The sequence below is a fragment of the Kutzneria sp. CA-103260 genome, from assembly GCF_018263855.1.
GTDB lineage: Bacteria > Actinomycetota > Actinomycetes > Mycobacteriales > Pseudonocardiaceae > Kutzneria.
Genome location: NZ_CP073318.1, coordinates 3,559,980 through 3,617,650, shown reverse-complemented (window position 1 = coordinate 3,617,650; position 57,671 = coordinate 3,559,980). Strand labels below are relative to the sequence as shown.

Here is a 57,671-nt window from a genome sequence, read left to right as displayed (position 1 = left end):
CAGGTTGCGATCTCAAGGGAGAGCTCAATGTCAGGCAAGTTCCGCCGCTGGTCCACGAGGATCGCGGCGTTGACCGTGCTGATCACCGCGCTGGGGGCCGGAAGCGCGACCGCGGGCGCCGTGCCGACATCAGCGGCACGCGAATGCGGCGCCAAAAGCTACGGAGCCATCGGCGATGGCAGGACCAAGGACACCTCCGCCCTCCAGAAGGCGCTGGCCGCCTGCGCGGGCGGCGGCACCGTGAGGCTGACCGCAGGCCGCTACCTCAGCGGCGCGCTCACCATCCCCGGCACCAACGTGGTGCTCCAGCTCGACAGCGGCGCCACCCTGCTTGCCTCGCAGGACCGTGGCGACTACCCGGCGTCCGGTTCGCACCTGGCCCCGTTGCTGTTGGCCAACAAGACCAGCAACGTCGCCGTCACCGGCGGCGGCACGATTGACGGCCAGGGCGCGCCATGGTGGGCGCAGACGAAGAAGGAGAAGGCCGCCGGGCTTCCCCTGTCGCCCCGGCCCGCCTTGATCGACATGGAATCGGTCAACACCGGGAGCATCACGGGCATCACGGTGAAGAACGCGCCGAACGTGCACATCACGATGAAGGCCTCGAACCACGTCACGATCGACCACATCACGATCAACTCGCCGGCGGATTCGCCCAACACCGACGGCATCGACGTGTGGTCGTCCGGGTTCGTCAGCATCACCAACAGCACCATCGACTGCGGCGACGACAACCTGGCGATCGACTCGTCGGCGCAGGGCGGCCCCGCTCACGACATCTCGCTGAGCGACAGCACGATCCGGAACGGGCACGGCCTGTCCATCGGCAGCTACACCGGTGGAGGCGTGCACGACGTCGACATCCACGACAACACCTTGACCGGGACCAGCTCCGGCGCGCGGATCAAAACCGCGCGGGGTCGAGGCGGCGAGGTACACCACGTCACCTACCGCAACCTGACGATGACCAAGGTCCCCACTCCGATCTCTGTCACCGCCTACTACCCGAAGGTGCCCGCCGACGGCGACCCCGCGCAGACGGTCACCGACACCACGCCGAACTACCACGACATCACCATCAGCAACGTGACCGCGACCGGAGCCACGGCGGCCGGGCAGATCATCGGGTTGCCTGAGCGGTCGATCACCGGGTTGACGCTCAACCACGTCGACATCACCGCGAATACCGGGATGGTGGTGCGCAACGCGCAGGTGACGACCTCGTCCACGACAATCAAGCCGTCTTCGGGATCCGCGTGGATCCTGCAGAGCAACGCGACGGTGACCCGCGGCTTCGCAGGCGAGACCAGGGCCACCGTCGCGGCGGACGGCACGGGCAAATACACCACGGTCCAGGCGGCCATCAACGCCGTACCGGCGGGCAACACCAAGCCGGTCACCATCACCATCGCGTCGGGCAACTACCGCGAGGTCGTCACGATCGACAAACCCTTTGTGACACTCAAAGGCACGGGATCATCCCCCCGCGATGTCGTGATCGTGAACAACCACTCGGCAGGCACACACGGAACGGCCGGCAGCGCGACGATGTTCGTGTCCGGGCACGATTTCCTGGCCGCAAACCTGACGATCTCCAACGATTTCGACCCAAGCAAGGCGACGTCCGGGGCGCAGGCCCTGGCGCTCAACCTCTCCGCTGACCGGGCCGTCTTCCGCGATGTGCGCATGCTGGGCAACCAGGACACCCTCTACCTAGCCAACTCGGCGCGCGCGTACCTGGCGAATTGCTACGTCGAGGGCACCGTCGACTTCATCTTCGGCGGCGGGACCGCGGTGTTCGACCACAGCTCGATCCACGAGAAGCGCAACACCGGCAGCCCGATCACCGCCGCCAGCACCCCGGCGACCAGCAAATACGGCCTGCTGTTCTACAAGTCCACCATAACCGGCGCGGCCGCGAACGTGACCTCGCTGGGCAGGCCATGGGGGCAGAACGCGCAGGTGCTCTACCGGGAGTCCTCGCTCAGCAACACGATCACGGGCGCCCAGCCGTGGACGGATATGGGCACCAGCACCTGGCAGCGCGCCCGGTTCCTTGAATACCGCAACACCGGCCCCGGCGCGTCGGTCAACGGCAACCGCCCGCAGCTGACCGACGCGCAGGCCACCGACTACACACCGCAGAAGTACGTGGCGGGATCGGACGGCTGGAACCCCATCTCGTAGGCACAGCCGAGAATCGAGTCGCTGACGCCCTTCCGGCACTGGGTGGGTGACCGGCCCGCGAGCGCTCGTCAAGATCACAACGGACGACGAGTCTGTGTGACCACGGTGCACGAGGTGGCGGTGGATTTCGGCGCGCCCGAGTTCGAGAGCCCCTACCAGTTCCCGACCCGCGACCATGACCGGCTGCTGCTCGCGATGATCGCCGGCGCCGGCACCACGGCCGTGCCGCGACCGTGGCTGGCAGCAGTATCTCCGCGGCACCGCCGCCCGCGTGACGCCGTTGGGTGGGCAATTCGCACTCTTGTGGCGGTTCGCGAAGCGTGGTTAGGGTATCTCATATACCAAGCATGATGTATCACGGGAGCAACGATGCCCAAGCCCAGAGTCAGCGCGCCCTCATCGGCGTCCGACCTGGCCGTGACCGGCCAGCGCCGCAGCCGGGTGCGCTGGTCGATCATCGGGCTCTCCGCGCTCGGCCTGACCATCGCCTACCTGGACCGGGCCGCGATCAGCGTGTCGATTCCGTTCATCTCGAAGGATTTCCACCTCAGCGCCGCGATCAAGGGCGTGGTGCTGTCCGCGTTCTTCTGGTCCTACGCGCTGTTCCAGATCCCCTCGGGTTGGTTGCTCGACCGGTTCGGCCCGCGCCTGATCTACCCGATCGCGGTCGGCTGGTGGTCGGTGTGGACGGCGCTGACCAGCGTGGCCGGCGGAGTGGGCTCACTACTGATGTTCCGGCTCGGCCTCGGCATGGGCGAGGCTCCGGTGCAGCCGGCCAACACCAAGGTGGTGTCCCGCTGGTTTCCCCGGCGGGAGAGGGCTTTCGCGTCCAGTCTGTTCGACTCGGGCCAGCAGATCGGCACGGCGCTGTCGGTCCCGGTGGTCACCGCGCTCATCCTGTTCGTCGGCTGGCGCCTGGCGTTCGTGGTGATCGGCGCGATCGGTCTGCTGTGGATTCTCGGCTGGCTCGCCGTCTACCGCGAACCCGAGCGCCACCGGCGCGTCTCGGCCGCGGAGTTGGCCCACATCCGGTCCGACCAGGGCGAGACGGTGGGCGCTGGCACGGTCGTCGCGGTGCCGTGGCGACGGTTGCTGCGCGAGAACCAGGTATGGGCCCTGCTCACCGGCTACATCTTCCGCGGTTTCGCCGGGGCCTTCTTCCTCACCTGGTACCCCAGCTACCTGATGGATGCCCGGCACTTCTCGCAAGAGGAGTTCGGCCTGGTCGGCGCGATCCCGGCGCTGATCGCCATCGGCGCCGACCTGCTCGGCGGCCTGCTGTCCGACCGGATGCTCGCGGCCGGCATTCCGACGAACATCGCCCGCAAGCTCCCGATCATCACCGGAGCCGTCCTGAGCGCGTGCATCGGGTTCGCGCCGTTCATCTCCAGCAACCTGGTGCTGATGACCGTGCTCACCGTCAGCAGTGCGGCACAGTCCTTCGCGGCCGCCTCGATTCTGAGCCTGCCGGCCGAGGTCGCCTCCACACCGGAGACAGTGGCGTCGATCGCTGGCTTCCAGAACTTCGGTTCGCAGATCGGCAACCTGGCCAGCCCGATCGTGATCGGCCTGCTGCTGACCCTCAGCGGCGGATCGTACGTTGGCCCACTGCTCGCCGGCGCCGCGAGCGCGCTGCTGTCCGCCGCGGTCTACCTGTTCTGGGTACGGGTCAAACCCATCACCCCGGCCAACACCGCGGAGGCCGCGGTATGAGAATCGAATCCCTGGAGACGTTCCGGCAGCGCGTCGGCAACCGTCCACGCCTGCTCGTCAAGATCACCACTGATGACGGTGTGGTCGGCTGGTCCGAGGTTTACAACCATGGCCCGGACCTCGCCTACCCTCCGTTGCTGGAGTATCTGTTCGAGCAGATCAAGGGTATGGACGCGACCCGCCCCACCTATGTGAACCAGTTCCTGCACCAGTCCAGCCGGTTCCCGCAGGGCGCGCTGGGCCTGGCCGCGATCGCCGCGATCGACCACGCGCTGTGGGACATCGCCGCGAAAGCGGTGGGCGTGCCGGTGTACCAGTTGCTCGGCGGTGCCGTCCGCGACCGGGTCCGCGTCTACGCCGGCCTCTACACCGCCCCCGATCTCGCCGAACTGACCGACACCACCGCCGTGCTGCATGAGCGGTTCGGCTTCACCGCGTTCAAGCTGAGTCCGTATCGCGGTGGCCTGCACGGCCGTCGATTCGGCCTGGTGGTGCGGGATCTGGGGGAGTACTTCGACCAAGTGCGCGCAGCGCTGCCCGACGAGTGGGAGTTCGCTTTCGACGCCCACGCTTGTCTGTGGGAGCCGTGGCACGCCGTCGAACTCGGCGCGGCCCTGGCCCCCAATCAGCCGCTGTTCCTGGAGGAGCCGCTGCGTCCCGAACACATCCCCGCGTGGTCGCGCGTCCGCTCGGAGATCCCCGTCCCGCTGGCCACCGGCGAGTCCCTGTACACCCCCAACGAGTTCCTCGCACTACTGACAGCTGACGGCGCCGATATCATCCAACCCGACATCTGCGTCGTCGGCGGCTTGACCCAGATCCGGAAAATCGCCGCCATCGCCGAAGCCCACTATGTGCCCGTCAGCCCACACAATCCCCTCGGCCCCCTGGCCACCGCCGCCAACCTCCACTTCGCGGCGGCCACAACAAACTTTGGCGTACTCGAATACAAAGTAGACGAGGTCTCCTGGTGCCCCGACCCCTACCTCCCCGTCGACGGCCACCTCGAACTACGTCCCGACCGCCCCGGCTGGGGAATCGAGATCGACGAAACCGCCCTGAAGACCGACGACTGGACCACCTGGAACCGCAGAGTCCCCACGCTTCCCGACGGCTCAACCGCCTGGATGTAGCCCAGTCTCGGTGCGCGGCACTGGACCGCATCCGGAACCAGCCGATGAGCCAGGTGTGCAGGCGAACGGCGCCAAACCCGTAGGGCGCGCCGTCACCGGGGCGGGCCAGTCGCGCGTCCGCCAGCGTTCGACGTGGAGTTGTACCAGGGACGCAACGTGGTCGAGCGGTGTTTCAACCGGCTCAAGCAGTTCCGGGACCTGGCCACGCGTCGCACTGGCCGAAGGGCGTTCGGCGAATCCGGCTCGTGATCAACATCTCTCGTGATGACGTTTCACTCGGTCCCGAACGACATGGCGACGGCCCGATACGAAACCGGCGCTGAACAACCGTCGAACCGGACGCGAATCGCTCCCGTCCGAAGCGCTCGGCAGTCCACATAGCGGCCATTTGGGACCTTCTGGTTCACAGTTGGTGTTGACGTTCTGTCAATTTCGCCTGGTTCCGCCGGCTTCGGAACGTGTTTACGGTCCATGGCGATCACGCGCGGATCCAGCGTGATCGCCTTGTCGGAGCGACATCGTCACTACGAGGAGCCCTCGAATGTCCCGACCTTCCCTGCGTGATGGATCGGCCCTCATCGTGTTGGTCAGCATGGGCGCGACGGTCCTTGTCGCCGCGGCGCCCGCCGAAGCCTCGCCGTCGATCGCGCACGCGGCGGCCGTGTCCTGTTCCACGTCGTACCTGCCGCTGCCGGACCCGTCCTGCACCCCTGGGGCCACCAACCCCGATGTCAGCCAGGACACCATTGACCAGACGATCTGCGTGTCCGGCTGGACCAGTACGGTGCGGCCGCCGACGTCCTACACCAACGCCCTGAAGGTGCAGCAGATCGCCGAGTACGGCTACGACGACACCAGCACCGCCGACTACGAGGAAGACCACCTCATTCCGCTGGAGCTCGGGGGCGCGCCGCGTGACCCGAACAACCTCTGGCCCGAGCCGCGCTACGGCGACCAGACCTCGGCCAGCAAGGACTCCGTCGAGAACGCCTTGAAGAAGGCCGTGTGCAACGGCCAGGTCAACCTCGTCGACGCGCAGAACGCGATCGCGACCGACTGGACGACCGCCGAATCCGTGGTGGGCATCGGCTGACCGTCGAACGCCCGTCGTTGACGACACGCCCGTGCTGCCTTCATGGTGGCGCGGGCGTGTCGTTCAATCGTCCACTTCGGACACATCGGTGCTTCGGCGGCCCGATTCCGGCAACGTCGCGTGAAGCCGCGCGCCGAACTCTGGAACATGGCAGGCGGCCCACCATCGCCCCGTGAACCGTTTCGTCGTGGAATGCGTAATCACGCCCGTAGCAGAGCGGAGGGCGGGAGTTGCATGACGGTCGCCAGCCAAGCAAGCCTCGTACTCGACGGGAGGTACCGGCTCGACGCGCCGCTGGGGCAGAGAAGCGATGGTTGGTTGTGTCGGGCGCACGATCTCGTCTTGGGCCGACCGGTCATGGTCAAGATGTTCAAGTCGGTGGTCAACGAGGCAACCGCACGAACGTACGTCAGGCAGGCCAAATCGCTGACCGCCCTGCGGCATGCCCACCTGGTGACGACGTACGACGGGGGCATAGCCGATGGTCACCCCTACCTGGTGCTGGAGCCGGTCGACGAATTCGATCTGCTCGACGGCACGGACGGGCGGCCGTTGTCCGTGTCGGACACCGTCACCCTCGGCGCCGGCCTCGCCGATGCGTTGGCCTGTATGCATGCGGAGGGAATCGTCCATGGTGATCTGACACCGGCGAGCGTGCTGATCGACGCGAACGGGCAGTGGCGGCTGGTGGGTGTCGGCGGCGGACGCGCGCAGGATGGCACGGCTCCGGCAGATGTTCACGCACTCGGGCATGTCCTGCTGCACACTCTGAGTGGTCAGGAAGCGCTCAATGGCACGATCCCCGGGCCGCTGGCTCGCGTGCTGGCCGCGATGATGAGCCGCAATCCCGAGCGACGTCCGAGCGCGGCCGCCTGTGCACGACGGCTCAGCCAGGCAGCAGACGCGCTGGAGAACGGGCGTCGATCGCCGACGGGCGCCTCGGTGTTGTGGGGTCGGGTGACCGGGCTCGCTGCCGCCGGCGGTCTGGTGACTGCCGCCGTGATCGCGTTCGCTCCCACCTCCCTGCCCCAACAAGCAGCGCCGCCGGCTGCGGCACCCGTGCCGACGACGCCGTCGCAACTCCCGGTTCCCGGCCCGACCGCGACACCTGAGCAGCCGGTGCCGCACCCACAGCCGACAACGAGCCGCTCGGGCCCCACGACCAGCGCACATCCCACGACGAGCGCACATCCGACGACGGGTGCGCCGTCGCCCACGGTCAGTGCCGATCCGACCACAGCCGCCCCGACAACAACCGCGGACGCACCGCCGGGGCTGGCCAAGAAGCCGTTCAGGCTGCCGCCGGGGCTGCTCAAGAAGTGGCTCGGGCTGGATCACGACGGATGGGAGTGGCCGTTCGATTGGTGAGCCGGCCAACTAGGCGTCGTCGCGACGACGCGTCGCCCCGTCGACAGGACGGTGACGAGCCGGGCACGGCCACAGTCCGTCCCCGTCGTGATTCCAGGCCACCCACGACGGTGCCGAGTCGAGCGTGGACACCTCGGCCAGCCGGGGGGCTAGCCGAATCAGCCGCGCGAACGCCTCAGCGAAGGCCAGGGCCGCGTGGTCCGCGGTCGGGAGCAGCGCACCGCTGGGGACGTAGGCCTCCGCAGTGGCGACGGCGCCGCTGAACGGCGTGGCGCCGGTGAGCGGTCGGGGGCAGGGATAACCGGCCTGGAACAGGCGGCGCTGGACGTCGACGCAGGCCGCTATCCGCGGCGAGTCCGGACGAACCTTGACCACGACCTCGCAGCTCAGATGTCCGTGGCCAGGCTGGACTTGATCGCACGGACCATCATCTACGGTGGCTCCGGACATACAACCCGGCACCTGGTCGCGCCATTGAAGAAATTCCGACCACGCCAGGACTGTGCCGCCAGGTGTCAACAGATACCACCATGTCGGGTTGTCCGCGTGATTGCCTGTTCCGGCGGCCGGAAGTTGCCACCGGGCACCACCTTGCTGGTCACCGTGATTGCCTTGCTGACATGGTCAGCTATCAGGCGCTTCGCGATGCGCGCCCGGCCGCGTGGACAGGCGCCGCCGACGACTGGGTCCGGCTGGCGCAGCAGTGCGAGCAGGCCGCTGTGGACATCTACCATCAGGGCACCGCAAGGGTGACCGATCACTGGAAGGACGAGGTCGGCGATCTGGCTGTCAACGAACTGGCCGACCTGGCGAATTCCTACCAGGTAGCCGGGGCCACCATTCGCGGAGCGGCGATGATCTTGGAGGGGCTCGGCGAGTCTGCCGGGCTCACCCAGCGGACACTGCAATCCGCGGTCGACTACGCGCATCAACACGGGATGGTGGTCGATGAGGGCACCGGCCGAGTCTCGTTCCAGCAGGCCGGACCGCACACGGCCGACGAGGAACGAGCTCGCAACCTGGCCGACCAGCTCATCGCACAGGCCCTGGCGGCGGCGACCCAGATTGACGAGGAAGCCAAGGCCGAGTTGGACAAGCTCGCCGCCGCTGTGAACAACACCAGTCTCGACCAGGCGAAAAACGACCAGAACACGGCCTGAGGTTCCCCCGAAATCTCGGAGGGATTGGTTACCTGGCTCTTGTCGAGGTCCCAGGGATCATAGATGGCTCGCCGTGTCCGGTTTGGGTGGTGTGCCAGGCGGCTTCGTACTCGTCAGGGCTGAGCCAGCCGAGCTGCTTCTGGATACGGTCGGTGTTGTACCAGCCGTCGACATAGCCGAAGATCGCGTTCTCGGCCTCCTCGCGGGTGCGCCACGAGTGCCGATACACCAACTCGATCTTCAGCGTGGAGAAGAAGTTTTCCATCAACGCGTTGTCGTAGGAGTCACCCACCGAGCCCATCGACGGCAGAATCCCGTTGTCCGCCAAGCGTTGCGCGAACCGGAACGACGTGTAGGTCGAGCCGCGGTCGCTGTGGTGGATCAACTGGCCGTCTCGCACGTCGCGCGACCAGATCGCGTACTCCAACGCTCCCAGCACCAGATTGGTATCGCAACGGTCGCTGGTCTTCCAGCCCACGATTCGATTGGAGAACGCGTCACGGACCGCGGCCAGCCAGAACGCGCCCGCACCGGTTGGGATGCGGGTGGCGTCGGCGACCCACAGCCGGTCCGGCGCCGAGGCGGTGAAGTCCCGGTTGACCAGGTCCGGCGCCGGTGTGGCCCGAGGATCCCGCCGGGTCGAGGGGATGCGCCACTTCTTACGCAGGAACGCGCCCTGCAGTTCGTGGGCGCGCATCAGCCGCTCCACCCGCTTGCGGGACACCCGAACCCCGCGCCGGCGCAGCGTCGCGTGTACTCGCGGGCTGCCGTAGGTGCCGCCGGAGGTGGTGTGGATGCCGACGATCTCGGCGACCAGCGCCTGGTCCTGCCGCTGACGCGGCGACGGGTCGGCCTGGCGGCGTAGCCAGCCGTAGTAGGTGGACGAGGCGACGCCGAGGACCCGGAGGACGGGCTCGACCCCGAAGCGGCCACGAAGCTGACCCACGAGCTTCACGACCGTCGCCGGGTCGGGTCGAGTTCCGAGGCGAAAAAAGCGCTCGCGGCCTTAAGGATCTCGTTGGCACGCTTGAGTTCCGCGTTCTCCCGCCGCAGCCGGCGCAGTTCCTCTGACTCGCTGGTCGTGGGCCGGTCGTCCCGCTCGCCGCGGTCGGCCTCGTCCTGGCGGATCCAGTTGCGCACCGCCTCGGGGTGCACGCCGAGCTGTTCGGCCAACCGGCGGATCACCGGCTTCGGATCCGACTCCCGGTACAGCCGGACCGCGCGGGCCCTGAGCTCGTCGGGGTACTTCTTCGGTGCTGCCACGGATGACTCCCTTCAGGCCCTATCGGACCATGTTTGAAAGTCTCCGAGCTACCGGGGGAACCTCAGCCGCTCACGACGAACTGGACCTGATCAGGAAGTCGCTGCCCCGCGGCAAACGCCCGGAGGAGGTGCGGGCGTGGTGGGACGGGCTCACCGAGCGGCAGCGCGAAGAGTACGAGCGAGCGGTCCCGGTGGACCTGTATGACCTCGACGGGATCCCCAATGACGTCAAGGTCAAGCTGCGCGGCCACAACGGCTACAGCGCGGTCGATGCGGTGCGCTGGGCGCAGGCGAACTGGGACAACACGGGCATTGACAAATTCCCCGAGAACTGCGCGAACTTCGTTTCGCACGCACTGAACGAGGGTGGGCTCCCTCAGACGGGGAACATGGCCACCGGCCCCTGGCGTGACACCCAATGGTACGACGGCAGTGACACCGGGTGGAGCAAGATCGACGGGCCGACGAGCTCCGCGAGCTGGAAGAGCGTGGACGCGCAAAAACAGTTCTTCCTCGACCACGGCGGTCAGCAAATCCCACTGTCCGAAGCCCAACCAGGCGATGTCGTCTACTGGGTACAGCAGGGCAGCGGCGACAAGCCAGCCGGAGAAGCGCACCACGCCGCGCTGATTACCGGAGTCACCCCGGACGGCAACATCCACTACACCCAGCACACCGACTCCCGCCTTGACACGAGCCTGGACGGGCGCATGCCCAGTTACCAGATCGAAGTCGGGCAGCAGCAGGTGGTCGTCGTCCGTCCACGACGGACCTGGTAACGGGAGACGGGACCGATGGCCCCCACGAAGATCCACATGGCTCCAGCCCGAACAGACCAGGCTGGAGCCGACCTGGCCGCGTTGGTCGAGCAGGCGCAGAAGACCACCGCCGCGCTGTTCGGCAGCACCGACATCGCAGCGGCGGGCAACAGCGGCTGGCTTTCCGCGACGGCGTTGACGACCTGCGGTCAGAAGTGGCACGACCATCTCAAGTCTTTGGAAAACACCACGTCGGCATTGGCGTGGAGCGTGCGCAAGGCTGCCCGGCTCTACAACACGGCCGACCAGGAGGCGCAGCGGCGGCTCCAGGAGGTACTGGAGAACATGACCCGACAGTGAGATCCCGTCCGAGCCAGACCTGCCAAGAGCGGTACCTCTTGTCCTTCGACAGCGAATGTGGCTCTGTGCCAGCGAAATCTGCCTGCCGTTGGGTGCCCCTGGCCCACGCAGAACTCAGCCGCGTTGGGCTGCTGTCAGGATGACCAATGGACGTGGTGGCCCAGTGGGTGTGGACGTGGCGGACCAAGCGGTCTCCCAACTGACGTGGCAGAAACCGGCCTTCGGTCAGGCTTTGGTGGCAACGGGACAATCTTCGTTGTCAACGGACAACGGTGACCGCACCGGCGGCGGCCGCCGTCAGACATCCTGGGCGGGAAATACCTCGTCGACGGCCCGGCGCAGTGTTTCGCGCACGACGGCCGCGTTGTCGAGTTCCGCGGCCTGGAACGCGCCGTCGTGCAGCAGGACGAGCACGCGGGCGGCGTGGTCGGGGTCGGGGTGGTCCAGGCTGGCTGACAGGTCGCGCAGCATCTCGAACAGCCACGTGCGCTGGTCGTCGATGACCGCGCGCACCGGGTGGCCGGGGTCGGGGTACTCCGCGGCGGCGTTGAGGAACTGGCAGCCGCGGAAGCCGTCGTCGAGGGTCGCGTCGCCGAGTACGGCCATGACCGCGCGGAGCGCCTCGCGCGGCGACTTGTCGTGCCGGGCCCGCCCGACCGCGTCGCGGATGTCCTCGGCGGTGGCTGTGAGGTAGGCAGAGACCAGGTCGTCCTTGCTGGGGTAGTGCCGGTAGAAGGTGGCGCGGGTGACCGAGGCCTCGCTGATGAGGCGCTCGACGCCGACGGCGTGGATGCCCTCGGCGTAGAACAGGCGGGACGCGGTGCGCAGCAGCCGGTCCTTGGGGTGCAGGTCCGGGGCAGTCGTCATCAGGCCAGCGTAGAGAAAGACCAGTCGTTCTGCACTGTCGTTCACGGCACATCGCGCGATGAGGGAGAACGACTAGTCTCGCTCGTGAGAGAAAGACCGATCGTTCTACCTGTAGAGGGATGAAGACCCATGAGCACCACTCCCACGATCGTCCTGGTCTACGGCGCCTTCGGTGACTCCTCCGCGTGGAGTGGCGTGATCGCCAGGCTTCAGGAACGCGGCTACGACACGGTTGCCGTGGCGAACCCGCTGCGCGGCCTGGAGTCCGACGCGCAGTACGTCGCCACGACCACCCAGGCCATCGACGGCCCGGTCGTCCTGGTGGGCCACTCCTACGCCGGCACGCTGATCACCCGCGCCGCCCGGGATGCCTCCAACGTCGAAGCCCTGGTCTACATCGCCGCGTTCCAGCCCGACGAGGGCGAGAGCTCCTTCGGTCTGGCCGCCCGCTTCCCCGGCGCCAAGCTGGGTCCGGACACCACCACCGTGGTCGAGCACGACGGCGAGCCGGAACTGTCGATCAAGCCCGAGCACTACCGGGACGTCATCGCGGGAGACCTGCCCGAGGCGACCACGAACATCCTCGCGGTCACCCAGCGCCCGGTGCGCCAGGCGGCGCTGACGACCGAACTGTCCAGCGAGCCGGCGTGGCGCACCCTGCCGTCGTGGGCGTTGATCGCGAAACGGGACAACGCCATCCCGGCCCAGGCGCAGGAGTTCATGGCCGAGCGCGCCGGCTCGCACGTGGTGCGCGTGGCAGCGTCCCACGCAGTGGCGATCTCCCAGCCGGACGCGGTGGCCGAGCTGATCGTGCAGGCCGCCAAGGCCACTCGCTGAACTCCCTCGACACCGCGTAGCGAGGTCTGCGCACCGAGCCCGGCGATCGCCCTACCTCGGCCGCAAGACCGGCCGGGGCTTCCGCACCCACGCCTCACGCTGACGGCCGCCATCCCGTCTCGAACGCGGGACGTCACAGCCAGCCGGACCTCACCAGTGCAGGCCGGCCGTCGGTGGCGACGAGTTGTTCGGCGGCCGGGGCATTGCCGAGCTCGCCGGCGCGAACGCGGCCGAGCAGCCGGCCGGTGGCGGCGACGATCTCGGGCGCGGCCAGTCGGAGTTCGGCGGCGTCGTCGGGACCCACGGTGTCGGCGGGGAATCCGGCCTCGGCCAGCACGCCGTCGAGGTCGGCGAGCTTGCCGGCCAGCCAGCCCAGCGGATCAGCGGACAGCTCACGCGTGAACACCCGGGCGCCCGGGTTCCAGCCGGTGAAGGCCGGATGGTGGTGGGTGCGGTCGAAGCTGCCCGGGCGCCCGTCGACCGACTCCAGGAAATCCGCCCGCCACACCGGGTCCTCGACCGCGATGGGATAGGCCGAGTAGATGGTGCCCTTCAGCGGACCGCGTTCGATGAGCCGCAGCTCGAGCCGGACACCGTGCTCGGCGCCCTCCTGGCCCTTGACCGGTTCCGGATCCACGAAGAACAGGTCTCCGAGCACGACACCGATTCGATCGAACCCGAACATGTACAGCATCCGCGTCCCCTCCGTGTTGTCGGCCGACCGTTCGATCATGCCGCGCCGGTCCGGTGATCGGTTCGCCTTTCCGGGTGTGACTCAGAGCCGGACGGCCCGCTCGGTCGCCTCGCGGGCCCGCGCCGGCGCGGCGACGATCCCGCGCTGCGGTCGGGCGCTACTGGCCCGCAGGCACAATCCCCATCTGGCCAAAGGGGTTGTTCGTGGCGAGGCGCTGTTCGAGCGCTACGGCCACGGCAAGGCGATCGTGCTCGCTCGCTTCATCCCGATCATCCGCACGGTGTTGAACCCCTTGGCGGGCATCCTTTCCTTGCCTACCAAGACGTTCACACTGGGGCAGGTGTCGGGCGGCCTGCTGTGGAACGCCGCCGGCCACAGCAGCCGGTCTTCGCCGTCATGGTGGATGGATAGGAATCGTAAGAAAAGCTCGATGTGACGGGCGAGGGGACGAACCGGGCGCGCTTCGCCCACGCGATGGTTGTCACTGGTCCGGCTGTGTGAACCTGCTGGTGCGAACCGAACTGGTCAGTAACATGATCGGCCACCAACCAGGATTGGACGGTCCGATGAGCCGACGACTCCGGTGGGCCGTCGGGCCCGCCGCGCTGGCGCTCGCTGCGGTCTTCGCCCCCGCACTCGCATCCAGCGCGGCGGCGGCCACGGGGAGCGTGACCGATGGGAACGCGCGGTTCACCGTCGAGTCGCCGACCCTGATCCGGGTCGAGTACGCCGGCGACGGCGGCTTCGAGGACCGGCCGACGTTCAACGCGATCAACCGGTCGATGCCGACGCCGCCGTACACGACGTCGGTGGCCAACGGCTACCGGATCATCCAGACCGCCTCCGTGACACTGCGGTACCTGGAGAACTCGGGACCTTTCGGCCCAGGAAACCTCAGCGTCGACCTGACCGCCGGGTCACAGGCCGTCACGGCCCATCCGAGCTTCCCGGGCACCTGCGCCGTCGGCGCCGGATGCGAAGCCGAGGGGCTTGCGCTGTCCGGTAGCGCCGCCATTGCCAGCGACCACGGCGGATACACCGGCAGCGGGTTCGTCGCCGGCTTCGCCGCCGCGGGCGCGAAGATCGGCTGGCAGGAATCCGGAGTGCCGGCGGCCGGTCAGTACGCCGTGCAGCTCCGCTACGCCAACGCGACCGGTGGCGACAACAAGAACGAGACCCGCACCGTCACGGTGACCACCGGCGACAGCACACAGCAGGTGAGCCTCCCCGTGACGGCCAACTGGGACACGTGGTCGGTCGCCAGCGCCACGGTGACTCTGCCCGCCGGTGGCGCGCCGATGTCGATTTCCTGTGGCAGCAACGACTCCTGCAATGTGAACGTCGATTCCGTCGCGGTGACGCCGGTCGGCGCCGCGTACCCGACGCCGGTGTCCACTCCGGACAACAACCTCGGCGGCTATCGTCGTGGCCTGGACGGTCAGGGCGGTCCCGCCGCGATGGCCGACGGCGTGCTCTCCCGTGACGGCTGGTACCTGATGGACGACACGCAGTCGGCGATCCTGGACACCGATGGCACCGTCACCCCGAGGCCGTCCCACAGCGGGCAGCCGTACCAGGACGGCTACTTCTTCGGCTACGGACACAACTACAAGCAGGGCCTCAAGGACCTCCACGACCTGACCGGCCCATCGCCGCTGCTGCCGCGTGAGGCGTTCGGCGTCTGGTACAGCCGGTACTACCCGTACAGCGCGTCCGATTACCAGAACACGCTGATCCCGGCGTTCCGTGCCAATCGGACGCCGATTGACACCCTGGTCGCGGACACCGACTGGAAGGCGCCGAACGCCTGGGACGGCTGGGAGTTCAACTCCAGCCTGGTCCCCGATCCGAAGGCGTTCTTCAGCTGGGCGGCGTCGCAGGACCTGCAGACGTCGCTGAACATCCACCCGAGCATCGCGCCCGGCGACCCCCAGTACGCCGCTACCGTCGCGACCGCCGGCACGCTGGCCGACAGCAGCTGCTACAGCATCGGCGACTGCAAGATATTCAACTTCCTGGATCCGGCGCAGCTCAAGGCGTACTTCAACCTGCACAGCTCGCTCGAGCAGAACGGCCAGCCGGTCTGGTGGCTGGACCAGTCCAACGGCGAGGGCGGCACGCCGGTCAACGCCGGGGTCACCCCGGACAGCTGGATCAACGCGCAGTACAAGGCGCACGCGGACGCGATGGGCGGTCGTGGGTACGTGCTGGGCCGGATCGGCGGCAACGGCAACGACTACTCGGTGTTCACGCCGCCGTCGACCGGTGCGTGGGCCGATCACCGCTCGGCCGTGCACTTCACCGGCGACACGTCGCCGACGTGGGCGATGCTCGCGTTCGAGGCGCAGTTCACCGCCCGTGAGGGCAGCGGGATCGGCGAACCCTATGTGTCCCACGACATCGGTGGCTTCTACCAGAACTCCGCGAACGCCTCGAACGGCCACGACAACGAGGACCTGTACGCCCGCTGGGTGCAGCTTGGCACGTTCCAACCGATCCTGCGGCTGCATTCCGACCACGGCGACCGGCTGCCGTGGAACTACAGCGCGGCGACGGCGGCCGCGACCGAGAAGTTCCTGCGGCTGCGGGAATCCCTCGTGCCGTACACGTACACGCTGGCCCGCCAGGCGGTGGACACCGGCCTGCCGATCGTGCGCGGCCTGTACCTGAACTACCCCGAGTACAACGAGGCGTACAGCTACGCGGGGGAGTACACCTACGGCGACGACGTGCTGGTCGCACCGGTCAGCACGCCCGGCACCGGTTCGGTGAGCTCCACCGTCTGGTTCCCGCCGGGCAGTTGGACGGACTACTTCACCGGCCGCACCTACACCGGTCCGGGCACCGCCCAGGTCACCACGACGTTGGACACTATGCCGGTGTTCCTGCGTTCCGGTGGGATCATGACGACTCGCAGCGACTACGTCGACTCCGCCAACCAGAGCCCGATGAACCAGGTGAGCGTGGACGTGGCGGCCGGCGGCGACGGATCCTTCTCCCTCTACGAGGACTCCGGCCAGGGCAACGGCTACCAGTCCGGGCAGTCGGCCACGACGCCGATCGGCTACTCGGACGGTTCGCACACCCTGACCATCGGCGCGCGGCAGGGCACGTACCCGGGCGCAGTGGCCAACCGGACCTGGACCGTCAAGATCCACAATCTGTACGCGGCTCCGTCGAAGGTCACCGTCAACGGATCCACCGTGTCCGCGAGCTACGACGCCGGCAGCCGAACCGCCACCGTGCAGACCGGTTCGCTGCCGACGTCGGCGCCGGTGACCGTCACGTACGCGCTGGGCACGCCCACCGGACCGATCACCTCCGCGCTGGCCGGCAAGTGCATCGACGTCAACAACGCGGGCACGGCCAACGGCACCGCGGTGCAGCTGTGGGACTGCAATGGCACCAGTGCGCAGCAGTGGACCGTGACGACGAACGGCGCCTTGCAGGCGCTCGGCAAGTGCATGGACGTCAGCGGTGGGGCAACGGCCAACGGCACGTTGGTGCAGTTGTGGGACTGCAACGGAACCACGGCCCAACAGTGGCAGCAGGGCGCCAACCACGCCTTGGTCAACCCGCAGTCGGGGCGGTGCCTGGACGACCCCGACGCGGTCAGCACCAACGGAACGCAGCTACAGATCTACGACTGCAATGCGACCAACGCCCAGCAATGGACCGTGCCCTGACTCGCACCTGGGTGCAGGTGCGCGGCCTGAACGGGCAAACCCGTACGACTGTCCGACCTTCGACGGCTGCCGTCCGCCGGCCATGACTCCTAGCGTGCACATCGTCACCAGACGATGCGCGAAGGAGATGTGGATGCTCCGCTTGGCAGTGGCCGTCGTCCTCGCCGGCACGTTGGTCGCACCATCGGCTCACCCGATGGACGACGATGATGACAGTGGCCCGGCGGCACCGGCTGATTACAGCTACGTGCAGAAAACCGTGCCGGGCCAGTCCCTTCCCCGGCACGCCTACGAACAGGCCGCCGCCGAGGCGCGCAGACTGCCCACCGTCGGCGGCGCCTGGCAACAACTCGGCCCGACGAACATCGGCGGCCGGGTAGTCAGCCTGGCAATGGACCCCACCAAAGCCGATGCCCTGTACGCCGCCTCGGCGAGCGGCGGCCTGTGGAGATCAACCGACGCCGGCCGCAGCTTCACCGCCGCGTGGCCGCAGGATTCAACCCAGGCGATGGGCGCCGTCGCAGTAGCCCCGAACGGCACGGTCTACGTCGGCACCGGCGAGCCCAACCCGGGCGGCGGCAGCGTGACGTACGAAGGCACCGGCCTCTACCGGTCCACCGATCACGGCGCGACCTGGCGCCAGACAGGCCTGCCCGACTCCGGCACGATCGGCGCCATCGCCATCGACCCGTCCAACCCGCAACGGATCCTTGTCGCGGCCAACGGCTCCCTGTACTCCCCGGGCGGCGACCGAGGCGTCTACCTCAGCTCGGACGCCGGCGCGACCTGGCGCCGGGTCCTGACTACGCCGAACGAGTTCACCGGCGCGGTGGACGTCCAGTTCGACCCGGCCGACCCACGCCGCGTCTACGCCGCGCTCTGGGATCACCGCCGACAGCCCGACCAGCGTGTCTACGGCGGCGTCGGTTCCGGTCTGTACCGTTCGACGGACAGCGGCACGACCTGGCAGCAGCTCGGCGGCGGCCTGCCCGCCACCGGCCCCGACGTCGGCCGGTACGGATTCGGCATCTCCGCCTCCCAGCCGCAACGGATGTACGCCGTCGTCGGCAAGACCGGCGGCTCCTACGGCAGCGCCTACACCTCTGCCGACGCCGGCACCACCTGGACCAGGCTGCCCGACACTCCCGAGCTGGTCGACTCCCAGTCCAGCTACAGCTGGTGGTTCGGCAAGATCTGGGTCGACCCGCGCGACGCCCAGCACGTGCAGGTCGCCGGCGTCCCCCTGCTGACCTCGCACAACGGCGGCCAGACCTGGACCGACGACAACGGCGCCGTGCATTCCGACCAACATGCGATGGTGTGGGACCCACGCCATCCCAACCGCGTCTACCTGGGCGACGACGGCGGCGTATACCGGTCCGACAGCAACGGCGACGGCGGCTGGACGCACGCTGTGAGCGAGCCGTTCACGCAGTTCTACAGCGTCGCGATCACGCCGGCGGACACCTCGCGCATTTCCGGTGGCGCGCAGGACAACGGGTCGCTGCGGTCCTGGGGCGGCCCGCGGTTCAACGAGTACTACGGCGGCGACGGCCAGCAGAACCTGATCAGCCCGGCCGACGACAACACGGTCTTCGCCTGCCTCCAGTACGGCAACTGCGCGCGGTCGACCGACGGCGGCGCCACCATGACCGACTTCACCGACGCCACTACCGCCGATCGCCGGAACTGGTTGACCCCGGTGCAGTTCGACCCGACCAATCCGAAGACCATGTACTACGGCGGCAACCGGCTCAACCGATCCACCGATGGCGGCGTCACCTGGACCGCGATCAGCCCCGACCTGACCGGCGGCCCCGGCAAGGACGACTACCCGTTCGGCACCATCACCACCGTCGCCGCGGGTTCGGACCAGCACACGGTCTGGGCCGGCACCGACGACGGCCGGGTCTGGGTCACCCACAACCTCGGCGCCACCTGGACCAACGTGCTCACCGGCCAACCGTGGGTGACGAAGGTCGTCGTGGATCCGCACAACTCGAACGCCGCCTATGTGACGCTGTCCGGCTACCGGTCCGGCTCGGCGCAGCCACATGTGTTGCGTACCAACGACAGTGGCCGGCATTGGACGGACCTGTCCGGCGATCTGCCGCAGGCGCCGGTGAACACGCTGGTGATCGGGGCGGGCGGCGGCATCCTCTACGCCGGCACCGACCAGGGCGTGTTCGCCAGCCCGGCCGGATCGGGCCATTGGGCGCGACTGGGCCAGAACCTGCCGCTGGTGCCCGTTGACGACATCGCCTACGACCAGCAGCACCACCGTCTGGTGATCGCGACCTTCGGACGGGGCTTCTACTCGCTCACCGTCGTCTGACGCCCGTGCCGGAGGCCCACCGGGTCGCCGGCACGGTCATCGCCGCAGGTGGCAACTCGGTACGCAGCCCTTCGTTGGCAGCTGGGATGCTGCCCCCGGCGTGATCGTGTCGCTGCTGTACCGAGCAACTCGCGCGCTGCTGTCCGCGTCGGTGGTGCTGCTGCGCCACTAGTGGAGCAGCGTCTTCCCGATCACGCGAGCGCGTCCAGTGTGGGCGTGTGCTGGCGCGGCTCACCGTCAACCTCAGGGAACACGGTGCGATCCGATGGGCGTCGGCGTTGTCGTGCGGGCCGAACACAGTTGCATGACACCGCGCGGCGTTGAGGCCGCCGGGTTCCTGCACGCTGCTGGGCAGTCTCCGCGAGGACGGCCGCTCGCGGCACGGTCCGTGAGGCTCGCTCACCGATCGCGTGATTTCCAACCCCAGTGCCTGAAACTGGCGCGGACCAGAACAGCGCGGTCCCCGACACGACCGAGCATGCGCGTCAAAGGTCAACCCTGGTCGTCGGCGTGGGGCTGCGGGACAGTGAGTCCCGCCGATCTCCCGGGCCACGGCATCCCGATGGAAGGACCGACGCCGATCCCGGTTCCGGCTCGTTCCGACATCCCACTTCCGCCCCGAAGTCAGACATGGGATGCGCGGACGGTTCCCATCCCATCACGACGTCCGGCCGCCTATGGCCGCATCGGAACGGAGAGCACATGAGCCAGACTCCAGGGGCGGAACATCTGGACCGCTACGTGATGCGTAAGCTGCCCCACGTCACGATATTGTTCTGGGCCCTGAAGATCGTCGCGGTGACGTTGGGCGAAACCGCCGGCGACCTGTTCGGCATCACCCTCCAGATCGGCTACGTCGTCACGGCGTTGGTCTTCCTTGCCTTCTTCGCCGTCGTCCTCACCGTCCAGGTCAGGGCCAAGCGGTTTCACTCGGCCGTCTACTGGGCTGTGGTGCTCGGCACCAGCATGGTCGGCACCGAGGTCTCCGACTTCATCGACCGTGGACCCGGTGACGGCAGTGCCGAGAACGGCATCGGCTACGGCTGGGGCGCGCTTGTCCTGACCAGCCTGCTGGCGATCATCTTCCTCGTCTGGTGGCGCACCGGGCAGACCTACGACGTGGAGGACATCGCCAGCTGCAAGGGCGAGATCCTCTACTGGGTGGCGATCCTGGTGTCCAACACGTTGGGCACGGCCAGCGGCGACTGGCTGTCCGACGAGACTGGCCTGGGCTTCGCCAACGCCTTCCTCATCATCGCCGGCATCATGGTGGTGATCATCGCCTTGCACTACCTGACCAACATCAACGGCATGGTGTTGTTCTGGCTGGCGTTCATCCTCACCCGCCCGCTCGGCGCGGCCGGCGGAGACTCCCTGATCAAGCCGGTCGACGAAGGCGGGCTGGGTTGGGGAACCCTGTGGGGCTCGGCGACCTTGTTCGCCCTGCTCCTCCTCCTGGTCGCCTATCAGACCCTCCGGGTCCGACAGCATCCGCTGGAGCCGCTGCCCTACCCGGTCAGCCGTCGAACCGGCCGCCCGCAACAACCCAACGGCGCGGTCACCACCCAAGTGCCATGTACCCGCACCAGTCTCGGCGTCACTGCCGAGCTGACCTGACGACGTCGCCGGCTCGGGTGACGTCGACCCGAAAACCCGGCAGCTGAACCACCGCCGGCTCGGCGCGCGGACCGTCGCCCGCGTCGCCGTGCCGCGACCCGAGAATCCGCCGGCCAGCCTCGGGAGGACGGATAGCGCTGGTGTGGCCGGCATGGCAGATGGTGGCGCCGATCGTGGTCTGGGTGACCTTGGGGTTGAGCGCGCCGGGTGTGCAGTTCGCGTCGCTTCGCTTGTCTCGCCGTCACCCACGCCTTCGCCGCGTTGCGGCTACTACCGATGACCGACCGAGAGAAGGACGTTGAGATCCTCGCGCTGCGCCCCACCAGTTCACTGTCTTGCAACGGCAACTCCACGGCCAGCGTGCGGGGCTGCCTCTAACTACCGCGACGCGGCGAGCCGCCTGCGCTGGCGCACCGACGAGGATGGCGGGCTGCCGCCCTCATCCCGCGCGATCGTCTCTCCCTACGGCCCCACAGCCCGCTACGCACGCCGCGGGCAGACCACCCGCTGGAAGGGATTCCTCGCCCATCTCACCGAGACCTGCTCGTCCGAGGGCGCGAACGTGATCACGGACGTGGCCACCACTGCGGCCACCACGAACGACACCCAGGCCTTGCCCGGCATCCACACCCGTCTCAAGCGCCGTGGCCTGTTGCCCGCCGAGCACCTCGTCGACGGTGGCTACACCTCCCTGGTCCACCTGGAACAAGCCGCCCGAGAGCACCAGGTCACCGTCACCGGACCGCTGCCGGGCAACCCCACCCGCCAGCACCGCCGCAACGAAGGCTTCGACCGAGACGACTTCCACATCGACTTCGACCGCCACCAGGTCACCTGCCCTCAGGGGCAGGTCAGCAGGGGCTGGCATGGCCCCTACCCGACATCCTCGCCCACCGCAGCCCCGCTGATCGTGGCGCGGTTCACCAGGGCCCAGTGCCAGCCTTGCCCGGTCCGCACCCAGTGCACCACCTCTCGCGACGGTGCCCGGAACGTCGGCTTTCCCCCACGAGAACTCCGCGACCTACAAGTCCGCGTCCGCGCCGAGCAGCACACGCCCGACTGGCAGGCCCGGTATGCGGTCCGCTCCGGAGTGGAAGGCACCGTCAACGAGTTCGCCCACGGACACGGCATGCGTCGGTGCCGCTACCGGGGACAGCCGAAGGCCCACCTCCAACATGTCTTCACGGCTATCGCCGTGAACATCGAGCGCCTCAGCGATCTACCACCATCCGGCGAGGCAACCTCGTCTCGGTCACCGACCGTCTTCCAGGACTTCCTGGACCAGCACGGGATCCCTCGGCTGAAGTCCTGGCGGGCCGTCAGCAGCTGAGCTCGACGATTACAAGATCACCGACAGAGTCAAGCTAAGGGCTGTCTCGTAACCCGGTGACAGGTGTGTCCAGGTGATCGTTGATCATGGTGGGATGCAGGTGATCACGGCATCGCGGTCGGAGTGAATCGCACCGTTCACCGGCCTGCAGCCTGGCCGGTTCCGCAAGCTCGTGCGCGTCGTGGCCCAGCGCGGCGGGGACGAGATCGCCGACGGCCGCCCTGGCCGGCAATGGCGACTGGACCTAGCCGACCGCGTGCTACTGGTCGCCGCCTACTGGCGCACCAACCTCACGATGCGCCAGATCGGACCGTTGTTCGGCGTCTCGCACTCCGCCGCCCATCGCGTGATCGACACCTTCGGCCCGCTACTGGCCCCAGTCCGGCGCACCAATTCCGATATCGGTGCTGCGCTCACCGTTCGGTCGTCGGTCGCCGGCGCGACCGAGCCGTTCACCGCGTGCACCAGAGCCTGGTAGAGCAGATGCGGGCCGGCGCCGTTGTGAGGGCCGCCGAACACCGTGCCTGAGCAGAAGTGTCGCCGTTATCGTTGACCGGTGATCGGCAACCTTGAGACGTTCCAGGACGAGCTGGCCGCCAGCGGGTTTCCGCCGCTGGTCAACAAGCTGGCCGGGGCCAGCTTCCGGGGCCGGATCGCCACCTGCGACCTCGGGCCGCTGCGGCTGGTCTCCCTCGACACGCCAGAGAGCGCCTGCATCGGGCGGGAGCGCGACGCCTCCGACGGCGAGAACCTGGCGGTCAAGGTGATGACCTGGGGCCGGACGCGGATCGAGCAAGGGCACGGCGACGCCGAACTCGGGCCGACCGATCTGGTGCTGCTCGATCCCACGCGTACGCTCCGGTTCGAGAGCACCGCCGCGGCGCACGTCACCATCCTGGTTCCGCGCCGGGAGCTTCGGATCCGGCCCGCGCAGATCGACCGGCTCATCGGCGTACGCATCGACGGCAGCCACGGCCCGGGCGCTCTCGTCTCCGTACTGGCCCGGGAGTCGGCGCGGTCGGCGACCGAGTTCCGGGAGGCGGAGGCGCTGCGGTCGGCGGCGGCCGTCGTCGAGCTGATCGCGGTTGCACTGGAGGCGCGGCTCGGCGACGAACAACCGGCCCCGGACGAGTGGCTGCGGGACCGGATCACCGGCTACATCGAGGCCCGGCTGGCCGATCCCGATCTATCCCCGCCCGGCATCGCCGCCGCCCACCACATCTCAGTACGCCGGCTGCACAAGCTGTTCGAGGACCAGCCGCTCACCGTTGCGGCCCTGATCCGCCGTCGCCGCCTGGAGCGCTGCCGAGCCGAGCTGACCGGAAGCGGACGTACTGTCACCGCCGTGGCCGCCCGGTGGGGATTTTCCGATCCCACCCATTTCAGCAAGCTCTTCAAGGCGACGTACGGCTACAACGCCCGCGCACTGGTAACCAGCAACCGTGCACCGACGACCAAGACGCGCACAGTCGGCCCAGGAAAGGATGGTGGTGACCAAGGCAGGCAATAGCAATAGGAGAAGTCGTGGCGAAGGTAAACATCGTCCGCCCCGGTGAGGGCGAGATCCTCGGCAGCGGGGCACAGCAGATCCGCATCCTGGAGAACGGCGAGCACACTGACCACCGACTGGGGTTCGCCGAGGTCACCATTCCGCCAGGCACCCCGAGCCCGTTGCAGCATCGCCACGCCCAGCATGACGAGGGCTTCTACGTGCTGGCGGGAACTTTCCGGTTCACCGTCGGCGAGGACCACTACGACGCCGGGCCGGGCACCTGGGTCATCGTGCCGACCGGGGCACCGCACACGTTCGCCAACGTCGGCGACGAGAACGCGGTCATGCTGAACACCTTCACGCCGGACCTGTATGTGCAGTACTTCCGTGACTTCAAGGCCATGATCGATTCCGGGCAGCCGGTCAACGCCGAGACCATGGAACCGCTCTGGAAGAACTACGCCACCGAGATCTCGAACGAATACGCCTCGTGAAGCGCCTTCAATACGACCGCTACGGCGGCCCGGAGGTGATGCGGCTCGCTGAGTTCGAGCCACCACGCCCGGGTCCGGGTGAGGTTCTCGTCCGCGTCCGAGCGGCGGCTTCCAACCCGTTGGACTGGAAGATGCGCAACGGCGAGATGAAGCTGATGACCGGCCGCTCCTTTCCCCGGGCGATGGGGCACGACTTCGCGGGAGTCGTCGAGGCGGTCGGCGCCGGCGTCACCCGCCTGAAGGCCGGCGAGGCGGTACTCGGAGCGGCTCGGTTCCGGCAGGCGGGGGCGTTCGCCGAGATGGTGACGGCCCCGGAGAAGGCGGTCGTGCTCAAACCGGTGGACCTTTCGTATGAGCAGGCCGCCGCCCTGCCGACCGTGGGCGTGACCGCCTACCAGGCCACGGCGGAAATCCGGCCCGGGCAGGCGGTCTTCGTCAACGGATGCCTGGGCGGTGTAGGCCGGGCCGCCGTCCAGTTCGCCCGGGCGCGGGGAGCCTCGGTCGCCGGCAGCTGCCGCAACCCTGCGACGGACGAGGCCCGCGAGCTCGGCGTCGAACCGGTCGTGGGTTTCGGCTTCGACCCGGCCGCCCTCGCGGAACGGTTCGATCTCGTCCTCGACACGCCCGGCATGCTTCCCTTCACCGCGGCCCGAACGCTGCTGAAGCCCGGCGGAACCATCGTCGACATCGTCCCAACCCCGGCCAAAATGATCAGAAGCGCACTGCCCGGCCCGTTCCGAGCGATGATGGGCCGGCCGGTGACCGCCGACCTGGAGGAGGTGGCCCGGACCCTGCGCCTGCCCATCGCCCGTACGGTCGCGTTGGCCGAGGCGATTCCCGCTCTGACGGAGCTGGAGCGCGAGCAGCGCCCGAAGGGCGGCAAACTGGTCATCGCCATGGCCGGAAGCTAAGCCGGGCCGAGCTAAGGGTGTCTCGTGACTGCTCTTGCCCGCAGGATTTTCCAGCACTTCATGCGCGCCAGCGCGTGTTCGATGCGGGCGCGGACCTTGCGGTGGATGGCGTTGAGATCTTCCTGCCAGTCGGTCAGTGTCCCGTCGGCGGGTTTACGGTAGGGCATGATCACGTCGGGGTTGCCCTGGTAGCCGCCGTCAGCCATCACCGGACGTCCGGCCAGTTTCTGGTCGATGCCGGAGGTGCGGTAGGCGGTGCAGTCGTTGCGGTTGCCCGGTTGTGGGTCGCTGGTGGCGATGACCAGGCGGGTGTCGGCGTCGATGGCCACCTGCACATTGGCGGAGTAGCGGTAATTCTTGCTGGGTGCGGCCAGTCGGTGGTCACGAGTGGGGACCAAGGTTCCGTCGACGATGGCGACCTGGTCGATCCGGCGGCGCCGGACCGGGGCCGGGGCCAGTAGCGGGCCGAGGGTGTCGATCACGCGATGGGCGGCGGAGTGCGAGACGCCGAACAACGGTCCGATCTGGCGCATCGTGAGGTTGGTGCGCCAGTAGGCGGCGACCAGTAGCACGCGGTCGGCTAGGTCCAGTCGCCATTGCCGGCCAGGGCGGCCGTCGGCGATCTCGTCCCCGCCGCGCTGGGCCACGACGCGCACGAGCTTGCGGAACCGGCCAGGCTGCAGGCCGGTGAACGGTGCGATTCACTCCGACCGCGATGCCGTGATCACCTGCATCCCACCATGATCAACGATCACCTGGACACACCTGTCACCGGGTTACGAGACAGCCCTTAGAGGACAGGGTGTTTCTCGCCGAGTGTGACTCAGTACCGGGCGGCCCGCTCGATCGCGTCGCGGGCCCGCGCCAGCGCGGCGATGATCCCGCGCTCGGCCTCGGGTGTCAGCCGGGCGATCGGAACTGAGCAGCTGATCGCGTCGACCACGGGGGAGTCGTAGCGCAGCGCGACGCCGAAGCAGCGCAGGCCGATCGTGCCCTCCTCGTCGTCAATGGCGTAGCCGCGCTCGCGCACCACGGCGAGATCCGCCAGCAGAGCCGGCCGGTCCAGGGTGTGCTCGGTCAGCCGCGGGGCGTCGGCCGGCACCAGCTTCTCGACGTCGGCGTCCGACCGCTCGGCCAGGATCGCCTTGCCCAGCGACGTCGCGTGGGCCGGCAGCCGGCGGCCGACCCGGCTGAACGGGCGCAGGTAGTGCCGCGACTCTCGGGTCGCGAGGTACACGACGTCGACGCCGTCGAGCCGGGCGAAGTGCACGGTTTCGCCCAGTTCCTCGGCCAGTGCGTCGATGTGTGGCCTGGTGACGGCCAGCTGCGGGTCGCCGTCTAGGTAGGAGGTGCCGGCGAGCAGCGCCCGCACGCCGATCGAGTAGCGGGAGCCGGTGGCGTCGGTGCGCACCCAGCCGCGGTTGACCAGAGTCTGCAGCAGGGCGTACAGGCTGCTGCGCGGCACATCGGTCCGCTCCGCGAGCTCGCGCAGGCTGAGCGGCCGCCCGTCGAGCCCGCCGAGGACCTCCAGGATGTCGACGGTGCGCGCCGCCGACTTCACATCCCGGACGCCCTTCTGCTCGGCCATGCCGCCATTCTCCCTCACCGCACCGAAGGCGCGGTGATCGGTGGATCGGCGGCGGCGCGCCGGCCTCGCACGAGCGCGACGGTGACTGCGCCGACCAGGGAGGCCGCCGACAGGCCGTAGAGCCCGCCGGCCGTGCTGCCGGTGGCGTCCTGGAAGTAGCCGAGCACCGTCGGGCCGACGAAGCCGCCGAGGTTGCCCAGCGAGTTGACCAGCGCGATGCCCGCCGCGGCGATCTTGAGGTCCAGCGATTGCTGCGCCATCGGCCAGAACGCCGAGGCCGCGCATTTGAACCCGGTCGCGCCGATGCACATGGCGACCAGTCCGAACCAGGGCGAGCCGACGGTGGCCAGCAGTGTGCCGACCGCCCCGACGACCAGGCCGACCGCGACCCACGGCCGGCGCACCTGCGTGCGGTCGGTGTGCCAGGCCAGCACGTACATCGCCACGATCGCGCAGATCCACGGGATCGCCGAGAGCAGGCCGATCTGGAAGTCGGACAGACCCGGGATCTTGCCGACCGTGCTGGGCAGCCAGAACGTGATGGCGTAGCCGGTCATCGACATCGCGAAGAACAGCCAGCACAGCAGCAGGACCTGTGGGTTGGCCAGCAGCTTCCACCGTGGGACCCGCTGCTTCGCGGCTTCTTTGCGGATGAGCTCGTCCCGTTCGACGGCCGCGCTCAGCGCCATCTTCTCGTCGTCGGTCAACCACTTCGCGTCCTTGACCCGCGAGACCAGGAAAACGCCGGCGAGCACGCCGATGAGCACGGAGGCCCCGCCCTCCAGCAGGAACATCCACTTCCAGCCGGCCAGCCCGCCGAGGCCGTGCAGCTCCAGCAGGGCGCCGCTGATCGGGCCGGTCACGATGTAGGCGGACGCCGATCCGCCGAGGAAGATCGCCGTCGCCCGGCCGCGCTCGGCGTTCGGCAGCCACTTCGTGAAGTAGTAGAGGACGCCGGGGAAGAAGCCGGCCTCGGCCACGCCGAGCAGGAAGCGGAAGAGGTAGAACGTGGTGGCGTCGGTGGTGAACGCCGTCGCGGCCACCACCAGGCCCCAGGTGATCATGATACGGGTCAGCCAGATCCGCGCGCCGACGCGTTCCAGCAGCATGTTGCTGGGCACCTCGAAGATCGCGTACCCGACGAAGAACAGGCCGGCGCCGAGCCCGTAGGCCGCGGCCCCGATGCCCAGGTCGGTTTTGAGGTGGGACTGCACGAAGCCGATGTTGGTGCGGTCCATCTGGTTGACCACCAGCATGAACACCACCAGCGGCAGCATGCGCCGGAAGAACTTGGTCACCGCCCTGCGGTAGGCGGGGCTCTCGGAAGCCACGGCCGGCATCTGCGCCTCCGTCCCGTCGACTGACCGTCGTCTACATATGAAGACAACAGCTTGGGATGTGGTCACGCTAGGAACCGGGACTCGCCCTGTCAACGCCTGGCCGGACATTCCGCGAGGTTCGCTCAGCGGGGGGGAGGACCAACGTGAAGGTGGCCCCGTGCCCCGGTTCGCTGTCCGCTTCGAGCCGCCCGTCGTACCGGTCGGCGATGTCGTTGACCAGGGCCAACCCCAGGCCGTAGCGCCGTCGGCCGAACCGTTGGCCGCCGGAGCGGAAGCAGGTGGTCAGCTCGGCGGCCGCTCCGGGCGTGAGCTCGATCGCCGTCACCAGCGCATCGGACCAGCGGCAGGCGGTCACGCCATCCGGGTCGAGCCGCATCAGGTGCGCGGTGTGCGAGACGACGGCCACCGGGTCCCACCGGGGACCAGAAGCGCGCGTCCGGAACCTGCTTGAGCTGGCGCGTGGCCGGTAGTCCCTTCGCGGCCGCGAACGCGGCAATCGCCTGGTCCAGCGACTGACTCGGTGAGCCGGCGGGGATGACGGCCTGCCGCGCGGCGACCTGGGCTTGCAGGTCACGGGTCTGGCCGGTCAGGGCGTCGATGGCCGGCTGGAAGTCGTCCAGGGAGTTGACGCCCCAAGGCAGCGAGGACCAGGGCGCACGGCGCCCTGGTCGCCGACTGCTCGGCCCCCGGGGCTCAGCCGGTAAATTCGTTGACGCCGAGGGCGAAGTCCCAGTGGCCAACCCCGTTGCCGGCGAGGCCCACCGTGACCACGCCCACTCCTTCCAGCCAGTGCGCCATTTTCAGGCCGCCGACGTCCAGCGGGCGCAGCCCGAGGCTCTCGACGAATGCCGCCACGCCCGCCTTGGCCTGCGCATTGTCGCCAGCGATGAAGACGTTGGGCCGGCTCTTCTCCAGGACATTCCGGAAGATGGTGTTGAATGCCTTCACCACGCTGGCGCTGGCCGGGGCCACCTTGGCGACTTCCTGCGCGATCGAGGTCTCCTCGCTGTGGGCCAGTCCGTCGAACGTGGCGTTGAAGGGGTTGCTGATGTCGACGATGACCTTGCCCGCGAGGGCGTCTCCGTACTCGGCGACGACCGGAACGACACCGTCGTACAACAGGGCCGTGATGACGATGTCCCCGGCCGGGACGGCGCCCCACTTGCCCGTCGTCGCGCCACCGCCCAGAGCCTTGGCCAGGTCATCGGCCTTGGACTGATCTCGTCCCATGACCTCGACGGTATTGCCGCCCGCCACCGCGAGCGTGCCGATGGTGCGGGCCATGTTCCCCGTGCCGATGAGGGTGATGCTGCTCATGAGGTGTGCTCTCTTCCTGTTCTCGAGGTGTCGCTCTGTCTCGTTCGTGCCGGGTCAGGCGCAGGGCGTCGGCCGCGACGTTTCTGGGCCAACTGCCGCGCCTTTCCCGGCACCTCCGGCTCGTCTTCCGCCGGCAGCTGGCGCCAAATATGGTCATCTCGGCAATCTTGCCGTCCGTGTCGAGCGGGATGTAGTTCATTCAGAGCCTTGCTTCACGAATGACACTGCTTCACCAGTAGACGCCAACCGGCGTCCACAAATCATCGACAGCACGCGAATTCGGCGACCGCGCAACACTTCGGCGTGTTGCGGATGTCCGCGTTCGAGATCAGTTCGTTGTGGCGACTGGGTGGTTGTGGGGTGTGTCCGCGGCATTCCTGGTGCGTGGATCAGATGGCGGTGGTGCCGCCGTCGGTGAGCAGTTCCAGGCCGTTGACGTAGCTGGAGTCGTTGGAGGCGAGGAACAGGGCGACGGTGGCGATTTCTTCGGGGCGGCCCATCTTTCCACGGGGGATGAGGGACTCGAATGCGGCCTTGGTTGCCTCGTCGAACAGTTCTTCCTGTTTGGCGGTGGCGACCTGGCCGGGGGTCAGGACGTTGACCCGGATCTTGCGGTCGCGCAGTTCGTTGAGCCAGACGCGGGCCCAGGCCTGCTGGACGGCTTTGCTTCCCGCGTAGAGGCTCCAGCCGGGGAAGGCGCCGAGGGAGGCGTTGGATCCGGTCATGAAGATCGAGCCGTTGTCGTTGATCAGCGGCAGTGCCTTCTGCACGGTGAACAGGGTGCCGCGCGCGTTGAGCCAGAAGGCGCGGTGGAACTGTTCCTCGGTGATCTCGCCGAGGACGGCGGGTTCGCCCATCCCGGCGCTGGCCCACAGCACGTCGATCGAGCCCTTCTCCCGCTTGACGGTGTCGTACAAGCGGTCCAGGTCGTCCAGTTCGGCCGCGTCACCCCGGACGGCGGTGACGTTGCGGCCGATCAGCTCGACGGCGTCGTCCAGTGCTTCCTGCCGCCGGGCCTGGATGAAGACGTGCGCTCCTTCCTCGACGAACAGTTTGGCGCCGGCCAGTGCCATGCCGGTGGATCCGCCGGTGATCACCGCTACCTTGCCATCGAGCTTTCCCACGATCACTCCGTTGAATTGATGGGTATCCGAAACAGTTCGGTTCTTATATAATGACGGCCCGATCACGCCTCGTCGGCCGGAAGTCGACGTCGAGTTCGGCGCGGCCGGAGCGGTAGCTGCCGGGACTCGGGCTGGAGATCGGGTCGCGGCCATCCGTACGTATCGTCGAACAGTGTGCCCGGGGATCGCCGGATGCGTGGTGCGGTTCCGCGGGCGGCAAAGCTGGCCCAGATGATGTCGAGAATGCACTGCACAGTAACGGCGACCTTACCGAGTACATGCGCTACCGCCTGGCCCAAGAACGCCGTCGTGTCCACGAAACCCGCTACCTCGACGGGCTCATCCCCCAAGCTGCGTGATCACTCCACGAGATTCGGCTCCGTCCATGCCGTCAGCTGGCGGAGAAGTAATGGCCGTTGTTCAAATCGGCGAGCAGGCTGGGCTGAACGGGTTCCCAGCCGAGGGTTCGGCGGGTGATGAGGTTGGACGCCGGGTAGTTCTGGGTGACTATGTTCGCGAGGAACCCAAAGTATCCCGGCAGCATCAGTACGTCTGCGGGAACGCTCACGGCGGGCAGGCCCAGACGGCTGCCAATGGCCTCGGCGATCTCGCGGAACGGGATGCCGCCGTCCCCGATCGCGTGCCAGTATTTGCCAGCCGGACCCTTCTCCAGCGCCAGGCGGAACAAGGAGGCGGCATCGCGGATGTGCACGGCGTTCCACAGGTTCGCGCCGTCTCCGGGGTAGCCGACGAAGCCCTTCTCCTGCGCGAGCGCGATCAGCTGCACGAGGAAGCCGGCACGATCGGTCGTGCTGTGCGCGATGTTGGCAATCCGCACGACCGAAGACCGCACGCCCCGCTCGGCGAGGCCGACTACGGCGGTTTCCACGACGTTACGAACCCGCAGGGTGCCCTTGTGCTCATCACCGCCGGGAAGGGCCAGGTCCTCCTCGGTGGCCGGCCGGCCCAGGTTCCCGGGCGAGCCAATGCTCCCCGCCGCGACCAGCGGCTTTCCGGTTCCCGCCAGTGCCTCGCCGTACGCGAGCATGATCGGGAGCTCCGCGGCGGCCACGGCGTCGATCCCGCCGGACGGAAGCAGGTCTTGCCTGTGCGCGACGTGGATGACACCGTCGGAGTCCGCGGCCGCCTCCTTGAGCCCGTCGAGATCATCGAGGTTGCCGCGACGCACCTTCGCGCCGAGCGCGGACACCGCCGCCGCGGCCGTGTCGGACCGGGCCAGGCCGGTGACCTCATGTCCGGCGGCGATGAGCTCGGGGATGATGTACGAACCGGAATGGCCGGTCCCGCCAGTGACGAAAACGCGCACGCTACTGCTCCTTGTAAATGATGTGGCGCGATAAGTGGTGGTGCGGGTGCGTTCAGCTGAGAATGCTGACGCCAAGGAAGAAGTTGGTGTGCTTGACGGAGTGGGCGACGAGGCCCAATTGCAACAGGGCGACGTTCTCCAGTGTCCGCGCCATTGGCAGCTGCCCGGTGTCCAGCGGGCGCAGTCCCAGGCTCTCGATGAACGCCGACACGCGTGTCTTTGCCTGCGCGTCGTCGCCGGCGATGAACACGTCCAAGGGGCGACCATCGGCTGGGCCGGCGGCCAGAACATGGGAGAACAGGGTGTTGAACGCCTTGACGACATGTGCGCCGGCGGGGGCGGCCTTGGCGATCTCCTGCGCGCCGGAACTACCGTCGGGGGTGACAAAGCCCGTGAAATCGGGGGAAATGGGGTTGGTGATGTCGATGATGACCTTGTCATGTAGTGCGTCCCCGTACTCGCTCATCACCGCCGCCGCGCTGGCGTAGGGCACGGCGAGGATGACGATGTCCCCGGCCGGGGCGGCGCCGGCCGTCCCGACAGTGGCGCCGCCGAGCGCGGCGGCCAACTCCTTGGCCTTGGCCTGGTCGCGACCGATGATCTCGACGGCGTTGCCGCCGGCGAGCGCCCGGTCAGCCAGGGCGCTGGCCATGTTCCCCAGGCCGATGATGCTGATGCTGCTCATGGAGTGCCTGCTTTCTCGAGCTGGACTGGACGCCATGCCCACCCCGTCGTTGTTAACGGTTGTGTCGTCGACGCCGTCGAATGGCGCGATGGACGGGCTCGATTCCTGATGTGCTCATTCTGGGTCTGGGCCCTGCTGTCAAGTCCCGATGTCGAATTCTTATGCCGAATTCGCTCGGGCCCCATTAACGATGCCATTTGCTTGAGCGGGTGTCCAAGACTTCTTTCAGTCGTGGTGATAACCTGGAGGCATCACCGGACCGGGAGGCGCCATGGATCTGGACCTGCGCAAACTGCGCTACTTCGTCGCCGTGGCCGACCGGTTGCACTTCGGCCGCGCCGCCGATGAGCTGCATATCGCGCAGCCGGCGCTCAGCCGCCAGATCCGCGCGCTGGAGCAGGATCTCGGCGCCTCGCTGTTCACCAGGGACCGCCACGGCGTGGAGCTGACCGACGCGGGTCGACAGTTGCTGGCCGACGCCGGTCCGCTGCTCGCCTCCGCGCACGCGGTCCGCCGCCGGGTGTCCGTGGCCGCCCGCGGCAGCCGGCGGCTGGTGGTCGGCTTCCGGGCCGGCATCCCGGTCATCCCGGCGACGCGGGCGTTCGAGGCCCAGCATCCGGACGTGGTCGTGGACGTGCAGCGGATGGAATGGGACGACCAGGCCCCGATGCTGCTCGACGGCCGCGTTGACGTCGGCTATGTGCGGCTGCCCATCGACGAGACCGGCCTGCGCCTGACTCCGCTGTACACCGAGCCGCTCATGGTGGTGCTGCCCGCCGGTCACCGGTTGGCCGGCAAGGAGGAGGTCACCGAGGCTGACCTGGCCGGTGAGCCGCTGGTCTGGCACGCCGACCCGAGCACGCAGCCCACCAGGCGCCCGCACCCCGACTCCGGGCTCCGGGTGCGCGGGATGGAGGAGACGCTCGAGCACGTCGCGGCCGGCCGGGGCATCTCGTTCGTGGGGCGTTCGGCGACCGTGTTCTACTCGCGTCCGGACATCAGCTACGTACCCATCCCGGATCTGCCGCCCGACCAGGTGTGCCTCGCGGTGGCGGCATCACGCACCTCGCCGGTGGTCGAAGACTTCTTCACCGCGGCGCAGGCGACGGCCGAGATCACGGCAGAATGTGGGAACCATGATTTGGGTGCGGCTGTCGTGAAGTGATCACGCGGCCTGTGGGATGAGCCCAATGCCGCTTGGCTTAGTTTGATCTTGGTGGTCCTGGTGTCCGGATGATGACAGCCAGGCGGCATGATCATGTGTCGTGGCGCAGGATGCTGGGATGGCTGCCGGTGGCCGGTTGACGGACTGGATCTCGCTCGGGGTGCTGACCTCGTCGGTCCCTCGTGACTCCGTCGACGAGGCCATCGCCGTGACCGGCAAACAGGCCAAACGCAGCGACGGCAAGCTCCCGCCGCACGTGATGGTCTACTTCGTGATGGCGATGGCGTTGTTCGCCGAGGACGACTACGAGGACGTCGCCGCGCGGCTGACCGACACACTCACCATGTGGGGCTGCTGGCAGGACCAGTGGAGCGTGCCGACCTCGGGTGGGAGCACCCAGGCCCGCCAAAGGTTGGGACCGAACCGCTTAAAGAACTGCTCGCCCAGGTCACGGTTCCGGTCGCGGACCAGATGACCCGTGGGGCGTTTCTGGGGTCCTGGCGGGTCGTAGTGCCGGTCGACTTTCAGTCCGTGCCCGGTGTGCATCCGAATCCAGGATTTCGCCGGGACCTTCGCCGCGAATCGGGCGGCGGTGAAGCGGCCCGCCAAGGTGGTGGCGGTGTGGTCGGTCTTGACGGCCAGGGCGTAGTCGAAGCCGAGTATCCGGGCGGTGCGTCGCAGTTCGAGGTTGCCGTAGACCTCGTTGCCGGTGAACCAGCGGGCACGTATGCCCAGTTCGCGGGTGCGGTGCAGCATGACGGCGGCGAGCTGGGGCTTGGTGGCGAAACAGACCCCGTCGGGCGCGTGCCGCAGCAGGCGGCGCTCCTCGTCCTGCGCCCAGGCGGCGGGCAGGTACAACTCCCGGTAGATCAGCGCGTGGCCGCGCAGGGTGGCGTAGGTGAGGTGCACGGCGACCTTGTACAGTCCGATCCCGCCGAGCGCGCCGGAGTGCTGGTGAGCGGCGCCCACGCAGTCGATGGGGGACTTCTCGTCCCCCGTCTCATCGACCACCAACACAGCCTCGTTGTCAGTGAGTTCACCTGACACCCAGGAGGCCAGCCGGTCACGGCCCAGGTCGTAGTCCCACGAGCCGTGGGAGAGGAAGCGCTGCAGCCGGTACGACTCGTCGTGGCCGAGCGCCTCGGCGAGCGTCCAGCAGTTGCGCCGCTCCAGCTCTATCAGCATCGCCTCGGCCATCTCCCGCGCCAGCAGTCGCGAATCACGACTCGGGAAACAGTCGGCCATCAGCGCCCCGAACGCCGCCCTCCACACCTGATCGGCTGTCGTGGCCTCCACGGCCACCTGATCATTAAACTTCGTCACAAACGCTCATGATCATGGTGGCCGTTCCCACACCCACAGGCACCTGCCCACCTGCACGGACGCATCGACGATCAACGACTCGCACCAGCCCCGTGACCAGCGACTTCAAGATGGCGGATCTTCATTGCCGCCGGCCTGCGCAAACATGCACGTGACACCAGCCAACCACTGACCACCCTCGGCATCACGTGATCAAACAGGCGCAACCGCGAGAACGACGGAGCCCTGGCCTCTTGGTGACGCCGCGGCATCCGGGACGATACGCTGTGTCGTACGTGGAACCGAGAGAACGATGGGGGGATACGTGGCGTCACAGGTCGTTTCGTATGAGGTCGAGGGCGGCACCGAAGTCCGATTCGAGATTGAACCGATCGATGAGTGGCATCAGGTCGGCTCCGAGCAAATCGTCGGCAAGATTCGCGAGGCCGTGGCGCCAGCTGTGGAAGGAGCGCGAGCGGTGCTAGAGCAGGTCAGAGCCTTGCAGCCGGGTGAGGTGCAGGTGAAGTTCGGAGTAAAGGTGACGGGGACGGCGAACTGGCTGGTCGCCAAAGCCGCGACTGAGGCGAACTTTGAGATCACGCTGAAGTGGCCAGCGGCGAACACAACGTGAGCACGACGGATACCAGCCCTCGGCCTGGGGCGGATGCGTGGGTGGCTGCGATCCATGCTGGAGAGGGGGACCGGCGTCCGCTGGGGTCCGGATTCCTGGTCGATGGTTTACGAGTGGTGACTTGCGCACATGTTGTGTTCGAGGATGGGCGTCAACGGTCAGAGCTCTGGGTGGCGTTTCCCAAGGCGCAGGCCCTAATGCGGCGCCGTCGCGTCCGAGTGCAGGAGGTGGTGGCCCCCGCGTTTGAGGATCACGACATTGACGACGTTGCGGTTCTGATCCTCGCCGAGCCGATTCCCGAAGAGTACGCGGCGCGGTTGCGTGAACCAGAAGTTGGGAGCCTCGTGCACCGCCGATGGTGGGCGTTCGGGTTCCCCGACGGGATGCTAGGCAATTCCGCCGACGGATTGGTCGGAGAGGAAATCGGCTACGGCTGGGTACGGCTGGACACTGGTTCCCGATACGGTGTCAAGTCCGGATACAGCGGAGCTGCACTATGGTTGCCAGACTACGACGCTGTGGTAGGCATGGTGGGCCAGGCCCAGGGCGCGAACGGAGACGCTAGGGCGATCACCTTGCGCGCCATCGGCGAGTGCTTGCCCGAGCAGAAGCTTCATTTGCTGACCGGCTGGTCTGCGGAGGCCGCTGGCGAGAGCGCCCTCGCGGCGTGGGGCTGGAGCCTGGCGGAGGACACGGAAGCAGGTCGGCATTGGCGCCCGCGTGCCCGTGGGGTGAGCACGGATGCTGAACGCGGATTCCGATTCCATGGACGCGCCGCAGCCTTGACCGAGTTAGTTTCCTGGATCAGCGGGGACCTGGCGCGGCGGCAAGTACTCGTAGTCACGGGATCCCCCGGGGTGGGAAAGTCTGCCGTGCTTGGGCGCATTGTCACCACCGCAGATCCCGGCATCGCTGCAGCGCTCCCCGCCGCCGATTACGCGGTACGAGCACCTCTTGGCTCGATTGCGTGTGCCGTACATGCCAAAGGTAAGACTGCATTGGACGTGGCTCGAGAGATCGCCCGTGCGGCTTCCGCCTCGGTACCCGATCAAGTTAGTGACCTTGCCCCTGGGCTACGGGGAGTACTGCCGCAGCGTCCGAAGAGGACGTTCGCCGTGGTGATCGATGCACTGGACGAGGCCACCAACGCGCAGGAAGCACGGGCCATCATCAGTCGGATCGTATTGCCCTTGGCGGAGACGTGCGCGGACCTGGGCGTGCGTGTAGTTGTGGGCAGCAGACGCCAGGACGACGCCGGCAGTCTCCTGTCGTGCTTCGGGGCCGCTGCCCGGGTTTTGGATCTAGACAGTCCTGAATACTTCTCGCAGGCAGATCTGGCTGAATACGCGCTGGCGTGCCTTCAACTTTTCGGTGACGAACGCTTGGACAATCCCTACAACGACGAACAGGTCGCTACCCCCGTTGCGGAACGTATCTCGACCCTTGCTGCAGGTAACTTCCTTGTGGCTGGTCTCGTCGCCCGTGCTCATGGCATGCACGACACCCGGCCAGTCAACCTCGATGAGCTTTCGTTCTCCCCCACCGTCGACTCGGCTCTGCGTGATTTCATTGCCCTACTACCGCCCGTAACGAACGGGCTGTCAGCCAGTAAAGCACTCACCGTCCTCGCGTTCGCCGAGGCTCCAGGTCTTCCCCTCGCCTTATGGGGCACCGCCATCACTGCACTTTTTGGCCTGACCATCAGCCAAGCAAGCCTCCGCTCCTTTGCGCGATCCTCGGCGGCGAACTTCATCGTCGAGACGAGCGAGGCTGGGCGGTCCGACAGCGCATTTCGTCTCTTTCACCAAGCACTCAATGACGCACTACTTCATGAGCGAGCCGACATGTCGGACCGCATCACAGATGAACGTGCTCTCGCGCGATCCTTCATTGCCCAAGGCCGGGCCATCGGCTGGCACGCCGTGCCTCACTACCTGCTCCGCTCCTTGCCGCGCCACGCATCCCAGGCTGATGTAATCGACGACCTTCTCGCCGACAATGCCTATCTCCTGTGCGCCGACCTGCGCCGAATTATCCCTTTAGCGACAACCGCGGCAACGCCTCTAGGCCGCGATCGAGCCGAATTGCTACGCAAGACGCCGCACGCGATCGATGCAACGGCCGAAATTCGCGGTGCCCTGTTCGGCATGACCGAAGCGCAGGAGGGACTGGGCAACGCGTTCCGAGGTTACGCAGTCATGGGGCCCTATCGGGCCATCTGGGCCGCGGTGACACCTCAAAGCGAAGAAGCCACTCTGGCTGGACATACCGGCCGGGTATACGGGGTGTGTGCGGTTGAGGTGGAGGGGCGTTCTCTTCTTGCCAGCGCCAGCGACGATCGTACGGTCCGGCTTTGGGACCCCGCCACCGGCGACCACATCCGCACACTGGAAGGTCACACCAGCGCGATCCAGACGGTGTGTGCGGTTGAGGTGGAGGGGCGTTCTCTTCTTGCCAGCACCAGTCGCGATCGTACGGTCCGGCTTTGGGACCCCGCCACCGGCGACCACGTCCGCACACTGGAAGGTCACACCAGCGCGATCCAGACGGTGTGTGCGGTTGAGGTGGAGGGGCGTTCTCTTCTTGCCAGCACCAGTCGCGATCGTACGGTCCGGCTTTGGGACCCCGCCACCGGCGACCACGTCCGCACACTGGAAGGTCACACCAGCGCGATCCAGACGGTGTGTGCGGTTGAGGTGGAGGGGCGTTCTCTTCTTGCCAGCGCTGGCAATGATCGTACGGTGCGGCTTTGGGACCCCGCCACCGGCGACCACGTCCGCACACTAGAGATCCAGACGGTGTGCACGATTGACGTGGAAGGGCGTTACCTCCTTGCCAGTGCCGAGCACGACGGCACAGTGCTGATATGGGATCCGGCCACCGATACCCGCGCCCGCAGTCGCCCCGGGAACTGGACAGCAGAGATATACGGGCACACCATTCTCGCCACCGCCGAGCACGACGGCACAGTGCTGGTATGGGACACTACCGCCCACAAGCGTTTCCGAAGCCCCCCCGCGCGGAGCAGCGCCAACACGGTCTGGGCAGTGTGTGCGGTTGAGGTGGAGGGGCGTTCTCTTCTTGCCAGCGCTGGCAATGATCGTACGGTGCGGCTTTGGGACCCCGCCACCGGCGACCACGTCCGCACACTGGAAGGTCACACCAGCGCGATCCAGACGGTGTGTGTGGTTGAGGTGGAGGGGCGTTCTCTTCTTGCCAGCGCTGGCAATGATCGTACGGTGCGGGTTTGGGACCCCGCCACCGGCGACCACGTCCGCACATTGAAAGGTCACACCAGCGCGATCCAGACGGTGTGTGTGGTTGAGGTGGAGGGGCGTTCTCTTCTTGCCAGCGCTGGCAATGATCGTACGGTGCGGCTTTGGGACCCCGCCACCGGCGACCACGTCCGCACACTGGAAGGTCACACGAGCCGAGTATCTGGGGTGTGCTCTGTGGAGGTGGACGGCTGCACTCTCCTTGCCAGCGCCAGCGACGACTGCACGGTGCGGCTATGGGATCCCATCACCGGCGGGAACCCCCAAAATGACGACCCCAGCCGCGTTACCAACCTATGCACCGTGGAGGTGGGCGGGCGTTCTCTTCTTGCCAGCGCTGGCAATGATCGTACGGTGCGGCTTTGGGAGCCCACCACCGGCGAGCTTCTCCGTACGTTGGAAGGCCACACCAGCACCGTCTGGGGGGTGTGCATGGTGGAGGTGGAGGGGCGCACCCTCCTTGCCAGCGCGAGCGACGATCGTACGGTGCGGCTTTGGGAGCCCACCACCGGCGACCTCGTCCGCACCCTGAGAGACAAGTTCAACGGGATTTGGGCGATGTGCAGGGTAAAAGTGAGCGGGGACAACCTGCTCGCCACCGCTACAGACTCCCTCGGACGTGTGGTGCGACTGTGGAACCCCGTCACTGGCAAAGTAATCCGGCACTTGAAGGGCCACACTAGCTCGGTCGTCGGGGTTTACGCGGTGGAGGTTGAGGGGCGCACCCTCCTTGCCAGCGCCAGCAGCGATCGTACGGTGCGGCTTTGGGACCCCGCCACCGGCGGCCACATCCGCACCTTGGAAGGGCACACAGGGTGGGTTACCGCAGTGTGCACACTAGAGGTCGACGGGCGTACCTTGCTCGCCAGCACCAGTCGCGATCGTACGGTGCGGCTTTGGGACCCCGCCACCGGCGGCCACATCCGCACCTTGGAAGGGCACACAGGGTGGGTTACCGCAGTGTGCACACTAGAGGTCGACGGGCGTACCTTGCTCGCCAGCACCAGCAACGATCGCACGGTGCGGCTTTGGGACCCCAGGGTCCAGCACCCCGTGATGGACATCCCGGTTCGCCAGACCGCTCAGGCTATTATCGCTGTCGACGGTCAGTTGATTGTGGGGCTGAATGGTGGAGTCCTGGCGGTGGGGATTACTCAAGCATCTCTTAAGGACTCGTAGCACGATCTTGTGGATGTGTGCTGGCTGGCCGTGACCAGGTTGACGATTCCGCCGTTCGTGAGGGTTTGTGACGACGTTCAATGATCAGGTGGCCGTGGAGGCCACGACAGCCGAGCAGGTGTGGAGGGCGGCGTTCGGGGCTGTGCGTGCCGAAACTACGTCCAAGCAGTTCAATCGGCATGTCGGTACTCGTGGATGACTCTGCCGAGACGGTCCTGTCACCGCATGGCGAGGCGTTCGATATGACCGGCCTCAAGTGGCTGGGGCCGGGCTCGCAAGGGTGCTGCGGCGGCAAGTGATCGGTGGGTTCGGGGCTGGTTGTAGTGCCGCTCGTACTCACGAAGCGCGTGCCGTCGATGGGTCTCGTTTCAGACCAACGTGCGGTCCAGCAACTCGGTGCCGAGTGTCTTGACCCAGCGTCCGGTGATCGCGTTCATGCGGGGCATCCGGACACCGGTCAGCACCGTGGTGATCGCGGCGCCACTGAGGATCTCGTCGATCAGCGCGGGGTATTTGGCGTCGAGGTCGCGGATGAGGAACCTGACCCGCGCGAGGCTGCCAGTGTCCTGGAGATCCATGAGCAGGTTGCGGATCGCCTGCGTCACTCAGGCATGGGTGGGAGGTGCGGTGATGCCGAGAACATGGACGCGCCTGCCAGCGTGGTGGATGGCGGCGAGGATGTACTGGCGCTGCCCGGTCAGGGTGATGGTCTCGATGAAGTCCATCGCCAGGATCGCCTCGCCCTGGGAGCGCAGGAAGGCCGCCCAGGTGGTGATTGCCTGGTGCGGGGCCGGGTCAATGCCGTCGGTCTTGAGGATCTCCCGCACGGTGGGGGAGCGATCGTGATGCCGAGGAGGGCGAGTTCGCCGTGGATGTGCCGGTAGCCCCAGGCAGGGCTCGAACCTGCGCGCCTCTGGCGTCGTCGGTGAAGTCGATCACACAGGCCTGGGTGAACTGGGTCTTCGGCTGGCCCGGTGACGCTGCAACGGGCCCAGTCGGGTGTGGGGACCGGTGGCGACGGGCTGATTGGGCGCCCATCGGACACGTAGGGGCGGGAACAGACGGCAGCGGCGGTCAACGGTCACGAATGGTCGTCGCCCGCGCTCGGTACGTGGTTGTTGTGGCTTGTTGATGTCGGTTGCAGATCCACCTAGTCGGGTGATGCGGACCGCGACCCCATAACGGTGTTGCGTAAAAACGTGGGGGCACCCGCTCCTGTTTCGCTCCTGTTTACGGGCTCAGATGGGGCTTTGGTCCACTGTGGATGATCAACTGAAGCTCGTCGGCAGGCACGAGAAAGACCTGCCGACCTGGGCATCTGCCCCGGCCTGGCGGGCCTTCTTCGACCGTCGGGACGACAGGATTTGAACCTGCGACCCCTTGACCCCCAGTCCTGCCCGGATGATGCGTTGACCTGCGAAAACAGAGAATCTGCTGCGTGCTGTTGGTCTGTTGACGTCAGGTGACAGCGGATCGACGTCGTTCCAGTAGGCAGGACGCTCCTGTTTCGCTCCTGCTGCGATTCGCGTTCGAACTCCGTGAGTGGTCTAACGCGACTGGCGCGAACTGATCGCCAGCGAGCTGCGGCACACGGCCGCCACCGGAGAGATCGCCGCTCTCGACGCCAATCCTGTCGCCTTCCAGATCGACGTGGTCCTCATCAGCGCGAACACCGCGCTACGGTTCGGCGACGACTGCGCCGTGCCCAGGCCCACCGCATCGTCGGCGGATTCCTGGTTCGACTGAGGAGTTGAGCGGTGCTCGCGCAGGTCAGCCGCGCTCCCATTGCAAGCACGTCCTTATCACCAGCACCGACCTGTTCGCCGAACAACGCCGGCCCGGAGTGACGGCTGCTTGGTGTGGACGGACACACCACGTCCTGATCCCCCTGAACCCCTCGTGGTGTGTCCGCCGGTGCGGGCCCGCCAACCCCCCTGTCCACCTGGCGGACCGCCGCATGCACCACGCTGCCGTGCCGCGCGGGGAAAATTCTTGAATTCTGCTTGAATCGGCCGGTAGACCGCGATAAGCCGAAGGGGTACCGGACGCGACGGGTGGGGGAGCGGGATGGCGGCGGAGTTCCGTCTGCTGGGTGGTGTCGGGGTGGACATCGACGGCAGGCCGGCGGACATCGGTCACGCCCGCCAGCAGTGTGTGCTGGTCGCGTTACTGGTCGACGTCAACCAGACGGTGTCGGTCGACCAACTCGTCGACCGGGTCTGGGGCGAACGTCCACCGCTGCGCGCCATCGGCACGCTGCACAGCTACGTCACCCGCCTGCGGCGCGCGCTGGCTGATGCGAAGGACGTCGCCATCGTCCGGCGCTCGGGCGGCTACGCCATCTCAGTCGACGACATGCTGACGGTGGATGTGCGCCTGTTCGGCCACCTGCTCACCCAGGCGCGCGCGGCGCCGGATCCCGATCGCGCCGCCGCGTTGTTCGCCCAGGCCCTGGCGCTGTGGCGGGGGGACGCGCTGACCGGCTTGGACTCGTCGTGGGCGGCCACCGTCCGCGAGGGGCTCGCCCGCCAGCGCGCCGCCGCCGAGCTCGAACACACCGACCTGCGACTGCGCCTCGGCCAGCACGCGGAGCTGGTGGCGGAGCTGTTCACCAGGGCCAGTGAGCATCCGCTGGACGAGCGGGTGGCCAGCCAGCTGATGCTGGCGCTGTACCGGACCGGCCGCCAAGCCGAGGCATTGGCGCACTACCAGGGGATTCGGGCCCTGCTGGCCGAGGAACTCGGCGCCGACCCCGGCGCCGATCTCCACCAACTGCACCAGCAGATCCTGACTGCCGACCCGCTCATCGCCACCCCCGCGGCGTCGGCACGGCAGTCTCCGCCGCCGGTGGCGCCCCGGCAGCTGCCCGCGCCGCCGGTGTGGTTCACCGGGCGGGACAAGGAGTTGACGGCCCTCACCGCGGCGCTGACCGCCGGCGAAGGGCCGGGCGGCACGGTGGCGATCTCCGCCATCGGGGGCAGCGGCGGGATCGGCAAGACCGGGCTGGCCCTGCACTGGGCCCACCAGCACATCGACGAGTTTCCCGATGGGCAGTTGCACGTCAACCTGCGCGGCTTCGACCCGACCGAGCCGCCCACCCAGCCCGCGGTCGCCGTCCGTGGCTTCCTGGACGCTCTCGGGGTCGTCGGGAACGCGATGCCGGCCGACCCTGACGCTCGCGCCGCGATGTACCGGAGCGTGGTCGCGGGCAAGCGAATGCTGATCGTGCTGGACAACGCCGCCGACAGCACCCACGTCGTCCCGCTGCTGCCGGGCAGTCCGACCTGCACGGTGCTGGTCACCAGCCGAGACCGGCTGGCCGGGCTGGTCGCCGCCCACGGCGCTCGGCCACTGCCACTGGACGTGTTGTCCGAAGCCGAGGCCAGGACGCTGCTGGCCACCCGGCTGGGGGCCGGCCGGCTGGCCGCCGAACCCGACGCGGTGGCGGAGCTGTTGGCCTGCTGCGGCGGGTTCCCGTTGGCATTGAGCATTCTCGCCGGGCGCGCCACCGCGCACCCCGAGTTCCCGCTGGCGGAGTTGGCCGCCGAGTTGCGGGACGCCACCACCCGGTTGGGGGCCCTGGACGAGGGCGACCCAGCCGCGAGCCTGCCCGCGGTGCTGTCCTGGTCGTACGCGGCCCTCAAACCCGACCAGGCCGCGGTTTTCGGGCTGCTCGGGCTGGCGCCGGGCCCGGACATCAGCGTGCCGGCGGCGGGCAGCCTCACCGACCTGCCTGCCGGCCGGGTCAGGGCGGCGCTGCGGGCGTTGGAGCGGGTTTCCCTGCTGCAACAGGATGTTCCCGGCCGATACCGGATGCATGACCTGGTCCGCCTCTACGCCGTGGAACAGGCCGGCCGGGACCAGTCCAAGCAGAACCGGGACGCCGCGCTGCGGCGGCTGACCGACTTCTACGTCCACACCGCCCACGCCGGAGACGGATTCCTCAACCCGTACGCCTCGCCGATCGACATCGGCCAACCGGCGCCTGGCTGCCACCCCCAGCCCTTGGACGACGGGGCGGCGGCACTGGCCTGGTTCGACGCCGAACACCCGAATCTGCTTGCCGCTCAACAGAGTGCCGCCGAGCAGGGCTGGCACCAGTCGGTGTGGCAGGTGGCCTGGGCGCTGACCGGCTTCCACTGGCTGCGGGGACACCTCCACGACGACGTCACCGTCTGCCGGGCCGGGCTGGCCGCCGCCGGTCACCTGGACAACCCCACCGTGTTGGCGATGGCCCACGGGCGTCTCGGCCTGGCCTGCGCCCGAGCCAGTCGGCACGCGGAGGCGGTGGAGCAGCTCCAGCGGGCGCTGGCCCTGGCCGAACAGGCCGGTGACCTCCCCAACCAGGCCTACATCCACTGGGCCCTGGCCCAGGCGTTGGTGCTGCAGGGCGAGGATCGGCGGGCGCTGGAACACGCCACGCACGCCCTGAACCTGTTCCAGGCCTTCGACAACCCGGCCTGGCATGCCCGCGCGCTCAACCTCGTGGGCTGGAACGAGGCCCATCTGGGCGACTACGACCAGGCGCGCGCCCACTGCGAGGCCGCACTCGCGCTGTACGAGGGCCATCCCGACCGCGAGGGTGAGGCGGGCACCCTGGACAGCCTGGGGTACATCGCGCACCACTCCGGCCGCCACGCCCACGCCCTGGACTACTACGACCAGGCCCTCACGCGGTGGCTCGACCTCGGCTACACCTACTACGAGGCCAACACCCTCGACCAACTGGGCCAGACCCACGTCGCACTCGGAGATCACGATCAGGCCCGCGCGGTGTGGCAGCGGGCGCTGAAGCTGTACCAGGACCAACACCGCACCGCCGACACCGCGCGGATCCAGGAGCGACTCGACGCACTCGGCGACGGCGGGGCTCCAGCCGCACCGCCAGGTTCCTGAAGTGGAGGGACGGCCATTCGGGATCAGAGCCGGGAGACCGAACCTGGACGTTCGCTGCGGGGGTGCGGTAGGCGTCGCCGAAACGGCGCTGTAGCAAGATGTCCGATCGCGGGCGGCCGGCGGGGATGGCTTTCACGATGAACTCCTGGATGCGCGCCGGTTCCACGGGAGTCAGGTGGATCATGCACAGCAACTCGCACGCTCACTGGGAATCGACCAGGTGATGTCGGCGGCGGTGGTGGCGGAGACGACGGCGGACGGGCGGGAGTCGATGTCCTCGGCGAAGATGCGGGCGGCTAGCAAGTCGTCCCAGTGCCGGACGAGCAAGTCGGCCTGCGCACGAAGCGCGACCGTTTCCGGCTCGGCGGCGTGATCAACGAGTACCGGCGAGTTGCCTGATCTCACCGGCGAAACACCTGCTCACCGCCCTGCGCATGGAGTTTTGGCGCGGTGCAGGAAGAACAGCGCGCCGGTATGGTCCGGGTCGCGCGCTACCGGGTGGTGCGGGTTCGCACGTGTGCCCGTTCGCCTTGCGGTCCGAACAGGACGAGTGTTTCGACAGGGTGGCCGTCGGCTGATCCGAGCCAGTGTGGCAGTGCGGTGTCGAACTCGGCGGCCTCTCCGGGCGACAGGACCAGGTCACGGTCGCCGACCCGCAGCCGGAGCCGTCCATTGAGGACGTACACCCATTCGTATCCGCCGTGCGTCTGTGGTGTTGGCTCCGCCGGTTGCGGGCGGCTTGGGATGAGCATCTTGAGCATCTTGAATGCCTGCACTCCGCCCGCGCGGCGGGTGAGTGGGATAAACGTCATGCCGTGGCGGTGGATCGGCTGCAAGTGGATCCGCGGGTCACCCGTTCGAGGAGCGCCGACGAGGTCGCCGAGAGGCACCCCGTACACGCGGGCCAGCGGCAGCAGCAGTTCCAGAGTGGGTCGCCGCCCGCCGCTTTCCAACCGTGACAAGGTGCTTTCCGACGTCCCGGTCGCCGTCGCCACCTCGGCCAAGGTCAATCCGCGCTGCTTGCGCAGGGCGCGCAACCGGGGGCCGACCGCGTCCAGCACCTGGTCTGTCTTCTTCGCCATGACACCCGACCTTGCCAGATCGGCAATTTTTCGTGCCGTCCGTGATGGCTCGGCGCCAGGGTGATGGCAACCGATCCGGCGAGGAGAGCATGAGCATTCACAACCAAGCCGCCCACTTCTGGGACGAGCATTACCGCCGGCGCGCCGCCGAGTCGCCGGACGCGACGGTGAACCTGAGACCGGTCGAGATCGCCGGACCGCTGCCCCCGGGCGCCGGGCTGGACCTGGGCTGCGGAGCGGGAGGAGACGCTCTCTGGCTGGCCGGCCAGGGCTGGCGGGTGACCGCGGTTGACATCTCCGCGTCAGCCGTACGCTCGCTCCGGCGGCAAGCACACCGAGTCGGTGTGCCCGTCACCGCGCTCTGCGTCGACCTCGCCGAAGACTTCCCGGCCGGGACCTTCGACCTCGTTTCCGCGCAGTACCTGCACACACCGTTCACCCTGGACCGCACCCGCGTGCTGCGGACCGCCGCGAAGGCGGTGAACCCAGGCGGCCGCCTGGCCGTCGTGGACCATGGCTCCACCGCGCCGTGGTCCTGGAACCAAGACCCCACCCTCCAGTACCCGACGCCCCGGGAAGTGGCCACGGAACTGGCCCTCGACTCCGCCGAATGGTCAGTCGAACGCGCGGACACCCCACAACGCCAGGCCATCGGCCCGGCAGGCGACAAAGCCACCGTCGTCGACCACGTACTGGTCATTCGCCGAGCGGGAGCAGATCCGGAGGGACGGCGATGAGTGCGAGGCGCAAACGTGACACCGGGCCTCCCTCGACCGGACCCGGCGAGAGGGACATGCTCGTCGGCTTCCTCGACTACCTGCGTGCCGCTGTCGCGGCCAAGGCCGAAGGGGTGCCGGAAACCCAGGCCCGCACCGCCGGCGTGCCGTCCGGGACGAACCTGCTCGGGCTGATCAAGCACCTCACTTACGTGGAACGGCACTGGCTGCTTGGCCACGACGTGGCCGACTGGCAAGCCACATTCCACCCCACCCCAGATGACGCCGCCGACACAATCCTTGCCACCTACCGAGAAACCATCACCGAAGCGAACACCAAGATCGCTTTCTGGGACGACCTCACCGAACCAGGGCCCCGGCCGGCCAGACCCGGTCGCCCGAGGCCGTCCCGGCGATGGACACTGGCCCACCTGATCGAGGAAACCGCACGGCACGCAGGACACGCCGACATCCTGCGAGAGCTGATCGACGGCACCACCGGGCGCTGAAACATCACCAGCGCCGGTGCGAGCGCCGGGATCGACGCCTAACTTCATGTCGTGCGGCGCATGTGGGGAGCGGTCGCCGCGATGGCAATCGCCCGCACGATGGCCGTGCCCCCGGTGCGTAGCCCGAGGCAGGCGCTGGAGCTGATCGGGCCTGGTGGGGATGAGCGCCTGCGCGGCAAAGTTCTCAACAACTCCAGCGGCACCGTCCGTCACTGGGCCAGAGGTGCGAACTGATGCTGGTCACGCCGTTGTGGTGTGGTCCAGTCGTCGGTGCCACTGGCAGATCATCAGCTACCGCTCGCCGATCGGCTGCGGGCCGGCGCTGCCGTCGGTGAGCGCTGGGTTGCGCGGAACGTGCTGGCGACACACGGTTGTCGGCGAAACCCGGAGAGGCCGGGACTTGCGCGCAATTTCGACTTGTTAGACGACGTTATCCGGTGGACGTCGTACACTCGTTCGCAGTATCGCATTGTCGCGGGCCGTCGAAAATTGTCGATTCAAGTATGGGGTTCGGTGGCGTGTCCGTACATTTGCGGGCAAAGGTGTGGACCAATTTTGGCGAACGGTGCCCGTGTGTCCGCCCTGGTGGTTCTTGACATTCATGTCGCGTTGGATTGAGGATGTGCCGCATTCCGTTCACGGGGGACGGTCGGGTTGGGCATGATCGTGTTGGGGGCTATCCTCAACAGAATTCTCGTGAGGAGATGCGGTGGGGCAGCGCCACCCTGCACTACATCGCTCCATCGTGGTTCTCGACGTGGAAAGGTTCGGCGACGACGCGCGCACCGACGAACATCGACTTGAGGTGCGGCGTGCGATGTACCACGCCGCCAGGAGCGCGTTCGACCGCGCCGGTGTCATCTGGAGTGACTGTGCGGTCAGCGATCTGGGTGATGGCGCGCTTATCCTGGTCTCTCCGGAAGTGCCGAAGGTGTGGCTGGTCGAATCGCTGCCGTTGCGCATGGCTGAGGCGCTGCGGCGACACAACGCGAAAAGCGAGGCGGGCAGTAGAGTTCGTGTTCGAATGGCTGTACATGCCGGAGAAGTCCGCCACGACACCCACGGCACGACAGCGGAGTCGATCAAGCACGCGTTCCGGCTGATCGACGCGACGATCCTGAAGAAGACCCTGGCGGAGTCGCCGGGGTCCCTCGTGTTGATCGTGTCCGACTGGTTCTACCGGGAGGTCGTCTGGCACGACTCCGCGGCCCGGCCGGCCAGTTACCGTCGGGTGGACATCGCGGTGAAGGAAACCGAGGCTCCTGCCTGGTTGGCTCTGCCAGACGCTCCCGACCACATTCGCGGGCTCGGGGACAGCGACGGCAGTGAACGGGCTGTGGCCCTGACGAGCCGGCCGCGTGCTGGATCCCGGCAACCCGGTCCCGCGCAACTTCCGCACGGTGTGCGTGGCTTCGCGGGCCGCACGGCCGAACTCGGCGCACTAAGCGCGATCGTGGAAGGCGGCCACACGGTGGAGGCCGTCCTGATCTCGGCGATCGAGGGCGCGGCCGGCGTCGGCAAGACCGCGCTGGCACTGCACTTCGCGCATTCGGTGACCGATCGGTACCCCGACGGCCAGCTCTACGTCAACCTGCGAGGGTTCGACGCCGACCAGAGCCCGATCACGCCGGCCGAGGCACTGAGCCAGTTCCTACGGGCGCTCGGTGTGGACCCGAAGCATCTACCGGCCGATCTCGACGAGTTGCAGGGCCTCTACCGCAGCGTTGTTGCTAAGCGTCGACTACTCGTCCTACTCGACAACGCAGCGACGGTGGAACAGGTTCGCCCCCTGTTGCCGGCAAGTCCCCACTGTCTGGTCCTCGTCACCAGCCGCAACAGGCTCGGCGGACTGGTCGCGCGTGACGGCGCTCATCGGATCACGCTTGATGTGCTGCCCCAGAGCGAGGCTGTCGCCTTGTTGGAGGACGTGGTCGGCGTGGACCGTGTCCGAGGGGAGTCTGATGCGGCGGTGCGGATCGCGGCGTTGTGCGACTTCCTGCCGCTCGCATTGCGCATCGTCGCCGAACGCGCGGTGAGCGAGCCCTATCTCACGCTGACGGACCTCGCGACCAGTCTCGCCGGCGAGCAGCATCGCCTGGACCAGTTGGTCGCCGAGGGGGACGAGTCGACGGCCGTGCGGGCGGTTTTGTCCTGGTCGTACCGCGCGTTGGAATCCGCCGAGGCGGGGATGTTCCGGCTGCTCAGTCTGCACGCCGGCGGCGAGTTCTCGGTGGCTGCCGCCGCGGCGTTGTCCGGTCGGGGGCTGTCCGATGCGCGTGGTGTGCTCGGCTCGCTCGCGCGCCAGCACCTGCTGCAGCACACCGCGAAAGACCGCTTTCGTTTCCACGACCTTGTCCGCATTTTCGCCGGAGAGACGTGCGCAGGCGTTGATTCCGATCGCCTGCGCAAGCAGGCGACGCGCCGGATGATCGAGTGGTACCTGCGTTCCGCGGACGCGGCGGACCGCTTCCTCGTGCCGACGCGCCGACACCTCACCCTCACCGAATCGCAAGTGGACTCGTTGGTCGCGCCGCCGGACACGTTCGACGATGCGATCGCTTGGTGCGAACGCGAACGGCCGAACCTGTTGGCCGCGGTCCGGCAGGCGGAGGCGATTGGCATGGACGATCTCGCCTGGCAGATCCCGGTCGCGTTGTGCTGGTTCTACTACTTCCGTCAGCATTGGGCAGAGTCCCTTGCCGCCTACGACTGCGGCCTCGCCGCGGCCCGACGCTGCGGCGACCGGCTCGGCGAAGCATGGATCCTCGCCAGCTTCGGCGTGACCTACGACAATCTGCAGGACGACGCGCGGGCACGTGAGACGACCGAGCGATCGTTGGCGATCTCCGAGGAGATCGGAGACTGGTGGGGTGTCGCGATCGCCCACACGAACCTCGGCAACGACTACAGCGGCGGCCGGGCGCTCCCCGAGGCGATCGAACACTCGCGCCTCGCGATCGAGACCTGGCGGCGCGTGGGTGATCGCCGCGGTGAGGGCATCGCGTTGGACAACATCGCCGAGTGCTACCGCAAGATGGGGGACTACCAGCACGCGGAGACGTACTACCTGCTGGTCCTCAATGTGTTCCGCGAGATCGAGAATCTGTGGGGCGAAGCCATCGCCCTGGTCGGCTTGGGACGGGTGCGGCAGCATCTCGGTGACCTCGACCAGGCCGTGCTGTCGCTGGAGGCCTCCCTGGACATTCGCCGGCGCCTCGACGACAAGTGGGGACAGAGCGAGAGCCTCCACCACCTCGGGATCGTGCTCCACGAACGCGGGCAGCGGGAGGAGGCACGGGTCACCTGGATGCGTGCCCTGGCCATCTGCGAGGACATCGCGAACCCTCGGGCGGACGACATCCGTGCCCTCCTGTCCGGCCCTGGGCAGTAGGCCGCTGACCGCATAGCCGCCACTCAGGGACGCGTTGACGTCGTGATACTGGCCAATCGACCCTCGCTCACGAACGTCGAGACGTCAGCGCACGGCGAGGCCGAGCAAAGCAAGGCAGAGCGGACCCCTCCTGGCCAGTGAATGGGTTGTGCACAACGATGTCCGGTTAGGCGGACTCGAGTACACCATCCGCCTCCATTGCATCCTGCTCCAGCGGGGCGCCGACTTCGCGTAGAACCTGTGGGGCTCGCAAAGTCATTGCTGCAGGTGGCAGCTGGGCCACAGCGCCTCGGGCAGTTACTGGGATGCTAGCCCGGATGACCGTCTCGCTACTGTGCGGTGCAACCCGTGCGCTGCTGTCCGTGCCAGCGGTAGTGCTGCGCCAGGGCACCGCCAAGGACACAAAACTGCTCGTGCTGCGGCACGAGAACGCGGTGCTGCGACAGTAGCGACCGTCCTGACTGCGGACCTTGCCAGCACCCCGACGCGTCCCTATCGTTCCGGGAGGCAATCACGGTCCGAAGAGGACGATGAATACCGGGCGACCTCCGCGGTGCCGTCCTCTCGTCTCGGCGGTGGGAGGAATCCGAGCGATGTCACTGTTCGACGGGCTGCTGTCGAGGATGGCGCCGACGACGACGTTGCTGCGGTGCACGGTGGTCTCAGGTCCGTTGCTGGCCCTGGGGCTTGCCGGCACGCTGGCTGTCTGCGTGGCGCTACCTGCCCTGACCGCGGTCGTCAGCGGACTCCTGGTCCGATCGCTGGCCACCGCGTACGACAGCGGATGGAGCGTGGCGCAGGCGACCGCGAACGGCGTCGGTGCCGCCGTTGCCGTCTTGTTGCTCCTCTTTCTGGCGCAGCAGCTGGCAAGTCCGGTCGTGCAGGCACTGTCCGACGCACTCGGGCGACGACTGGAGGTCCACGTGCGCACGCGGGTCATGGCGGCCAGCCTCGCACCTGCCGGCATCCTCCACCTGGAGGACAGTGTCGCGCTGCGCCGGCTGTCGGACGCGCAGAGCTGGACGACCGGCCGCGCGGGCCCGAGGGATGCGGTCGTCGCGATGGCCGTGCTCGTGCTACAGAACATGCAGGGTGTCCTGGCGGGACTCCTGCTGGTCGCCTTCCGCTGGTGGCTGGCCGCGATCCTGCTCGCCGTGTACCTGTCGGTGAAGTCCCTGTTGGTCAAGGACTTCCGGGCCGCGCTGAGCGCGATCGCCGGTGAGCCCGACGCGATGCGCAGGTCGGTCTACCTCCGTGACCTGGCGACCACGGCCGCCGGGGCGAAGGACCTGCGGGTGTTCGGCCTCGGCGACTGGGTCGGCCGGCGATTCCGCCAGGAGTGGTCGCTGGCCATGCGCGCTGTCCGGAACACGCGGCGACGCTGGAGGTGGCTCGGTGCGGCGGTCTCCGCTGTCATCCTGCTCGCTCAGGGCTGGGCGTTCGTCGTGCTGGGCATGGCGGCGCTCGACGGCGACATCACCGTTGGCGAACTCACCACCTTCGGCACGGCCGTACTGGGACTGGCACCCCTGCTCGGTGTGTCCTACGACAGCGCGCGACTCGGCGACGGCCGCCGCGCCGTGTGCGCCATGGTGGAACTGGAAAACGAGCTGCGGGACACCAGGTTCACGGCGCCGGGTGAGGCCGTCCCGCCAGTGGTGGGCCATGCCATCAGCTTCGAGGGGATCTCCTTCCGGTACCCGGGCACCGACCGGTGGATCGTGAAGAACCTCGACCTCGTGATCGACGCGGGCAGCTCGGTCGCGATCGTGGGCGCCAACGGCGCCGGGAAGTCGACCCTGGTCAAGCTGCTGTGCCGGTTCCACGAACCCGACACGGGCAGGATCGTCGTGGACGGCACTGACCTGGCCACGACCGACGCGCGAGCCTGGCAGCGGCGGATCGCCGCCGTGTTCCAGGACTTCACCAGGTACGAGCTCAGTGCCCGGACGAACGTCGCGTTGTCGGCAGCCGACGACCCCAGCGGCTGGCCGACGGTGGAACTGGCGGCAGCACAGGCCGGCGCGGACACGGTTGTCGCGGCGCTGCCCGGTGGATGGGACACGGTGCTGTCCGCACGATATCCGGGCGGTGTCGACCTGTCCGGTGGGCAGTGGCAGCGGGTGGCCCTGGCGCGAGCGCTGTTCGCCGTTCGGCGCGGCGCCGGCATCCTGGTGATGGACGAGCCGGCGGCCGCGCTCGACGGGCGTGCTGAGGCCGAGCTGCACGACCGGTTTCTCCAGTTGACGAAGGGAATCACCACCGTGGTGATCTCGCACCGCTTCTCCACCGTCCGCCATGCGGACAAGATCGTTGTGCTGGACCGGGGATGCGTGGTCGAGCAGGGCAGCCACGACGAGCTGGTGTCCGCGGGAGGCACGTACGCGCGGATGTTCCGGCTCCAGGCGCAGGAGTACTGCCGTCAGACGGACGAGTGAGGGCGGAGGCGGGCGTGCAGGTGCGGTGTCGAAAGGCAGCTGGACGGACGGCGGCGCTGGCGACGGCGCTACGGCTGTCCTTCGCGGCGGACTGGAAGTGCGCGACAGGGGCCCTGGTGACCTTCGGTCTGCGCCCGCTGGCGCTGGTCTTGTGCGTGTACGGGATCCAGGTGCAGCTGGACGCGGTCGGACGCCGGGACACCACGGCGATGGTGCTGGCCGCCGGATTCGTCGCGGCGACAACCGCCGTGGCGCTGTTCACGGGGTGGCTGAACGCCAGGTTCGTGGCCACGTTGATCGAGAGCACCAGCAGGCACCTGGACCAGCAGCTGATGAGGCTGATGGCCGGCGTCACCGGGATCGAGCACTACGAGCGGCCGGACTACCTGGAGCGGCTGGAGCTGCTGCGTGACGAGCGGCGCATGCTCGCGGACACCGTCGACACGATCGGGCTCGCGCTCGCGGCCCTGGTGCGGTTGGTCGGCACGGGCGTCCTGCTCGTGGCCGTCGCCCCCGTCCTGGTTGCGCTACCACTGCTCGCCGTACCGTCCATCGTGATCGGCTTGCGGACGGAACGGGCACGCCAGAAGGTGCTGGCGGAGGCCACGACGCAGCATCGCCGTGCCGAGCACGTCTACGGCCTGTCGACGTCGGCGCGGGCCGCCACGGAGATCCGGGTCTACGGGCTGGACTCGTTCCTGATGCGGCTGGCGGACTCGGCCTGGCAGCGGGGCAGCGCGGCGCTTGACCGGTCCGCCCTGCGCAGCACGGTGTTCAACGCGTTGGGCTGGCTCATCTTCGGGCTCGGCTACCTGTGCGCGCTCGCGCTGGTGCTGAGTTCCTATCTCGCCGGCGGTGTCACCCTCGGCCAGGTGGTGCTCACGCTGACCCTGATGAGCACCGTGAACGCGCGGATGACCCAGGTGGTGTTCAGCCTGACAAAGCTGGTCCGTACGCTGCCGGTGGCCGACCGCTACCGGTGGCTGGAGCGCTACAGCGCGGACCGACTACGGACCGAACGGGCCAGGACGACCCGGCAGCCGCCGACGCGTCTGGCGGTGGGCCTGTCGTTCCGGGGCGTCCGGTTCCGGTATCCCGGCAGTGCGGACTGGGCACTCGACGGCCTCACCGTCGACTTCCCCGCCGGTGCCACTGTCGCACTGGTGGGGGAGAACGGCTCAGGCAAGTCGACGCTGGTGAAACTGGCCTGCCAGTTCCACAGGCCGGCGGCCGGCCGCGTCGAGCTGGACGGGGTCGACCTGGACCGGATCGACCCGGTCGCCTGGCGGGCCCGTGTCTCCGCGCTGTTCCAGGACTTCGCGCGGCTGGAGTTCGAGGCACGGGAGACGGTCGGCGCCGGTCTGCTGGACCACATCGACGACATCGACGCCGTACGAACCGCGCTGCGCGACGCCGACGCGTGCTCCGTCGTCGACGACCTGCCCGACAAGGAGCGCACCCCGTTGGGGCGCTCTTTCCCCGACGGCAGCGAACTGTCCGGTGGCCAATGGCAGCGGCTGTCCCTCGCGCGGTCGGTGATGCGGCGAAACCCCTTGCTGCTACTGCTCGACGAGCCGACCTCGGCGATCGACGTGGACACCGAACATGCGCTATTCACGCGGTACCTCGCCGCGGCGAAGGAGATCGCCCGGGACAGCGGCGCGGTGACGCTGGTGACGGCACACCGCATGTCGGCCGTGCGGCTGGCGGACCTCATCGTCGTGCTCAGCGGTGGCCGGGTCGTCGAGCGAGGGACGCACGACGAACTGGTCGCGGGGAACGGACTGTACGCCGAACTCTTCGCGCTCCAGGCGCGTGCCTACCGTTGACCGCCCTCGCATCCGCTGTGAGCACGCCCTGTGAGCATCGCGCCATAGACGCCGAGGGTCGTGGCGACGTTGCGGTCCCAGTCGAAGGTCTCGTGCAGCGGCGGCGCGGGCAGACAGGGGCCGGCGAGCATCGACACGAGCTGTGCCGTGTCCCGGTAGAGCGTCTCCCCACCGGGCACCAGTTCGCGAGCCGTCGCGAGGTCTGCCGGCAGCAAGGCGGGAACGCCGCAGGCCATCGCCTCGGCGATGGCCAGTCCGAAGCCTTCCCAACGCGACGTGCACAGCAGGTGGTCCGCTGCCCGGTAGAAGCTGGGCAGATCATCCTCATCAAGGTCCTGAAGGATGGTGACGTCGCCCCGACCGGTGACCGTGACCGGGCAGTAGGCATGCGAATGTCCCAGCAGCACAGGGTCTCCGCGTCTCATGTCGAGCACTCCACGAGGTCCGGGCACAGGTCGGCCAGGGCACCGTCGACCGCGATCCGATGCCGCGCCACGTCGTCGGTGCGCGGCAGGGTCACCGTCTCGATGCCATGCCGCCGTATCGGGTACGGAGTCTGTTGGGTGACCAGGACGACGTCGTGGCCCGCGTCGCGCAGCCGGGGTGCCAGCGCCCGGTACACAGTGCAGATCCCGCCCCTGGTTACTGCGTGAAGATCACGGTGAACCAAGCAGATTCGCACGGAATACCCCTGTCCTGGAGGAGAGCGTGAGTGGTTCGGTTGAGGCCGTCGTCTTCGATCTCGATGGCACCGTCGTGGACACGCCCGACCTGATCGGCCGGATCATCGGCGTGACGGCCGGCGAGTTGGGCTACAGCGTGGCACCGGCCGTCGTCCGGAGCACGATCGGTACCCCGCTCGTGGTGAGTTTCGCCCAGTTGTTCGGCCTTCCCGCCGACGACCGGCGGGTCGCCGCGGCGGTGGCCGCATACCGCGCGAGGTTCGACGTGCAGGTGGTGGAACACGGCAGCAAGCTGCCGTTTCGCGGTGTGGTGGACGGGCTGGCCGTGTTGCGCGCGCGGGGTTTGGCGCTGGCCGTCGCCACCTCCAGGATCCTTGCCAGCGCACGGCTCGTCCTCGATGCGAGCGGCCTGGCCGGTGCCTTCGACGCGGTGGTCGGCTATGACGAGGTGGCCAATGGCAAGCCGGCGGCGGACACGGCCCTGCTCGCGGCCCGGCGACTCGGCGTGGCGCCCGGCCGCTGCCAGGTCGTCGGTGACGCCGTTGGCGACATGCTGATGGGGGTGCGGGCAGGGATGCGCACTCTCGGCGTTTCCTACGGCGTCGGTGGCGTTGACGACCTGACCGCGGCCGGCGCCCGTCGTGTCGTCGGCGACTTTCCCAGTGTGGTGGCCGATGTGTTGCCCGGCGACTCAGAACGCCACAGCCCCTGAAGTACCAGGGTTTGGGCGTCTCCAAGACCCACATCGGAGGTCTGGACCGTGTGGTGCGCCTCGGCGCCGGCCCCGGTGAACCTTCGCGGTCACAGCGCCAGCGTCGACTGGACGGGGTGGTGGTCGGCCTCGTCCCGGTTGCGCACCGAACCCCACCGTGCGGCCGCCGTTTCGTGGATGAACCAGATGTCGTCCTCGGTCAGCAGATCAGAGACCACGCCCGGGTAGGCCTCCTCGAAGTGGGTGAATGGCTCCCGGTTGTCCAGCAGCGTGTGGTAGTCCAGGTCCGCCTTGCCGTGCGCACGCGCGATCGGTGTGCCCGGGTGGTAGGTCAGCACGTTCGGACTGGCGACGACGATCAGCCCGTCGTCGATGAGCCGGCCGATGCCGTCGATCGTGTGCTCGATGGTGGCGCGGGTCTCCCCGTCCAGGCCGAACAGAATGGACGTGCCGACCCGGATGCCGGCCTGCCGCATCCGCTCCAGCGCGCCGCGGACCTTCTGCTCCCACGGCTGGCCGTTGCGCTTGCGGAGGTTCTTGTGCACACCGTCCATGACGCTCGCGGCCATGGACTCGATGCCGATGTAGACGTAGGTGCATCCGGAGTCCCGCATCGCGTCGAGGGACTCGGTGACCAGTGCGGAGTGTCGCTGGTCAAGGATGAGGTCGACGGTCAACTGGACGCCCCACTGAAGGTCCAGGAACCGCCCGGCCGCGTTCGCGCCGTCCAGCACGGGCAGCGCTGACACCAGTTGGGCGCGAGGCAGCCGCCGTAACGCCGCGAGCCGCCGCGCGAACTCGGCGATCGTCCGCCACTGTCCACTCCAGAACACCGGGTCGTCGAAGAAGACGGCTTCCGCCCCGTAGCGGGTCGTCTCGGCCAGCCGGCCGATGACGTGGCCCACGTCGTCGGAGCCCAGCCTGGCCGCAGGCCCGGCCACCGCGGCGCTTTCCGAGCAGAAGGCACAACGGAAGGGACAGGACGCCGTGGTCATCATGTGCGCGGTGCGGCGGAAGCCGCGCTCACCGGCAGGGAAGACCGAGAACCGCGAGCGGATGGCGAACGCCTTGTAGGGAGCGACCCGGTCGCGGACGGCGGCCGCATCCCCCAGCACCGGGAAGACCACCGGCCGCTTGCCCAGTAGTGCCACCACGCCCCGTCCCACGGTGCCCCAGCCGGCGCT

The 57,671-nt window shown here is 68.0% G+C and carries 50 protein-coding genes and 3 pseudogenes (1 of these 53 only partly in view); 32 read left to right on the top strand and 21 right to left on the bottom strand.

Going from position 1 to position 57,671, the window contains the following annotated elements; translation table 11 throughout:
• Positions 1-27: 27 nt before the first annotated feature.
• The 6 genes from JJ691_RS15625 to JJ691_RS15595 all read left to right on the top strand — a co-directional run bounded on the left by JJ691_RS15625 (position 28) and on the right by JJ691_RS15595 (position 7,494).
• Positions 28-2,187, top strand: coding sequence for a pectinesterase family protein (locus tag JJ691_RS15625; protein WP_211769484.1), 2,160 nt, complete (start codon positions 28-30; stop codon positions 2,185-2,187).
• Between the two features lie 96 nt (positions 2,188-2,283).
• Entirely contained in the window at positions 2,284-2,538 is a 255-nt protein-coding gene (locus JJ691_RS15620) for a hypothetical protein (RefSeq protein WP_211769483.1), read from the top strand.
• A gap of 18 nt (positions 2,539-2,556) precedes the next feature.
• Positions 2,557-3,900 (top strand): MFS transporter, encoded by a 1,344-nt coding sequence (locus tag JJ691_RS15615; protein ID WP_211769482.1) that lies wholly within the window; start codon positions 2,557-2,559, stop codon positions 3,898-3,900.
• Positions 3,897-5,033 carry a mandelate racemase/muconate lactonizing enzyme family protein gene (locus JJ691_RS15610; RefSeq protein ID WP_211769481.1) on the top strand — a complete coding sequence of 379 codons (1,137 nt, stop codon included), beginning with the start codon at positions 3,897-3,899 and terminating at the stop codon, positions 5,031-5,033. The genes JJ691_RS15615 and JJ691_RS15610 overlap by 4 nt, the downstream gene beginning before the upstream one ends.
• Before the next feature lie 541 nt (positions 5,034-5,574).
• Positions 5,575-6,126, top strand: coding sequence for a hypothetical protein (locus JJ691_RS15600; RefSeq protein WP_249227953.1), 552 nt, complete (start codon positions 5,575-5,577; stop codon positions 6,124-6,126).
• A gap of 234 nt (positions 6,127-6,360) precedes the next feature.
• A complete protein-coding gene (locus JJ691_RS15595) occupies positions 6,361-7,494 on the top strand; it encodes a serine/threonine protein kinase (protein WP_211769480.1) in 1,134 nt (377 codons plus the stop codon).
• Between the two features lie 9 nt (positions 7,495-7,503).
• Here the strand turns inward: JJ691_RS15595 and JJ691_RS15590 are convergent, their stop codons facing one another.
• Positions 7,504-7,869 carry a hypothetical protein gene (locus tag JJ691_RS15590; RefSeq protein WP_211772290.1) on the bottom strand — a complete coding sequence of 122 codons (366 nt, stop codon included), beginning with the start codon at positions 7,867-7,869 and terminating at the stop codon, positions 7,504-7,506.
• A gap of 245 nt (positions 7,870-8,114) precedes the next feature.
• Here JJ691_RS15590 and JJ691_RS15585 point away from each other — a divergent pair, with 245 nt between their 5' ends.
• Positions 8,115-8,654 carry a hypothetical protein gene (locus JJ691_RS15585; RefSeq protein ID WP_211769479.1) on the top strand — a complete coding sequence of 180 codons (540 nt, stop codon included), beginning with the start codon at positions 8,115-8,117 and terminating at the stop codon, positions 8,652-8,654.
• A 28-nt stretch (positions 8,655-8,682) separates the two neighbouring features.
• Here JJ691_RS15585 and JJ691_RS15580 read toward each other — a convergent pair whose 3' ends face one another.
• The gene (locus tag JJ691_RS15580) at positions 8,683-9,600 is read right to left on the bottom strand and encodes an IS3 family transposase (protein WP_211768578.1); all 918 of its coding nucleotides are present in this window, start codon (positions 9,598-9,600) and stop codon (positions 8,683-8,685) included.
• Positions 9,601-9,605: 5 nt separating this feature from the next.
• Positions 9,606-9,917 (bottom strand): transposase, encoded by a 312-nt coding sequence (locus tag JJ691_RS15575; RefSeq protein ID WP_211768579.1) that lies wholly within the window; start codon positions 9,915-9,917, stop codon positions 9,606-9,608.
• Between the two features lie 29 nt (positions 9,918-9,946).
• On the opposite strand from JJ691_RS15575, the gene JJ691_RS15570 reads away from it, so the two are divergent.
• Positions 9,947-10,696, top strand: a complete 750-nt coding sequence (locus JJ691_RS15570) for an amidase domain-containing protein (protein ID WP_211769478.1) — start codon at positions 9,947-9,949, stop codon at positions 10,694-10,696.
• Between the two features lie 36 nt (positions 10,697-10,732).
• Positions 10,733-11,035: a hypothetical protein gene (locus JJ691_RS15565; RefSeq protein WP_211769477.1), complete on the top strand. Its 303-nt coding sequence runs from the start codon at positions 10,733-10,735 to the stop codon at positions 11,033-11,035.
• Between the two features lie 297 nt (positions 11,036-11,332).
• Here the strand turns inward: JJ691_RS15565 and JJ691_RS15560 are convergent, their stop codons facing one another.
• Entirely contained in the window at positions 11,333-11,902 is a 570-nt protein-coding gene (locus JJ691_RS15560) for a TetR/AcrR family transcriptional regulator (protein ID WP_211769476.1), read from the bottom strand.
• Between the two features lie 129 nt (positions 11,903-12,031).
• Here JJ691_RS15560 and JJ691_RS15555 point away from each other — a divergent pair, with 129 nt between their 5' ends.
• Positions 12,032-12,739, top strand: a complete 708-nt coding sequence (locus JJ691_RS15555) for an alpha/beta fold hydrolase (protein ID WP_211769475.1) — start codon at positions 12,032-12,034, stop codon at positions 12,737-12,739.
• A gap of 133 nt (positions 12,740-12,872) precedes the next feature.
• Here the strand turns inward: JJ691_RS15555 and JJ691_RS15550 are convergent, their stop codons facing one another.
• Entirely contained in the window at positions 12,873-13,433 is a 561-nt protein-coding gene (locus JJ691_RS15550; protein WP_211769474.1) for a hypothetical protein, read from the bottom strand.
• Here JJ691_RS15550 and JJ691_RS53175 point away from each other — a divergent pair.
• The 9 genes and pseudogenes from JJ691_RS53175 (at position 13,423) to JJ691_RS15505 (ending at position 25,298) form a co-directional block, all read left to right on the top strand.
• Positions 13,423-13,869: a DedA family protein gene (locus JJ691_RS53175; protein WP_211769473.1), complete on the top strand. Its 447-nt coding sequence runs from the start codon at positions 13,423-13,425 to the stop codon at positions 13,867-13,869. The two genes, JJ691_RS15550 and JJ691_RS53175, sit on opposite strands and share 11 nt — an antisense overlap.
• A 130-nt stretch (positions 13,870-13,999) precedes the next feature.
• Positions 14,000-17,119 carry a TIM-barrel domain-containing protein gene (locus JJ691_RS15540; RefSeq protein WP_249227952.1) on the top strand — a complete coding sequence of 1,040 codons (3,120 nt, stop codon included), beginning with the start codon at positions 14,000-14,002 and terminating at the stop codon, positions 17,117-17,119.
• 133 nt (positions 17,120-17,252) lie between these two features.
• Positions 17,253-19,454, top strand: a complete 2,202-nt coding sequence (locus JJ691_RS15535) for a WD40/YVTN/BNR-like repeat-containing protein (protein ID WP_249227951.1) — start codon at positions 17,253-17,255, stop codon at positions 19,452-19,454.
• A 702-nt stretch (positions 19,455-20,156) separates the two neighbouring features.
• Entirely contained in the window at positions 20,157-21,071 is a 915-nt protein-coding gene (locus JJ691_RS15530; protein ID WP_249227950.1) for a COG4705 family protein, read from the top strand.
• Between the two features lie 562 nt (positions 21,072-21,633).
• Entirely contained in the window at positions 21,634-22,401 is a 768-nt protein-coding gene (locus JJ691_RS15525; protein WP_211769471.1) for a transposase, read from the top strand.
• A gap of 127 nt (positions 22,402-22,528) precedes the next feature.
• Positions 22,529-22,801: pseudogene (locus JJ691_RS15520) on the top strand (helix-turn-helix domain-containing protein); the annotation flags it as partial.
• 156 nt (positions 22,802-22,957) lie between these two features.
• Positions 22,958-23,911 (top strand): helix-turn-helix domain-containing protein, encoded by a 954-nt coding sequence (locus JJ691_RS15515; RefSeq protein WP_211769470.1) that lies wholly within the window; start codon positions 22,958-22,960, stop codon positions 23,909-23,911.
• A 14-nt stretch (positions 23,912-23,925) separates the two neighbouring features.
• Positions 23,926-24,387: a cupin domain-containing protein gene (locus tag JJ691_RS15510; RefSeq protein WP_211769469.1), complete on the top strand. Its 462-nt coding sequence runs from the start codon at positions 23,926-23,928 to the stop codon at positions 24,385-24,387.
• On the top strand, positions 24,384-25,298 hold the full coding sequence (locus JJ691_RS15505) for an NADP-dependent oxidoreductase (protein WP_249227949.1): 915 nt from the start codon (positions 24,384-24,386) through the stop codon (positions 25,296-25,298). The genes JJ691_RS15510 and JJ691_RS15505 overlap by 4 nt, the downstream gene beginning before the upstream one ends.
• 11 nt (positions 25,299-25,309) lie before the next feature.
• Here JJ691_RS15505 and JJ691_RS15500 read toward each other — a convergent pair whose 3' ends face one another.
• The 8 genes from JJ691_RS15500 to JJ691_RS15460 form a co-directional block, all read right to left on the bottom strand.
• Entirely contained in the window at positions 25,310-25,999 is a 690-nt protein-coding gene (locus JJ691_RS15500; protein WP_256449433.1) for a transposase family protein, read from the bottom strand.
• A 122-nt stretch (positions 26,000-26,121) separates the two neighbouring features.
• Positions 26,122-26,886: an IclR family transcriptional regulator gene (locus JJ691_RS15495; protein ID WP_211769468.1), complete on the bottom strand. Its 765-nt coding sequence runs from the start codon at positions 26,884-26,886 to the stop codon at positions 26,122-26,124.
• A gap of 14 nt (positions 26,887-26,900) precedes the next feature.
• Positions 26,901-28,226 (bottom strand): MFS transporter, encoded by a 1,326-nt coding sequence (locus JJ691_RS15490; protein WP_211769467.1) that lies wholly within the window; start codon positions 28,224-28,226, stop codon positions 26,901-26,903.
• 67 nt (positions 28,227-28,293) lie between these two features.
• The gene (locus JJ691_RS15485; protein WP_249227948.1) at positions 28,294-28,632 is read right to left on the bottom strand and encodes an ATP-binding protein; all 339 of its coding nucleotides are present in this window, start codon (positions 28,630-28,632) and stop codon (positions 28,294-28,296) included.
• 287 nt (positions 28,633-28,919) lie between these two features.
• Positions 28,920-29,543, bottom strand: coding sequence for an NADPH-dependent F420 reductase (locus JJ691_RS15475; protein WP_211769464.1), 624 nt, complete (start codon positions 29,541-29,543; stop codon positions 28,920-28,922).
• Between the two features lie 389 nt (positions 29,544-29,932).
• Positions 29,933-30,667 carry an SDR family NAD(P)-dependent oxidoreductase gene (locus JJ691_RS15470; RefSeq protein ID WP_211771497.1) on the bottom strand — a complete coding sequence of 245 codons (735 nt, stop codon included), beginning with the start codon at positions 30,665-30,667 and terminating at the stop codon, positions 29,933-29,935.
• Between the two features lie 391 nt (positions 30,668-31,058).
• Complete coding sequence (locus tag JJ691_RS15465) at positions 31,059-31,994, bottom strand: SDR family oxidoreductase (protein WP_211769463.1); 936 nt, start codon at positions 31,992-31,994, stop codon at positions 31,059-31,061.
• A 52-nt stretch (positions 31,995-32,046) separates the two neighbouring features.
• Positions 32,047-32,679 (bottom strand): NADPH-dependent F420 reductase, encoded by a 633-nt coding sequence (locus JJ691_RS15460; RefSeq protein ID WP_211769462.1) that lies wholly within the window; start codon positions 32,677-32,679, stop codon positions 32,047-32,049.
• Positions 32,680-32,950: 271 nt separating this feature from the next.
• Between JJ691_RS15460 and JJ691_RS15455 the strand changes: the two genes are divergently transcribed.
• Positions 32,951-33,844, top strand: a complete 894-nt coding sequence (locus tag JJ691_RS15455; protein WP_211769461.1) for a LysR family transcriptional regulator — start codon at positions 32,951-32,953, stop codon at positions 33,842-33,844.
• Positions 33,845-33,962: 118 nt separating this feature from the next.
• Positions 33,963-34,217 (top strand): annotated as a pseudogene (locus JJ691_RS53365) (transposase domain-containing protein); the annotation flags it as partial.
• On the opposite strand, the gene JJ691_RS15450 reads toward JJ691_RS53365, so the two are convergent.
• The gene (locus JJ691_RS15450) at positions 34,148-35,116 is read right to left on the bottom strand and encodes an IS701 family transposase (protein ID WP_442912775.1); all 969 of its coding nucleotides are present in this window, start codon (positions 35,114-35,116) and stop codon (positions 34,148-34,150) included. The pseudogene JJ691_RS53365 and the gene JJ691_RS15450 sit on opposite strands and share 70 nt — an antisense overlap.
• A 355-nt stretch (positions 35,117-35,471) precedes the next feature.
• On the opposite strand from JJ691_RS15450, the gene JJ691_RS15445 reads away from it, so the two are divergent.
• Both JJ691_RS15445 and JJ691_RS15440 read left to right on the top strand, forming a co-directional pair.
• Complete coding sequence (locus JJ691_RS15445; RefSeq protein ID WP_211769459.1) at positions 35,472-35,777, top strand: CU044_2847 family protein; 306 nt, start codon at positions 35,472-35,474, stop codon at positions 35,775-35,777.
• Entirely contained in the window at positions 35,753-40,231 is a 4,479-nt protein-coding gene (locus JJ691_RS15440; protein ID WP_306291373.1) for a trypsin-like peptidase domain-containing protein, read from the top strand. Before JJ691_RS15445 ends, JJ691_RS15440 begins: the two co-directional genes overlap by 25 nt.
• A gap of 368 nt (positions 40,232-40,599) precedes the next feature.
• Here the strand turns inward: JJ691_RS15440 and JJ691_RS52300 are convergent, their stop codons facing one another.
• The gene (locus JJ691_RS52300) at positions 40,600-40,836 is read right to left on the bottom strand and encodes an integrase (RefSeq protein ID WP_249227946.1); all 237 of its coding nucleotides are present in this window, start codon (positions 40,834-40,836) and stop codon (positions 40,600-40,602) included.
• A complete protein-coding gene (locus tag JJ691_RS15430; protein WP_211769457.1) occupies positions 40,837-41,058 on the bottom strand; it encodes a hypothetical protein in 222 nt (73 codons plus the stop codon).
• A gap of 736 nt (positions 41,059-41,794) precedes the next feature.
• Between JJ691_RS15430 and JJ691_RS53360 the strand changes: the two are divergent.
• Both JJ691_RS53360 and JJ691_RS15425 read left to right on the top strand, forming a co-directional pair.
• Positions 41,795-41,977: pseudogene (locus JJ691_RS53360) on the top strand (hypothetical protein); the annotation flags it as partial.
• A gap of 321 nt (positions 41,978-42,298) precedes the next feature.
• Positions 42,299-45,127, top strand: a complete 2,829-nt coding sequence (locus JJ691_RS15425) for an AfsR/SARP family transcriptional regulator (RefSeq protein ID WP_211769456.1) — start codon at positions 42,299-42,301, stop codon at positions 45,125-45,127.
• 180 nt (positions 45,128-45,307) lie between these two features.
• Here JJ691_RS15425 and JJ691_RS15420 read toward each other — a convergent pair whose 3' ends face one another.
• Both JJ691_RS15420 and JJ691_RS15415 read right to left on the bottom strand, forming a co-directional pair.
• On the bottom strand, positions 45,308-45,532 hold the full coding sequence (locus JJ691_RS15420; RefSeq protein WP_211769455.1) for a hypothetical protein: 225 nt from the start codon (positions 45,530-45,532) through the stop codon (positions 45,308-45,310).
• Positions 45,533-45,618: 86 nt separating this feature from the next.
• A complete protein-coding gene (locus JJ691_RS15415) occupies positions 45,619-46,209 on the bottom strand; it encodes a helix-turn-helix domain-containing protein (RefSeq protein ID WP_211769454.1) in 591 nt (196 codons plus the stop codon).
• An 89-nt stretch (positions 46,210-46,298) separates the two neighbouring features.
• On the opposite strand from JJ691_RS15415, the gene JJ691_RS15410 reads away from it, so the two are divergent.
• The 6 genes from JJ691_RS15410 (at position 46,299) to JJ691_RS15390 (ending at position 55,092) form a co-directional block, all read left to right on the top strand.
• Positions 46,299-46,946: a class I SAM-dependent methyltransferase gene (locus JJ691_RS15410; protein ID WP_211769453.1), complete on the top strand. Its 648-nt coding sequence runs from the start codon at positions 46,299-46,301 to the stop codon at positions 46,944-46,946.
• Positions 46,943-47,434, top strand: a complete 492-nt coding sequence (locus tag JJ691_RS15405; protein WP_211769452.1) for a DinB family protein — start codon at positions 46,943-46,945, stop codon at positions 47,432-47,434. Before JJ691_RS15410 ends, JJ691_RS15405 begins: the two co-directional genes overlap by 4 nt.
• A gap of 757 nt (positions 47,435-48,191) precedes the next feature.
• Positions 48,192-50,825: an ATP-binding protein gene (locus tag JJ691_RS15400; protein ID WP_211769451.1), complete on the top strand. Its 2,634-nt coding sequence runs from the start codon at positions 48,192-48,194 to the stop codon at positions 50,823-50,825.
• 317 nt (positions 50,826-51,142) lie between these two features.
• Positions 51,143-51,274 (top strand): hypothetical protein, encoded by a 132-nt coding sequence (locus JJ691_RS52930; RefSeq protein ID WP_256449395.1) that lies wholly within the window; start codon positions 51,143-51,145, stop codon positions 51,272-51,274.
• A 144-nt stretch (positions 51,275-51,418) separates the two neighbouring features.
• A complete protein-coding gene (locus JJ691_RS15395; RefSeq protein WP_211769450.1) occupies positions 51,419-53,263 on the top strand; it encodes an ABC transporter ATP-binding protein in 1,845 nt (614 codons plus the stop codon).
• 14 nt (positions 53,264-53,277) lie between these two features.
• Positions 53,278-55,092, top strand: coding sequence for an ABC transporter ATP-binding protein (locus tag JJ691_RS15390; RefSeq protein WP_211769449.1), 1,815 nt, complete (start codon positions 53,278-53,280; stop codon positions 55,090-55,092).
• Here JJ691_RS15390 and JJ691_RS15385 read toward each other — a convergent pair.
• A complete protein-coding gene (locus JJ691_RS15385; protein WP_211769448.1) occupies positions 55,083-55,499 on the bottom strand; it encodes a glycosyltransferase in 417 nt (138 codons plus the stop codon). The genes JJ691_RS15390 and JJ691_RS15385 overlap by 10 nt on opposite strands.
• A gap of 14 nt (positions 55,500-55,513) precedes the next feature.
• Positions 55,514-55,714, bottom strand: a complete 201-nt coding sequence (locus JJ691_RS15380) for a hypothetical protein (protein WP_211769447.1) — start codon at positions 55,712-55,714, stop codon at positions 55,514-55,516.
• On the opposite strand from JJ691_RS15380, the gene JJ691_RS15375 reads away from it, so the two are divergent.
• Complete coding sequence (locus tag JJ691_RS15375; protein WP_306291372.1) at positions 55,696-56,487, top strand: HAD family hydrolase; 792 nt, start codon at positions 55,696-55,698, stop codon at positions 56,485-56,487. The genes JJ691_RS15380 and JJ691_RS15375 overlap by 19 nt on opposite strands.
• A gap of 89 nt (positions 56,488-56,576) precedes the next feature.
• Here JJ691_RS15375 and JJ691_RS15370 read toward each other — a convergent pair whose 3' ends face one another.
• Positions 56,577-57,671, bottom strand: partial view of a B12-binding domain-containing radical SAM protein gene (locus tag JJ691_RS15370; RefSeq protein ID WP_211769445.1) — the 3' portion only. The gene runs 669 nt beyond the window's last position; only the last 1,095 of its 1,764 coding nucleotides appear in the window; the start codon falls outside the window, past its right edge; the stop codon is at positions 56,577-56,579.

Coding starts and splice junctions, on each gene's coding strand:
- JJ691_RS15600 (WP_249227953.1), top strand. CDS start 5,575: ATGTCCCGACCTTCCCTGCGTGATGGATCGGCCCTCATCGTGTTGGTC.
- JJ691_RS53175 (WP_211769473.1), top strand. CDS start 13,423: ATGTACAGCATCCGCGTCCCCTCCGTGTTGTCGGCCGACCGTTCGATC.
- JJ691_RS15410 (WP_211769453.1), top strand. CDS start 46,299: ATGAGCATTCACAACCAAGCCGCCCACTTCTGGGACGAGCATTACCGC.
- JJ691_RS15475 (WP_211769464.1), bottom strand. CDS start 29,543: ATGAGCAGCATCACCCTCATCGGCACGGGGAACATGGCCCGCACCATC.
- JJ691_RS15405 (WP_211769452.1), top strand. CDS start 46,943: ATGAGTGCGAGGCGCAAACGTGACACCGGGCCTCCCTCGACCGGACCC.
- JJ691_RS15415 (WP_211769454.1), bottom strand. CDS start 46,209: ATGGCGAAGAAGACAGACCAGGTGCTGGACGCGGTCGGCCCCCGGTTG.
- JJ691_RS15585 (WP_211769479.1), top strand. CDS start 8,115: ATGGTCAGCTATCAGGCGCTTCGCGATGCGCGCCCGGCCGCGTGGACA.
- JJ691_RS15570 (WP_211769478.1), top strand. CDS start 9,947: ATGTTTGAAAGTCTCCGAGCTACCGGGGGAACCTCAGCCGCTCACGAC.
- JJ691_RS15425 (WP_211769456.1), top strand. CDS start 42,299: ATGGCGGCGGAGTTCCGTCTGCTGGGTGGTGTCGGGGTGGACATCGAC.
- JJ691_RS15530 (WP_249227950.1), top strand. CDS start 20,157: ATGAGCCAGACTCCAGGGGCGGAACATCTGGACCGCTACGTGATGCGT.
- JJ691_RS15495 (WP_211769468.1), bottom strand. CDS start 26,886: ATGGCCGAGCAGAAGGGCGTCCGGGATGTGAAGTCGGCGGCGCGCACC.
- JJ691_RS15540 (WP_249227952.1), top strand. CDS start 14,000: ATGAGCCGACGACTCCGGTGGGCCGTCGGGCCCGCCGCGCTGGCGCTC.
- JJ691_RS15490 (WP_211769467.1), bottom strand. CDS start 28,226: ATGCCGGCCGTGGCTTCCGAGAGCCCCGCCTACCGCAGGGCGGTGACC.
- JJ691_RS15565 (WP_211769477.1), top strand. CDS start 10,733: ATGGCTCCAGCCCGAACAGACCAGGCTGGAGCCGACCTGGCCGCGTTG.
- JJ691_RS15555 (WP_211769475.1), top strand. CDS start 12,032: ATGAGCACCACTCCCACGATCGTCCTGGTCTACGGCGCCTTCGGTGAC.
- JJ691_RS15625 (WP_211769484.1), top strand. CDS start 28: ATGTCAGGCAAGTTCCGCCGCTGGTCCACGAGGATCGCGGCGTTGACC.
- JJ691_RS15595 (WP_211769480.1), top strand. CDS start 6,361: ATGACGGTCGCCAGCCAAGCAAGCCTCGTACTCGACGGGAGGTACCGG.
- JJ691_RS15395 (WP_211769450.1), top strand. CDS start 51,419: ATGTCACTGTTCGACGGGCTGCTGTCGAGGATGGCGCCGACGACGACG.
- JJ691_RS15615 (WP_211769482.1), top strand. CDS start 2,557: ATGCCCAAGCCCAGAGTCAGCGCGCCCTCATCGGCGTCCGACCTGGCC.
- JJ691_RS15460 (WP_211769462.1), bottom strand. CDS start 32,679: ATGAGCAGCATCAGCATCATCGGCCTGGGGAACATGGCCAGCGCCCTG.
- JJ691_RS15550 (WP_211769474.1), bottom strand. CDS start 13,433: ATGCTGTACATGTTCGGGTTCGATCGAATCGGTGTCGTGCTCGGAGAC.
- JJ691_RS15610 (WP_211769481.1), top strand. CDS start 3,897: ATGAGAATCGAATCCCTGGAGACGTTCCGGCAGCGCGTCGGCAACCGT.
- JJ691_RS15535 (WP_249227951.1), top strand. CDS start 17,253: ATGCTCCGCTTGGCAGTGGCCGTCGTCCTCGCCGGCACGTTGGTCGCA.
- JJ691_RS52930 (WP_256449395.1), top strand. CDS start 51,143: ATGACCGTCTCGCTACTGTGCGGTGCAACCCGTGCGCTGCTGTCCGTG.
- JJ691_RS15455 (WP_211769461.1), top strand. CDS start 32,951: ATGGATCTGGACCTGCGCAAACTGCGCTACTTCGTCGCCGTGGCCGAC.
- JJ691_RS15560 (WP_211769476.1), bottom strand. CDS start 11,902: ATGACGACTGCCCCGGACCTGCACCCCAAGGACCGGCTGCTGCGCACC.